The organism is Streptomyces sp. NPDC101219 (assembly GCF_044767675.1).
GTDB lineage: Bacteria > Actinomycetota > Actinomycetes > Streptomycetales > Streptomycetaceae > Streptomyces.
Window position 1 is genome coordinate 115,343 of record NZ_JBIWOK010000006.1, and the last position, 57,382, is coordinate 172,724.

A 57,382-nucleotide genomic window follows, 5' to 3' on the forward strand; every position below is an offset into this window, starting at 1 on the left:
TGGGCGGCGTGGAGCTGCCGCAGACCGGCAAGGAGGCCGCCGACCGCGACCCGGACAGCGTCGCCGGGATCGCCTCCCGGGCCCTGCCCAGCGTCGTCACCCTGCATGCCAGCGGCACGAGCGAGGCGGGCACCGGCACCGGGTTCGTGCTCGACACGCGCGGCCACATCCTCACCAACAACCACGTCGTGGAGCCTGCCGGGGGCGGCGGCGAGATCACCGTGACCTTCCACAGCGGCGACACCGCCGAGGCCACCGTCATCGGCCGGGACAGCGGCTACGACCTGGCCGTGGTGAAGGTCAAGGGCGTCAGCGGACTCACCCCGCTGCCCCTGGGCAACTCCGACAACGTGCGGGTCGGCGACCCCGTCGTCGCCATCGGCGCCCCCTTCGACCTGGCCGGGACCGTCACCTCCGGCATCATCAGTGCCCGGGAACGGCCCATCACGGCCGGCGGGCAGAAGGGCGACGGCAGCGACGTGTCGTACGTCGACGCGCTGCAGACGGACGCGCCGATCAACCCGGGTAACTCCGGCGGCCCCCTGCTCGACGCCAAGGCCCGGGTGATCGGCATCAACTCGGCCATCCGCTCCGCCGGTTCCGGCAGCGAACTCGACGGCGGCCAGGCGGGCTCGATAGGCCTCGGCTTCGCCATCCCGATCAACCAGGGCAAGCGCGTCGCCGAGGAACTGATCGACACCGGCAAGGCCACCCACCCGGTGATCGGCATCACCCTGGACATGGAGTTCTCCGGCGACGGCGCCCGGGTCGGCGCCAAGGGCACCGACGGCGGGCCCCCGGTCGTCACCGACGGACCCGGCGACAAGGCGGGGATCGAGGCGGGCGACGTCATCACCGAGGTGAACGGCCAGCGCGTCCACTCCGGTGAGGAACTCATCGTCAAGACGCGCGCCCACCGCCCGGGAGACCGGCTGGAACTCACCCTGGAGCGGGACGGCGAGGAGCGGACCGTCTCCCTGGTCCTCGGCTCCTCCGACGGCCGCTGAGCGGGCGAACCCCGGCGCCCGTCCGCACGCGCGGGCGCCGGGACGGTACCGGAGGGCGGGGGCGGCCGGGTACCGTGGACGCGGCCCGGACCACGGAAGACCACGACCACCACCGAGGGCCGCGGACCGAAGGCATCGCAAGGAGCTTCAGGTGTTCAATGACATAGGTGCGCTCGAGCTGGTGACGCTCATCATCCTCGCCGTGCTCGTCTTCGGCCCGGACAAGCTCCCCAAGGTCATCCAGGACGTGACGCGCACGATCCGGAAGATCCGCGAGTTCTCGGAGAGCGCCAAGCAGGACATCCGCGAGGAACTCGGCCCGGAGTTCAAGGACTTCGAGTTCGAGGACCTCAACCCCAAGACCTATCTCCGCAAGCAGCTGGACAACGAGGACCTGGGGCTCAAGGAGATCCGCAACACCTTCGACCTGAAGAAGGAGATGGCCGAGGTCTCCGACGCCGTCCACGGCCGCGAGCAGGAGGCGTCCCCGTCCCCGTCGGCGCCCGCCGCCTCCGGCGGCTCGTCCGGGCGTGTGGACATGGCCAAGAAGCCCGCTCCGGCCGCCGACGACCGCCCGCCCTTCGACGCCGACGCCACCTGATCCGGCGCCGCCCGGCCGCGGCCAGGGGGCGTACGCCCCGGCGCACGTGATGCGTTTCATACTCCACCCGAGCTGCGCACGACGTGATCCGGTCGTCGGCGCGGCCCACGCGCCGGGCGCTTTCCCGGTCCGCGGCGGCGGGGTGGCTATGCTGCCCCAGTTGTTGCGCGGACCGGACGAGTGCGCCCGAAGGGGGGCGGGCCGCCCCGGACCGACGAGAATGAGGAGGCGTCCGGGCAATGGAGACGACGAGTCAGGCCGTCGCGCAGGCGCCGGCCGCGGAGAGTGGACCATCACCGGCCACCTCCGCCCGGCGTACGGCCGACGACTATCTGCGCGCGTCCTTCCCCTGGTACGGGCTGGACGAGGCCTTCACGGGCCGCCGCTGGCTGATGCAGGTGGGCACGGCTGCCGACGGTGCCGTCGAGCACGGGTCGATCGGGCACGGCGACGAGCCGTCGGTACGCAGCGAGTACATGGCGGGCCCCGACCAGGACGCCCGTGAGAAGTTCGCGGTCGTCGTGACCGTGGCCGCCAATCCGGTGCGCCGCAGCGCCGACGGCACCGGTCTGCTGGAGGCCACCTCGGTCTCCTCCGCGGCCTGGCTCGCCGGTGTCGGACTGCTGTCCTTCACCTGGCCCGGCCAGATGGACCACTCGCTGCGGGACAACTGGCTGGAGCAGCAGACGGAGACCGCCTGGGCGCTGGCCGACGACCTGGAGGGGGAGGACTGGTCGACGCTGTCCCTCCCCGTGGACGGGGTGCCGACGCCGTTCCACTACCGGGAGTCCGAGTTCGGCTGGGTGCTGGCCGGCTCCACGCAGGCCGGCGTCCACGTGGGCGCGTACGGCCGCGGCATGAGCGCGTACGGCCTCGGCTTCGCCGCCGTCAAGGACGTCGCCGCCTACGCGGTCTGAAGCGGTCATGGACGTCGCCGCCCACGCGGTCTGAAGCGGTCAGGACGTCACCGCCCGCGGGCTGAACACGACGAGAGGCGCCGTCCGGCCGGACGGCGCCCCCGATGACGGGCCACGGTGCGCGCCGGTCTCCCGGCCCCGCGGACGCGTCAGAACTTGTTGCGGGGCGTGATCCCCAGCGACAGCCCCGCCAGGCCCCGCTGACGCCCGCCCAGCTTGCCGGCGATCGAGCGGAGCGCCGACCCCGCCGGGGAGTCCGGGTCCGTCAGCACCACGGGCCGGCCCTCGTCGCCGCCCTCGCGCAGCCGGACGTCGATCGGGATGGCGCCGAGCACCGGGACGCTGGTGCCGGTGGTCCGGGTCAGCCCGTCGGCCACCGACTGGCCGCCGCCGGTGCCGAAGACGTCGACCATCTCACCGCAGTGCGGGCACGGCAGGCCGGACATGTTCTCGACCACGCCGACGATCTTCTGGTGGGTCTGCACCGCGATGGAGCCCGCCCGCTCGGCCACCTCGGCCGCCGCCTGCTGGGGCGTGGTCACGACGAGGATCTCGGCGTTCGGGACCAGCTGCGCCACGGAGATCGCGATGTCGCCGGTGCCGGGCGGCAGGTCCAGCAGCAGCACGTCCAGGTCGCCCCAGAACACGTCGGCGAGGAACTGCTGCAGCGCGCGGTGCAGCATCGGGCCGCGCCAGACGACCGGCGCGTTGCCCGGGGTGAACATGCCGATCGAGATGACCTTCACGCCGTTCGCCGACGGCGGCATGATCATGTTCTCGACCTGGGTGGGCCGCCCGTCGGCGCCCAGCATCCGCGGCACCGAGTGGCCGTAGATGTCGGCGTCCACGACCCCGACCTTCAGCCCGTCGGCGGCCATCGCCGCCGCCAGGTTCACCGTCACCGACGACTTGCCCACGCCGCCCTTGCCGGAGGCGACGGCGTAGACGCGGGTCAGGCTGCCCGGCTTGGCGAACGGCACCTCGCGCTCGGTCTGGCCGCCGCGCAGGGCCGCCGCCAGCTCCTTGCGCTGCTCGTCGCTCATGACGTCCAGCGTGACGTCGACCGCCGTGACACCCTCCACCGCCGCCACCGCGTCCGTCACGCGCTGCGTGATGGTGTCCCGCATGGGGCAGCCGGAAATGGTCAGGTACACGGTGACCGCGACCCGCCCGTCCGGACCGATCTCCACCGATTTGACCATCCCCAGTTCGGTGATGGGCCGGTTGATCTCGGGGTCGTTCACCGTCGCCAGTGCCTCACGCACCGCGTCTTCCGTAGCCATACCGACGATGGTACGGCGCCGGGTACACCGGCCGGTAAGCCCGTCAGCGGTCGTCTGCGTCACGTCGGGGCGGCCGTTCCGCCCGGAGTGCCGGAATCGCGCCGTGCTCGCGGTGGCCGTTGCCGCGCCGCTCGTCGAGTTCCTTCACCAGGTCCTGCAGTTCCGAGCGGATCCAGTCGCGGGTGGCGACCTCGCCCAGCCCGATCCGCAGCGCGGCGACCTCCCGGGTCAGGTACTCGGTGTCCGCGATGGACCGCTCGCCCTGCTTGCGGTCCTGTTCCAGGTTGACCCGGTCGCGGTCGTCCTGCCGGTTCTGCGCGAGCAGGATCAGCGGGGCCGCGTAGGACGCCTGGAGGGACAGCACCAGGGTCAGGAAGATGAACGGGTACTCGTCGAAGCGCAGCTCGCGCGGCGCCGACACGTTCCACACCACCCACACGATGATGACGACCGTCATCCAGACGATGAACCGCCCGGTGCCCAGGAAGCGCGCGATCCGCTCCGAGAGCCGCCCGAACGCCTCCGGGTCCCACTCCGGCAGGATCCGGCGCCGCGGCGGCCGCGGCTGGTCCAGACGCGGTGTCCGGGGCCGCCGCCCGGCGGCGGTGGCCCCGGACGGCAGACGTTCGCGCAGGCCGTCACGCTCAGGACCCATCGGTCACCACCCCGTCCCCGAGGTGGAACTCGGTCTCGCGCCAGTCGTCGGGCAGCATGTGGTCCAGCACGTCGTCCACCGTCACCGCGCCCAGCAGCGAGCCCGCCTCGTCGACCACGGGCGCCGCCACCATGTCGTACGTGGCGAAGAACCCGGCGACCAGCGGCAGCGCCGCGTCCGGCTCCAGGGGCTGCAGGTCGTCATCGATCATCGAGCCGACCAGCGTGAACGGGGGGTCCCGCAGCAGCCGCTGGAAGTGCACCGTGCCCAGGTACTTGCCGGTCGGTGTCTCCTCCGGCGGCCGGCACACGTACACCTGGGCGGCGTGCGCCGGGGACAGGTCGGGGTTGCGGATCCGGGCGAGCGCGTCCGCGACCGTCGCGTCCGGCCGCAGCACGATCGGCTCCGTCGTCATCAGACCGCCCGCCGTGTGCTCCTCGTACGCCATCAGACGCCGCATGTCGGCCGCGTCGCCGGGCTGCATCAGGCTCAGCAGCCGCTCCTGCTCGTCCTCGGGCAGCTCCCCGAGCAGGTCGGCGGCGTCGTCGGGGTCCATCGCCTCCAGGACGTCGGCGGCCCGCTCCTCCTTCAGCTTGCCGAGGATCTCGATCTGGTCGTCCTCCGGCAGCTCCTCCAGCACGTCGGCGAGCCGGTCGTCGTCGAGGGCCGCGGCGACCTCGGCCCGGCGCTTGGGGGAGAGGTGGTGCAGGACGTTGGCCAGGTCGGCGGGGCGCAGCTGCTCGAAGGTGGCGAGCAGGTTCTCGGCGCCCTGGCCGTGCTCCTCCAGGGAGAAGCCGGTCACCGCGGACCACTCGACGGTCAGCGTCTCGCCCTTCCTGCGCCGGAACGCGCCGCCCTTGCGTCCCTTGCGGACGAACACCCGGTCGACCTCCCACTCCCGTCGGGAGGGCAGCTGGTGCACCGACAGGTCGAGGACGGTGACCTCCTCGCCGCTGTCCACCAGGGTGACCCTGCGGTCCAGGAGTTCGCCGAAGACCAGCCGCTCGGTGGGCCGCTGCTCGAACCGCCGGACGTTGAGCACCCCGGTGGAGATGATCTGCCCGGACTGCACGGCGGTCACCCGGGTCATGGGCAGGAAGATGCGGCGCCGGGTGGGCAGTTCGACCACCAGGCCGAGCAGCCTCGGAGGCCGGCGGCCGACCCGCAGCATGACGACCAGATCGCGCACGCGCCCCACCTGGTCGCCGTTCGGGTCGAAGACGGCGACGCCGGAGAGATGCGAGACGAAGATCCGGGGGGCGCCCGCTGCCATGGCGGCGGCTCCTTTGCGTGCGGGGTGGTTCGTGGTCGGGTACTGCCTGCTGCGTTCGCTGTCCGAATGGCCCGCTCGGGTGGGCTTCAGGCTAGCCCGTCCCGATCGGCGGTGCTCCGGGGACCGGTCCGGACGGACTGGCTCCACCCGTCTCCCCTGCCCCCGGTACTCTGCGGTACGCCGTTCAGGTCCCCGTCCGAGAGGCAGCCGCACCTGTGACTCCGATCTCCCCGGGCCGTCCCCGACGTCGCAGTGCCGTGCTGGCGGGCGCCGTGTGCGCGCTGCTGGTCACCGGGACGGCGCTGACGGGATGCGCCGAGGACCCGAACGAGGGCACCAACGGGGTCGGCAAGCTGTCCGCCGAGCAGATCCAGAGCCGGACCCGCAAGGCCGCCGAGTCCGTCGACACCGTCCGGCTGCACGGCACGGTCGTCAGCAGCGGACGCAGCTACACGCTCGACATGCGGCTCAAGACCGAGGGCGGCATCGGGTCGGTCAGTTCCGGGGGACAGACCTTCCGCCTGCTGCGCATCGACGACGAGCTGTTCCTGAAGGCGGGCGCGGAGTTCTGGGGTCATGCGGGCACCGGCGACGAGGGCGGCGACGGCAAGGGCGGCTCCGCGGCCGACGCGGCGGCGGCGGAGAAGCTAGCCGCGAAGTACGTGAAGGTGCCGCAGGGCGACCCCGCGTACAAGAAGTTCAGCGGCTTCACGGACAAGGACGTCCTCCTCGACGGTCTGCTGACCCTGCACGGAAAGCTGGCCACGGACGGCCACCACGAGCAGGAGGGCGTGCGGACGATCCGGATCACCGGAGACGACGGCGCGGGCGGCACCCTGGACGTGTCCCTGGAGGGCACGCCGTACCCGCTGCGCCTGGAGCGGGCGGGCAAGGCCGGCACGATCAGCTTCTCGGCCTGGGGCACCGACTTCCCCCTGAAGAAGCCCGCCAAGGACGAGACCCTCGACTACGGCAAGCAGCTGCCCTCGTCGTGAAGCCTTAGCCGCGTCTGCGGCGCGCCAGCAGCCGGGGCAGGCCCGCGGGGGCCGGGCGCCGGGTGGTGGCCGGTGTCGGACGCGGTGGCGCGGCCAGCGAGCCCTCGGGCAGCGGCGCGGTCGCACCGGTCGGCTCCAGCCGCAGCACCCGGCACTCCCGCGCCCAGCGCTCCGGCACCGCCTCGCCGTCGGGCGCGTTCAGCCGCTTGCCCTTCAGCTCGGCGACCGCCGCCGTCCACGCCTCGGAGCCGGCCGGCAGTTCCGCCACCGTCGCCGTCCAGGAGACCAGCCGGCCTCCCTTGTCCTTGCTGCGGACGGTGACCTGCGCGCGGGCGCCGTCAGCCAGGCCCGGCAGCGGCTGCTCACCCGGTCCGTCGCCCACCAGGCAGGCGGCTCCCTCGTGCCAGACGTGCCACAGCGCGCGGGCGGGACCGGCGGATCCCTCGACCCAGACGAGGCCGGACTTCTTCGTGGCCTCCTCGATGAGGGCCCTGTCGAGCAGCTCGCTTGTCATGAGCCCAGCCTATCCAGCGTGCTCACAGCCAGCCGTTGCGCTTCAGCGTGCGGTGGATGCCCAGACAGATCGCCACCGTGACCGACAGGACCAGGGGGTAGCCGTACTTCCAGTCGGTCTCCGGCATGTGCTCGAAGTTCATCCCGTACACCCCGCAGACCATCGTCGGCACGGCGATGATCGCGGCCCACGAGGTGATCTTGCGCATGTCCTCGTTCTGCGCCACGGACGCCTGCGCGAGGTTCGCCTGGAGGATGGAGTTCAGCAGTTCGTCGAAGCCGATGACCTGTTCCTGGACGCGGGCCACGTGGTCGGCCACGTCCCGGAAGTACTTCTGGATCTCCGGGTCGATCAGCCGCATCGGCCGCTCGCTGAGCAGCTGCATGGGCCGCAGCAGCGGCGACACCGCCCGCTTGAACTCCAGCACCTCGCGCTTGAGTTGGTAGATCCGCCCGGCGTCCGTGCCGCGCGGGGTGCCCTTGCGGCCCGGCGAGAACACCTCGGTCTCGACCTCGTCGATGTCGTCCTGCACCGCGTCGGCGACGGCGATGTAGCCGTCGACGACGTGGTCGGCGATGGCGTGCAGCACGGCCGAGGGGCCCTTGGCCAGCAGCTCGGGGTCCTCCTGCAGACGGTGCCGCAGGGCCCGCAGGGAGCCCTGCCCGCCGTGCCGGACGGTGATGAAGAAGTCCCGGCCGGTGAAGCACATGACCTCGCCGGTCTCCACCACCTCGCTGCTGGAGGTGAGCCGGTCGTGGTCGAGGTAGTGGATGGTCTTGAAGACCGTGAAGAGGGAGTCGTCGTAGCGCTCCAGCTTGGGCCGCTGATGGGCCTGGACGGCGTCCTCCACGGCCAGCGGGTGCAGCCCGAACTCCCGGGCGATCCCGGCGAATTCGGCCTCCGTCGGCTCATGCAGGCCGATCCACACGAAGCCGCCGTCGCGGCGCACCAGCCGCATGGCCTCCTGCGGGTTCAGCGGCCCCTCGGTCGTCAGCCGGCGGCCGTCGCGGTACACGGCGCAGTCGACCACGGCGGTGACCGAGCCGGGATCGCGGGTGGTGTCGTAGGCGCTGCTCTCCTTCCGCAGCGAGACACGGGAGGGACGGACCACGGCGCGCAGGTCGCGGATCATCGACATGGCGGGCTCCTTCGCGAGCGGGCAACGAAAGGCGCCGGTACGACGGGTGGAACCTCCCGGAATGAGGACGTCCTGACCAGGATTCCCTCCCGGACGGGCGGGGAAGGATGTTTGGCACGTCCACAAAGCGGGGAGCACCGCACCGTCGCGGTGGCGGGCTTCGTCGCTGATACAGCTACAGGGGCAGATCAGGCAGAACGAAACGAAGCGCTCTTCCGGTGGGGACGCACGTACGAGAGGTGGCGCACCAGGAACGGACGAAAGACGTCAGAAGGCGGAAGAGCGGGTGATACTGCACGGTCGACTTCGGTCCATGCCAGCACCACCTCCTCCGGCCGGTCCCTCGTGAGGGACGATTCACCATCCCCGTGGGGATACCCCCGCGAACGGGGGATGTGTCACTTCGGTGCCGGGACGCGATCACGGCGCCGCCGCAGCCCGGGGGCCCGGGCGGACGCACTGCTGTGCGCTGTCCCGAAGCACGGCCCAATGTAGCAGCAGGCCGTCATGTCAAGGCGCGGCTTTGCCCGGTACTGGCGAGTTCTATGCTCGGCGCATGGCAGATGTTCTTCCTCTGGTCGAGGCCCGGTTGCGTTCGGCGCTGGGCGAGCCGGACGCGCGCGCCGCGGTCACCTTCCTGGGCACGGACCGCATCGAGGTGCTGCGCTTCCAGGAGGGCGACATCGTGCGGTACGCCACCCTCGGCATGTCCGCGCAGCCCATGACCGACCCCACCGCGGTGGTCGCCGACCCCGTCAGGGGGCCGCGCACGGAGCTGGTGCTGTCCGTGCGGGCCGGCCTCGCCGACACCGACAAGGTGCTCCGCCCGCTCGCCGTGCTCGCCGCGTCTCCGCAGGTCGAGGGCGTGGTGGTGGCGCCGGGTGCCTCCCTCGACGTCGGCGAACCGCTGTGGCCGGGCGCGCCGTTCACCTCGGTGCTCGTCGCCGAGCCGGGCGGCCTGGTGGAGGACCTGGAGCTGGACGAGCCCCTCGACCCGGTGCGGTTCCTGCCGCTGCTGCCCATGACGCCCAACGAGGCCGCGTGGAAGCGCGTGCACGGCGCCCAGGCCCTCCAGGAACGCTGGCTGGAACGGGGCACCGACCTGCGCGACCCGCGCCGCGCCTCCGTCGCGCTGGCCTGAGCCACCGTGAGCAACCTCACCAACGGGCCTGCCGATCCGTGCAGTTGCCCCCGGTGATGCTCCGGTCCCGACGCCTGCCGGACGACCCGGCTCCCTCCGGACGGGTGATCGTCCTTGACGGGACGCGGAAGGGGTAGGACCGTGGGGCCCTATGAGGGGCGAACCCAGTTGCCCGAAGTGTGGTGGCCGGGTCAGGGCTCCCGGCCTCTTCTCCGATGCGTGGCAGTGCGACGTGCACGGCACCGTGCACCCGCTCCAGCCCGTGATACCGCCGAGCGTCGAGGCGCTCAATGTCGTCGTCCACCGCACCAAGGTGCCCGTATGGATGCCGTGGCCGCTGCCCGTGGGCTGGCTGTTCACCGGGGTGGCCTGCGCGGGTGACGACCGCAGCGGCGGCCGTGCCACCGCCGTCGCCTGCACCGGACCGGGGCCGCTCGGGGGCATGGGGGAACTCGTCCTGGTGGCGGAGGAACTCGGCGTGGGCCTCGGGGCGCGCTACGCCGGCATCGACGGCCCGGACCCCGGGCCGTACCTCAACGTGGAGAAGCCCGCCCAGACCAAGGTGCTGGCCGCCGGACGCCCCACCCCCCTGTGGCACGTCAGCAAGACGCCGGACGACCGGGCGGTCTTCGCGGGCGAGGCCCTCGGACTGTGGCTGTGGGCGGTCGTGTGGCCGGAGCAGTCGGGCCTGCTGATGTACGACGAGCTGGTCCTCGCCGACCTGCGCGACGCCGGGGCCGAGGTGGAACTGGTGCCCTGCGGGGCGCTCTCCCCGCGCCTGCTGCAGACGTAGGGCCTCTCGTTGGGATCATGCCGGGCTCGCGGGCCCCGGCACCGCGCCTCGCCGCGTTGTCGTCGGCTGTCAGGGCTCCGCCCTGCCGCCCTCCTCCGCCTTGCGAGGTTCCCCCACTGCCTGAACGGCGTGGGAGGTACCCCCATCACCGGACCCCGCTCCCTGATCCGGCCTGATCCAAACGAAAGACCCTGGCGGCCACTGGTTCGGATCACGCCGGACCCGCGGGAGCCGTGACCCGCCGGTGCCGCACGGTGTGCGTCCGGTGACCGGCCGGAGCCGTGTGTCACCGGAAGGCGGCTGTAGGGGGCGCCAAGCCGGTTCAGCTGTGACAGGGGCGCTGCGGATTCCGGTTATCCTGGAGCGTCCCCATCCGTCCGTCACCGCTTGGAGTACGCGTCGTGCGCATCGACCTGCACACCCACTCCACCGCGTCCGACGGCACGGACACTCCGGCGGACCTCGTCCGCAAGGCCGCCGCGGTCGGCCTGGACGTCATCGCGCTGACCGACCACGACACCACCCGCGGCCACGCCGAGGCCCTGGCCGCGCTGCCCGAGGGACTCACGCTGGTCACCGGTGCCGAACTGTCCTGCCGCCTCGACGGCGTGAGCATGCACCTGCTGGCCTACCTGTTCGACCCCGAGGAGCCGCGCCTGCTCGCCGAGCGCGAGCTGGTCCGCGACGACCGGGTGCCCCGGGCCCAGGGCATGATCGCCAAGCTGAACGGGCTGGGCGTGCCCATCACGTGGGATCAGGTCCAGCGCATCGCCGGGGACGGCTCGGTCGGCCGCCCGCACATCGCCACCGCCCTCGTCGAACTGGGCGTGGTGCCGACCGTGAACGACGCCTTCACCCTGGACTGGCTCGCCGACGGCGGCCGGGCCCACGTGCAGAAGCACGAGACGGACCCCTTCGAGGCGCTGCGCCTGGTCAAGGGCGCGGGCGGGGTCGCGGTGTTCGCGCACCCGGCCGCGAGCAAGCGCGGCCGGACCGTCCCGGAAGCCGCCATCGCCGAGCTGGCCGAGGCCGGCCTGGACGGCATCGAGGTCGACCACATGGACCACGACCCCGACACCCGGGCCCGGCTGCGCGGCCTCGCCCAGGAGCTGGGGCTCCTGGTGACGGGCTCCAGCGACTACCACGGCAGCCGGAAGACCTGCGTCCTCGGTGAGTTCATGACGGACCCCGAGGTGTACGGCGAGATTACCCGGCGCGCGACCGGCGCCTTCCCCGTGCCGGGGGCCGGCGGGGCCCGGTAACCGCTCCGCGTCCCCTCGTTCGTCCACCCTTCTCGTTCGTTCACTTCCAGCAAGGCAGTCATGTTCGACGTCGCCGTCTTCGGCTCCCTCTTCCTCACCCTGTTCGTCATCATGGATCCCCCCGGGATCACCCCGATCTTCCTCGCGCTGACCGCGGGCCGCACCGGCAAGGTGCAGAAGCGGATGGCCTTCCAGGCCGTCTGCGTGGCCGGCGGCGTCATCGTCGTCTTCGGGCTGGTCGGACAGCAGATCCTCGACTACCTGCACGTCTCCGTGCCCGCCCTGATGATCGCGGGCGGGCTGCTGCTCCTGCTCATCGCCCTGGACCTGCTCACCGGCAAGACCGACGAACCCCAGCAGACCAAGGACGTCAACGTCGCCCTGGTGCCGCTGGGCATGCCCCTGCTGGCCGGTCCGGGGGCGATCGTGTCCGTCATCCTGGCGGTGCAGAAGGCCGACAGCACCGCCGCGCAGGTGTCGGTGTGGGCGGCGATCCTGGCCATCCACGTCGTGCTCTGGCTCGTGATGCGGTACTCGCTGCTGATCATCCGGATCATCAAGGACGGCGGCGTGGTCCTGGTGACCCGGCTCGCGGGCATGATGCTCTCCGCGATCGCCGTGCAGCAGATCATCAACGGCGTCACCCAGGTCGTCCGCGGCGGCTGACCCTCCCGCCCGCCCGGAGAACGCACAAAGCCCCCGTACCCACGTCGTCAGGTGGGGTACGGGGGCCGTCGGCGTGCGGAGCGGGAATCCGGCGTCCGGGGCGGGCCTTCACGGTGCGGCGAGAACCGCGCGGAGGGCGGACGGCGCGTCGGGCGGTCCGGCACGGCGGTCAGTGGCGCGTGCGATGCGGCGACCGGCTGTGCATGGCCTACCGGCTGCGACGCCCCGCGTCACGGCCTCCCCGGGGGCGGCTCGCGCGTTACGGCGTCGGCGTATCTGCCGGGCGGATCCACAGGCGCTGCCCGATGGCGGCGGCCTGCTGAACGATCCCGTTGACGGACGCGGCGTCCACGACGGTCGTGTCCACGGGTGTGCCGTCGACGTCGTCGAGTCGCATGATTTCGAAGCGCAAAAGGCCTCTCCCTTCGTCCGGTCATCCTCCTGAAGGAGAACTACTCGATGGCTGGCCCGCGGGCGGACGGCTCGCGTTCCACCTGGGAACAACCCTCTGCGCCGCACACATATTCCCTAGCTAAAGAAAATTTTCGATCGTCTAAATATCGCCTCGATCCTGCGGACACGTTTCGGACGAGACCGACCGGGACCGGTTGTGTTCGCAGCGTGACCGTCGAGACAATGGGAGGTGATGAACGACGACCTCGCGGACCTGACCGACCGCATCGACCGCACGAACGAGCTGCTGCACCGCATGCTCGCCGAGGTGGCGAAGACGCCCTCCACCCACGCGATCTTCGTCGACGCCGGGTATCTGTACGCGGCGGCGGGGCGGCTCGTGGCCGGGACGGAGGACCGGCGGGCGTTCGACCTCGACGCCGACGGACTCATCGACGCGCTCATCGACCGGGCCCGCACCATCTTCGCGGACAGCCGCCTGCTCCGCGTCTACTGGTACGACGGCGCCCGGCGCCGCATCCACACGGCCGAGCAGCAGTCCATCGCCGAGCTCCCGGACGTCAAAGTCCGCCTCGGCAACCTCAACGCCAACAACCAGCAGAAAGGCGTCGACTCCCTGATCCGCTCCGACCTGGAGTCACTGGCCCGGCACCGCGCGATCAGCGACGCCGCCCTGCTCGGCGGCGACGAGGACCTGGTGTCCGCCGTCGAGGCCGCCCAGGGATACGGGGCCCGCGTCCACCTCTGGGGCGTCGAGGCGCCCGAAGGCCGCAACCAGGCCGAGCCGCTGCTCTGGGAGGTCGACAGCCAGCGCACCTTCGACCTCGACTTCTTCAAGCCCTACGTCTCCCGGCGCACCGTCCCCGCCCTCGAAGCCACGACGGGCCGGCCCACCCGCGAGGACGTCCGCTTCGTCGGCGCGCAGATCGCCGCCAAGTGGCTGGGCTCGCGCGGCCGGGAGGCGCTGGGCGAACTCCTGCCCGGCCATCCCTACCTGCCCGGCTCCGTGGACCAGGACCTGCTGGTGGAGGCGGAGGGCCTGCTCCAGTACTCCCTGCGCGGCCAGGCGGACCTGCGGCGCTCCCTGCGCGACGGCTTCTGGGACCACCTGCGGGCGCAGTACTAGCCAGGGCCTCAGCTCCCGGACCCGGACCCGGACCCGGCCCCGGACCCGTCACCGTAGGCGAGTGTGTCCCAGAACGCGGCGAGGGCGCCGGCGGTCGGCAGTGGCCGGTCCACCGTGGGGGAGTGCTCCGCCCCGGCGACGACCGTGCGGTGCGCTCCCAGGCGTACGGCCATGGCGTCCAGGTCCGGCACCGGCCAGGTGTCGTCCCGGGCGCCCGACAGGACGTGGAAGGGCAGCGACACCGCCGCCAGTTCGGCCACCCGGTCCGGCTCGGCCAGCAACTGACGCCCGGTCGCCAGCAGTTGGGCGGGTTTGGTGCCCAGCCAGCGCCGGCGGAGCTGCTCCTGGCCGCCGATGCCCCGCGCGGGACCTCCGACCTCCTCCGGCGGCCCCATGGCCAGGATGGCCTCCCAGCACTGTTCCATCGACATCACCGCCAGCGCGTCCCGCAGCAGCTTCACCCGCTGCTCCTGCGAGACGGAGATGCGTGCCGGGCCGGACGCGATCAGCGTGAGCGAGCGGAACGGGGAGGCGTCCAGCAGGACGGCGGCCCGGGCGATCAGCCCGCCGAGCGAGTGCCCCACCAGGTGCACGGGCGTGCCGAGGGCCTCGGCCTGGGCGAGGACGTCCCGGGCCAGCTCGGCCTGGGCGTAGGCCGACTCGTCGTCCGGGCCCTCCGTCTCGTACTGGCCGCGCCCGTCCACGGCGACGGTCCGGTAGCCGCGTGCCGCGAGGGGTTCGTGCACCAGCCGGAAGTCCTCCTTGCTCCCGGTGAACCCGGGCAGCATCAGGACGACGCCCTTCGGCTCGACCCCGTCGGCCGACGGCATGTCGACGACGGCGAACTCCCCGCGCGCGGTGGCCAGCCGGCGGGCCCGCGCGGCGGCGGGCGGGGCGGAGTCGGAGGACGGGGGAACGGGGCTACTGGTCACGGCTGAAGGGTAGCGGGCGGCCCGCCCCGCCCCCGGCCGTGTGTCGCCGGGGCCGGGCTTCCCGGACACACGCCGACGGCCCGGCCCCCCGCTGTGGGGGACCGGGCCGTCGGCGTGTGCTTCTGCTCCGGATCAGCCGTCCGTGGGCTCGGCGGCAGCCGCGGCCTTGCGGGTCCGGCGGGCCCGGGGCTCGGTCTCCGCCGGGGCGTCCGCCTCCGGGGCGGCCGTGGCCGCCTTGCGGGTGCGGCGCGGCTTGGCCTCGGCGGCCGCGGGCTCCGGCGCCGGCTCGGCCGACTGCGCCGGGATGTCGGCGACGGCCGTGTCGGCGGCCTTGCGGGTCCGGCGGCGCGGCTTCGCCTCGGTGGCCTCGGCGGTGTCGACGGCGGTCTCGGCCTTCGCGGCGGCCTTGCGGGTGCGCCGCGGCTTGGCCTCGGCGGCCTCGTCGGACTCCGGCTGCGCCGGGATGCCGGTGGCCGCGTCGGCGGTCGCGGCGGCCTTGCGGGTGCGGCGGCGCGGCTTGCTCTCCGTCTGCTCGGCGACCGTCCCGGCGGCCTCCTCGACCGTGTCCACCGCGGTGGCGGCGGGCTCGGCGGCCGCGGCCTTGCGCGTCCGGGTGCGGCGCGGAGCCGCGGCGGGGGCCTGCGGCTCGGTGTCCGCGGGGGCCGTCACGCCGGCGTCGGCCTGCTCGGCGGGCGCGTCGCCCGTGGGGGCCACCGCCTCGGCCGGGCTCGTGCCGGCGGACCTGCGGGTCCGGCGGCGACGCGGCTTCGACGGCGCCTCGGCGGCGTCCGCGGAGGTGCCCTCGGCCGTGTCAAGCGCGGTCTGCGCGGCGTCGGGGGCGTCGGTGCGGTCGTCGGACGCGACGGGGGTCACCGGGCCCGCGTCGGCGGTCACACCACCGCGCGTGCGGCGCCGGCGCCGGGGAGTGCGGGGGGCGTCGTCCGCCTCGGCGGCACCCTCACCGGCCGGCGTCGCGGCGGGCTGCCCCGCCGACTCGTCGAGCGGCGCACCGCCCCGCGTACGGCGGCGGCGACGCGGCGTGCGGGCCGAGGGCTCCTGCTCGGCCGGCCGCGGACCACCGCGGTCGCCCCGGTCGCTGCGGCCGCCCCGGCCACGCGGCCCACGGCCGCCCGGCTCGCCCAGGTCCTCCAGCTCCTCCGCGTCGAGCCCGGCGCGGGTGCGCTCCGAGCGCGGCAGCACCCCCTTGGTGCCCCCGGGGATCCCGAGGTCCGTGTAGAGGTGGGGGGAGGTGGAGTACGTCTCCTGGGGGTCGCCGAGACCGAGGTCCAGCGCCTTGTTGATCAGCTGCCAGCGGGGGATGTCGTCCCAGTCGACCAGGGTGATCGCCGTACCCTTCGCGCCGGCGCGGCCGGTGCGGCCGATGCGGTGCAGGTACGTCTTCTCGTCCTCGGGCGTCTGGTAGTTGATGACGTGCGTCACGCCCTCGACGTCGATGCCGCGGGCGGCGACGTCGGTGCAGACCAGGACGTCCACCTTGCCGTTGCGGAAGGCGCGCAGCGCCTGCTCGCGGGCGCCCTGGCCGAGGTCGCCGTGGACCGCGCCGGAGGCGAAGCCGCGCTGCTTGAGCTGGTCGGCGAGGTCGGCGGCGGTGCGCTTGGTGCGGCAGAAGACCATGACCAGGCCACGGCCCTCGGCCTGCAGTATCCGCGCCACCATCTCGGGCTTGTCCATGTTGTGGGCGCGGTACACGTACTGCTTGGTGTTCGCGACCGTCGCGCCCTCGTCGTCCGGCGCGGTGGCGCGGATGTGCGTGGGCTGCGACATGTACCGGCGGGCGAGTCCGATGACCGCGCCCGGCATGGTGGCCGAGAACAGCATGGTCTGGCGCCGGACCGGCAGCAGGTTGATGATCTTCTCGACGTCGGGCAGGAAGCCCAGGTCGAGCATCTCGTCGGCCTCGTCGAGGACGAGCGCCCGCACGTGCTTCAGGTTCAGCTTCTTCTGCCCGGCGAGGTCGAGCAGCCGGCCCGGCGTGCCGACGACCACGTCGACACCCTGCTTCAGGGCTTCGACCTGGGGCTCGTAGGCGCGGCCGCCGTAGATCGCGGTGACCCGCACATTGCGCACCTTGCCGGCGGTCAGCAGGTCGTTGGTCACCTGCGTGCACAGCTCGCGCGTGGGGACGACCACGAGGGCCTGCGGGGCGTCGGTGAGGTCCTCGGGCTTCGCGCGGCCCGCCTCCACGTCTGCGGGGACGGTGACACGCTCGAGGAGCGGAAGGCCGAAGCCCAGCGTCTTGCCGGTGCCGGTCTTGGCCTGGCCGATGACGTCGGTGCCCGAGAGGGCAACGGGGAGCGTCATCTCCTGGATGGGGAAGGGCGTGATGATGCCGACGGCCTCCAGGGCCTCGGCGGTCTCGGGGAGGATCCCGAGCTCTCGGAACGTCGTAGTCAGGGTGCTGCCTCTTCTGTGTACGCGGTGCGAGGCGAGCGCGGGGGTCGCATAGGGACCGTGCGGGGACGTCGGCGGCCGTACGGCTGATGCCGTGGACACGGGACCACTGCCAACGCTCTAGCGCTCGAACCGCTGGAGGTTTCCTCCGATCGTCGTACGCAAACGTGCCGTACGGTCAGGGAGGGCTGTCGGGTCGGAGCCGATCGGGCCACCGACCGGGCATCCTCATACATACGGCCTGGCGAGTACGTGAAAGTGCTCAGCAGGCGCATTACCACCATACCCCGGAATCGCGCACACGCGATGGCCGATTTGGTCACGTAGTCGTCGTCACACTGATTGACCAGGCCCTTCCCGGTCGCGGAGAGCGGGCTATTGTGCGCTTCATGACGAGCTCTGACAAGCCTGACAACGCCTCGGACACCGCCGACTCCGCGCCGGCACACACCGGCGTCGCCGCCCTCGACTGGGCTGCCGCGTCCGCCGAACCGCAGTACCGCGCCGCGGTCGTGGACCTGCTCGGCGCACTGGCGTACGGAGAGCTCGCGGCGTTCGAGCGGCTCGCGGAGGACGCGCACCTGGCGCCCACGCTGGACGACAAGGCGGAGCTGGCGAAGATGGCCTCGGCCGAGTTCCACCACTTCGAGCGGCTGCGGGACCGGCTGGCCGAGATCGGGGAGGACCCGACCCGCGCCATGGAGCCCTTCGTCGCCGCCTACGACGGCTTCCACAAGCAGACCGCGCCCTCCGACTGGCTGGAAGGGCTGGTCAAGGCCTACGTCGGCGACTCCATCGCCAGTGACTTCTACCGCGAGGTCGCCGCCCGTCTGGACTCCGACACCCGCGCCCTGGTGCTGGGTGTGCTCGACGACACGGGCCACGGCGGCTTCGCCGTGGAGAAGGTGCGGGCCGCGATCGACGCCGACCCGCGCGTGGGCGGGCGACTCGCGCTGTGGGCGCGCCGGCTGATGGGTGAGGCCCTGTCGCAGTCCCAGCGCGTGGTCGCCGACCGGGACGCCCTGTCGACGATGCTCGTGGGCGGGGTGGCGGACGGCTTCGACCTCGCCGAGGTCGGCAAGATGTTCTCCCGCATCACCGAGGCCCACACCAAGCGGATGGCGGCGCTGGGCCTGGCGGCCTGACCACTGCCGTACCGGTCAGGTCAGGCCCGAGGCCCCGACGGTGGCTCGGGCGGCGCCAGGGGGGTGACGGTCCGCCGAGGGCCGCGATCCCGATCCCGCTGACGGGGTGGTTGTGGTGTCGCCGGGGTCGCGGTCAGCGTCCGGGCCGGGGCCGGCGCCTGCGGGTCAGGCGGTCGCCGAGCGGCGACCGAGTCTTCCCGCGGGGCGCAGCAGCAGCGACACGGAGGCCACGGAGACGATCACCGCCCCGAGCAGGACCGCCGGCAGGCCTCCCGCGTCCAGGGCGCTGTGTGTCACGAAGGCACCGAACAGGGCCCCGGCCACACCCGTGGGGACGACCATCGCGGGGGAGGGGAGACGGTGCGGCAGACGGCGCGTGGCCGCCCAGGCGAGTGCCAGGCCGAGGATCGCGGAGCTGATCGCTTCCAAGAGCATGTCGGGGGTCCCTCCCACATGGCCGGCCTGCGCAAATCGGTCAAGCCCGTCTTACCCTCGACCTGCGAAATCCAATCCTCGCCTGCGCGTGCCCTCACCCGCGCAGACGGAAGGGCCCGGTGGTCTCCCGACCACCGGGCCCTTCCGTTCGTCCGTCCGTCCCTCGGACGCCCTGCCGGACGTCCCGCCGGGACCTCGGGCTACAGCGCGCCGAAGCCCACCTTGCGCGGGGTCGGCTCACCGATCTCGACATACGCGAGGCGGTCCGCCGGAACCAGCACCTTGCGACCGTGCTCGTCCGTCAGGCTCAGCAGCTGGGCCTTCCCTGCCAGGGCCTCGGCCACCACGCGCTCGACCTCCTCGGCGCTCTGACCGCTCTCCAGAACGATCTCGCGGGGCGCGTGCTGCACGCCGATCTTGACCTCCACGGCTATGTCCCTCCGACGGTCAGTGAAGTGCGCGACCTTCCGCGCCGTACCAGCACACATTAGCCCGGTGAGGGGACGTACACGCTGCGCCCGGCCACGCCAGGAGCGAACATCCGACGGGAACAAACGACCGTCGGCGCCCCCTCAGTGCTGCTGCTCGCTGCCGTGCAGCGGGAATCCAGCGATGCCCCGCCAGGCCAGCGAGGTCAGCAACTGCACCGCCTGGTCCCGCGGCACGCTGCGGTCGCTGTGCAGCCAGGAGCGCGCCACCACCTGGGCGAGGCCGCCGAGCCCCGAGGCGAGGAGCATCGACTCGTCCCGCGACAGCCCGGTGTCCTCGGCGATGACCTCGCAGATCGCCTCGGCACACTCGTTGGTGACCTTGTCGACCCGCTCGCGCACCGCGGGCTCGTTGGTCAGGTCCGACTCGAACACGAGACGGAACGCGCCGCCGTCGTCCTCCACGTACGCGAAATAGGCGTCCATGGTCGCCCGCACGCGCTGCTTGTTGTCGGTCGTCGAGGCGAGAGCGCCCCGTACGGACTGGATCAGCGCCTCGCAGTGCTGGTCCAGCAGGGCCAGATACAGATCCAGCTTGCCCGGGAAGTGCTGGTAGAGCACCGGCTTGCTGACCCCGGCCCGCTCGGCGATGTCGTCCATCGCGGCCGCGTGATAGCCCTGTGCGACGAAGACCTCCTGGGCAGCGCCCAGCAACTGGTTCCGTCGGGCCCGGCGCGGCAGGCGGGTGCCCCTCGGGCGTACCGCCTCTGTCTGCTCGATGGCTGTCACGCCGCCTCCCATTGTCGTCCACATGCGGTGTGAGCCGCGCCGCCATCGTACTTTTCGGTAACCGTGGTGTGCGCGGTGAGCGTGCAGAATTTCACGGACCGGACGGCGGTGAAAGTGCCGCGGACGGTTTCGGAGCAGGCCGGACCGGGCAGGATACGCCCTTTTCTCCGTACCCGCCGCACCGCTCGTGGTGACCGTTCGACGGCAGCCTCCTGGGAGACCTTGTCACCGGTAGTCGTCCTCGTCCAGGGATACGACCCTGGCCTGCTCCACGAGGTCAGCCTCGTTGGCCCGGGTGCGGTCGACCTCGGTGAGGGGGTCGTCCCGGTCCTCGTGGACGTCCGCCTGCTGGTCCGCCGCGTCGGCCCGCGGGGTCTCGACGTCCAGCGGCTCCTCGTCGGGGAGGTCCTCTTCGGTCACGAACGTCTCGGGATCGGTGGGATCTATGGCCATGGCTGGGCTCCCTTCCTACTCCTGCGAATGTCCCTGAGGAATACAGGGGGCCACATGCGGGTGCCCTCTGTACGAGCGTAGGAGACACCCGATCCGGATGCCATGCGATCCGCGACCGGAACGTGACGCAGCGCGCACCCCCGCATCCCGCGCGGATGTCCCCGGCCCGACGCGCGGGGCGGGCCGGGGGACGGCTCTGTGAGGGCGAACACATGATCTGCCGTGTGATCGTCTCGTAACATTGCCGCATGTCTTCGCCCGAGCTGCCGTTCGTGCCGCCCACCGACGTGCTGCCCAAGGCGGCCGCCGTCCGGGTCGCCGAGGGCGAGCACGTCAGGTCCGTGGAACTGCCCGGTGTCACGCTCACCGTGCGCTCGCGCCGGCCCGCGCGCGAGGGTCTGCCTCCCGCCCTGTACGTGCACGGCCTCGGCGGCTCCTCGCAGAACTGGTCGGCCATGATGCCGCTGCTGGACGACGTGGTCGGCAGCGAGGCCGTCGACCTGCCCGGCTTCGGCGACTCCCCGCCCCCGGACGACGGCAACTACTCCATCACCGCGCACGCACGCGCGGTGATCCGTTACCTGGACAGCTCCGGCCGCGGCCCGGTGCACCTCTTCGGCAACTCGCTCGGCGGGGCGGTCACCACCCGGGTCGCCGCCGCCCGTCCCGACCTGGTGCGCACCCTCACCCTCGTGTCCCCGGCCCTGCCCGAGCTGCGGGTGCAGCGCACCGCCGTGCCCACCGGACTGCTCGCCGTGCCCGGCGTCGCGCAGCTGTTCACCCGCCTCACCCGCGAGTGGACCGCGGAGCGGCGGGTGCGGGGCGTGATGGCCCTCTGCTACGGCGACCCCGGGCGGGTCTCCCCCGAGGGCTTCCGCCACGCGGTGGAGGAGATGGAGCGGCGGCAGCAGCTGCCGTACTTCTGGGACGCCATGGCGCGCTCAGCGCGGGGCCTGGTCAACGCGTACACCCTCGGCGGCCAGCACGGACTGTGGCGCCAGGCCGAGCGGGTGCTCGCTCCGACTCTCCTCGTCTACGGCGGCCGGGACCAGCTCGTCGGCTTCCGCATGGCCCGGCGGGCCACCCGCGCGTTCCGCGACTCCCGGCTGGTGACGCTCCCGGACGCGGGGCACGTGGCGATGATGGAATACCCCGGGACGGTGGCTGCCGCTTTCCGTGAACTCCTCGCGGATGCAACGGATTCGGCGGTGGAGGGGGATACTGTGCAGCCGGGCGCGAAGCGCGCCCCGGGCTCGGCCGCCGGCACCCGCGCGGACGAGACCGCCGACGGCGGGGCGACCGCCGAGAACCTGAGGGGCTGAGGCGCGACGTGGGACGCCACAGCCGTCGTGGACCCGCACCCAAGGGCGACGCTCCCACCGGCCGGGACGGACATCCCCTGCCGGGCGACGCCGGTGCCGGGCAGGACGGTCGAGCGCAGCAGCCACTGCCGCCGCAGCAGCAGTGGCCGGGGCGACCCGGGCCGCAGGGGCAGCCCTCGGGCGCCGTTCCCGGGCCGAGCGCCGCGTATGGCTCCCCGGCCCACGACGCCCCCGCGTACGCGGCCCGGACCACGGGGCCCGTGCAGGAGCACGGACAGCAGCAGGGGTACGGGGCCCGCGAGAGGTACGCGAACCCGGCCCACGGCCCCGGTACGCACCAGGGACATGCGGCCCCCCACGGATACGGGGCGCCCGCGCAGCACGGCCCCCCTGCCTACGGGACGCCTCCGCACGGTCTGCGGAGGTACCCGGAGGGGACGCCTGCTCAGGGTGTGCCGCATCTGCCGGAGGGTACGCCCGCGCTCGGTGTGCCGCATCTGCCGGAGGGGACGCCTGCTCAGGGTGTGCCGCGTCTGCCGGACGGGTCGCCTGCTCAGGGTGTGCCGCGCTACGCGGACGGGACGCCTGCTCAGGGTGTGCCGCATCTGCCGGAGGGGACGCCCGCGCACGGTGTGCCGCGCTACGCGGACGGGACGCCCGCACGTGGCGTGCCCCGGCTGCCGGACGGGACGCCCGCGCACGGGACCCCGCGCCTTCCCGACGGGACGCCCGCGCACGGCGTACCCCAGGTCCGGGGCGGGCACCCCGAGCAGCGGGACGCCGGGGGCGGCTGGGGCCACTGGGGCAGCCCCGCTGGGGCGGGGCCGACCACGACCGGCTACGGCGCTCACACGGGCACGGCCGCGCCGGTTCCGCGGCAGCGGCAGGCCCCCTCCGGCGCGGGCCCGCGGCAGGACTACCTCGCCGCCTTCGACGCGCCCGACGACGTCTTCACGCCGCGCACGCCTCCCACCGGCCACCGCACGTCCACGGCGCCGCGGCCGGCCCCGCGACGCACGGACCCGCACGCCTCCGACGCCTACGCCGATCCGTACGCCTCCGTCACGGAGTGGGCCGACGCCCCCGTCGGCACCCCGGCCGGCCCGGACGACGCACCGCCCACGGGCGAGCCCGCGCCGGCCAAGGGTGTCAAGGGGCGCGCGTTCACCGGGATCGCGGCGGCGGCCATCACCACCGTGCTCGCCGTCGTCGTGGCCGGGCAGGTCACCGACGACGGCGACGCCTCCGGCGCGCGGTCGCAGTCCGCGGCCGACGGGCAGCGCGACATCCGCGAACCGGCCTCGCGAGGGGACGACCGGGAGACGCCCGCCGCAGCGCCCGAGGCCCGGCCGCTGACCTACGCGGAGAAGATGGGCGCCACCTACGCGCTCAAGCCCGACCTAGCGGGCTCGGGGAAGTTCGACGCGATCCGCGGCGTCGCCGCGGCACCGGGCAAGGGGCAGAAGATCACCTACCGGGTGGACGTGGAGCAGGGGCTCGATCTCGACGGCGAGCTGTTCGCCGAGGCGGTGCAGAAGACGCTCAACGACGAGCGCAGCTGGGCCCACAAGGGCGCCCGCACCTTCGAGCGCATCCATTCGGGCCGCGCCGACTTCGTCATCACCCTCGCCAGTCCCGGCACGACTGCCGAATGGTGCGCCAAGTCCGGCCTGGACACCACCGTCGACAACGTCTCCTGCGACTCCGCGGCCACCGAACGCGTCATGATCAACGCCTACCGGTGGGCCCAGGGCGCCGAGCCGTACGGGGACAAGATCCACGCCTACCGGCAGATGCTGATCAACCACGAGATCGGCCACCGCCTCGGCTACGGGCACGTCACCTGCGACAAGGACGGCGACCTGGCCCCGGTCATGCAGCAGCAGACCAAGTTCGTCGACCACGACGGAATCGACTGCCGGCCGAACCCCTGGCCGTACCCGAACGCCTGACACGCCGCCCGGCGCGGCCTTGGTCGGCGTTGCCACCTGATCGTGTGACGAATCGTGTCCGGTCGATCTCTTAGCGCGACCAAACGCGCTCCGCACCCGAAAGTTACGACCGTTCACCCCTTCTGATGGTGCGACGGACAACCGTCCATCGCACCACCGCCTGGTCCGCATACGTTCGTCCCGCTGCGAGCCGTCGGGTCAACGGCGGCTCCCTACACGGGAGATCGGGGGTGCACTCGTGCGCATCGGACTGCTTACGGAAGGTGGCTTTCCGTATCTGGGCGGTGACGCCGGGCTCTGGTGCGACCGCCTGGTGCGCGGACTCGGCCAACACGAGTTCGACGTCTACGCGTTCAGCCGAAGTGAGGCCCAGGAGGACGCGGGCTGGGTCCCGCTGCCGCCGCAGGTCGCGCGGGTACGGACGGCACCGCTGTGGGCGGCCGAGGACGACGGGGTGGTGCACGGGCGCCGTGCGCGCCGGCGCTTCATGGAGCACTACGGCGAACTGGCCGCCGTCCTGTGCGCCCCGGACCACGGCTCGCTCGACGCGCACGCCGCCGCACTCCCCGACGCGCACGCCGCCGGGGACGACGACGAGGACCACCGTGCGGGCCGCGGCGGCACGCACCCGGGCGCACCCCCGGTGCCGCTGCCGGGCACAGACCCTGCCGCACCGGAGGCGGACCGTTTCGCCAACGCTCTGTACGGCCTCGCCGAGCTCGCCCGCGACGAAGGCGGGCTGGTGTCCGCCCTCCGCTCCGAGCCGGCCGTGCGCGCCCTGGAACGCGCCTGTCGTGCGCCCGGCGCCGGACGTGCCGCGCGCGACGCCCGCGTACCGGATCTGCTCGCCGTCGCCGCCCACCTGGAACGCGCCCTGCGCCCCCTCTCGCTCGACTGGTACGGCCGGGACGGCCTCGGCGCCGTCGACCTGTGCCACGCGGCGTCCGGCGGCCCGGCCGCGCTGCCCGGTCTCCTCACCCACCACTTCTTCGGAGTCCCGCTGCTGGTCACCGAGTACGGCGTACGGCTGCGGACGCACTACCTGACCCGCCCGGACGCCTCCCCGGCGGTGCGGTCGCTGCTCGCCGCCCTGCACGGGCGGATCGCCGCCGAGACCTACCGCCGCGCCACCTTCGTCACCCCGGGCAACACCCACGCCCGCCGCTGGCAGGAACGCTGCGGGGCCGACCGCGCCAAGCTGCGCACGGTGTACCCCGGCATGGACGCGGCCCCCTTCGCCGAGCTGGGCGAGTCACCGGAGTGCGCCGACCCGGACACCCTGGTGTGGGCCGGCCGGGTCGAACCGGCCAAGGACCTCGTCTCCCTGCTGCACGCCTTCGCCGAGGTCCGCAAGGCGGAGCCCCGCACCCGCCTGCGGATCGTCGGCGCCCCGGCGGACGCGGAGGGCACCGCCTACCTGGCGCACTGCCGGGCCCTGGCCGCCCACCTGTTCCCCGACGAGGCCGACGGGCCGCACGCCGTGGGCGACAACCCCGTCTCCTTCGAGGAGATCGGCGGGCCCGACCTGCCGACCCCGGCCGACGCCTACGCCGCCGGTGCCGTCACCGTGCTGTCCAGCGTCGTCGAGGGTTTCCCGGCCGGTCTGGTCGAGGCGATGTTCTGCGGACGGGCGACGGTCTCCACGGACGTCGGCGCCGTCGTGGAGGTGATCGGCGGCACGGGACTCGTCGTACCGCCGCGCAATCCGCGGGCGCTCGCGGAGGCGTGCGTCTCCCTGCTGCGCGACCCCGCGCGCCGTGAACGCCTCGGGGCCGCCGCACGCGCCCGGGCACTGGAGTTGTTCACGGTCGAGCAGAACATCGCCGCCTTCGACGGCCTGTATCTGGAGACCGTCGCCCGCACGCCCCTCCGCCGGGCCCGCCTCGACGACACCGGCGGCCTCCTGCCGTTCGCCGTCCCCGCCGAGGCGCACGTCCCCGGGAACTGGACGGCACGCCGCGCCACGCCCACGTGGGCCCGTCCCGCCGCCGCCCGGGCGACCGCGACGGAGGCCGCCCGATGAGCGGCCTGCGAGACCTCAGGAAACTCGGTGACCCGGGAGAGCCGCAGGAGGAGGCCGACGGCCTCGGCGGCGCCTACGCCTCCCCCGCCGCCGACGACGGCGCCGGTGGACCCGGTGGCGCGGACGGCTCCGGCGGCGCGGACAGCTCCGGCGGTGCCGCCGGCCCCGGCGATGCGGGTGGTCCCGGCCGTGCCGGTGGGCCCGGTGGCGCAGGCGGCCCCGGCGCGGTCGGCGGGCAGCGGGTGTCCCCGCGGGCCACCGCCGGGCCGCGCGGCGCCGCCGACCCGGTGAAGGCCCTCCTGCACCGCCACCGCGAGCTCTGCGAACGCGCCGTGGACCCGCTGGAGATCGCCGCCGGCCTGGAGGCCCACGGCATCACCGACCGGACCGCCGCCCGCTTCCGGCACCGCGACGTCTTCTCCCTCGCGGAGGAACTCTTCGCCCGCGTGCCCCGCGACGGCGACACCGCCCACCCCGCCACCACCGCGGCACCCAAGGCGCGGGCCGACTGGATCGTCCTCACGCTGCTCCCCGGCGCCCTGTGCCTCGCCTCGGTGCTCGTCCTGCGCCACACCCACGGCCAGACCCGGCTCCTCACGGCCGCCGTCGGCATCATCGCCCTCGCCTCGGCCGTCCGGGCCGCCCTGCGCCGCGGCCCGCTGAGCAGGGCCGGCCGCACCCCGGCCCCCGGCATGACCGGCTGGACCTGGTGGCTCGTCGGCTACACCCTGCTGGGCGACGGGCTCCTCCAGGCCGCCATCACCGGCAGCCCCGACGGCCCGCCCGCCCCCGACGGCGACTGGCCGCTCGCCGCGGCCCCCCTGCTCGCCCTCGCGCTGGCCTGTGCCCCCGCCGCCTGGACCACCCACCTCTTCACCCGCGGGGCCCGCCGCAAACTCACCGCGAGCCGCGGACTGGAGGACTTCGCCGCCTCCGTGCGCCCCCTGCTGCTCGCCACCGTCGCCCTGTTCCTCTGCGCCCTGGCGGGCCTCCTCGTCCTGTGCGCCACGGCCCTCGACGAGCCCCTCGCCGTCTCCGGCGCCCTCGCCACCGGCGCCCTGCTCCACCTGGCCCGGCTCCTCACCGTCCACGGCTTCACCCACGGCCCGAGGATGCTGGTCGCGTTCGCGGCCACCGCCCAGGCACTCGCCCTGACGACCGTCTTCGCCGCCCGCCTCCCCGGCCTCACCCCACTGTCCACCCCGGTGGAAACCCTGGTCACGGCCTGGCACCCGGCCGCCGTGCCCACCCTCAGCTGCGGCGTCGCGGCCCTGGTCCTGCTGATCCACGCCACCCGCCGCCTCACCCGGGCCTCCGCCCACTCCCACCCGGAGCCGGCGCAATGACCGGCCCGGCCGCCCCACCGGCGGGCACCCGGCCGGCCCGGGCACCGGCGGACGCACCGGCGCGTCCCCGCCCCGGACTCCCGGCCGCACCCGCCCACCCCCCGACGCGCGCCCCCGGGCAGCCGCGTGCCCCCCACCGGGACAGCCGTCACCTCCCACCCCGCCCACGCCACGGTCGACCGGCAGCCCGGCACGGCACCACCCCACCGCGGGCATCCCGCACCCCCGAAGGAGAACCCACATGATCACCCGCCCAGCAGCCTCGGACGTCGATGGAGCCGCCCGATGAGAGTCCTGCTGATCGGAGCCAACGGTTACCTCGGCCGCTTCGTCGCCGACCGCCTGCTCGCCGACCCCGCCGTCCAGCTCACCGCCCTTGGCCGCGGCGACGACGCCGACGTCCGCTTCGACCTCGCCACCGGCAGCCCCGGCGCCCTCACCCGGTTCCTCGACGCCGTCCACCCCGGTGTCGTCGTCAACTGCGCCGGCGCCACCCGTGGCGGCGCGCGCGAACTCACCCGGCACAACACCGTCGCCGTCGCCACCGTCTGCGAGGCCCTGCGCCGCAGCGGCTGCGGCGCCCGGCTCGTCCAGATCGGGTGCAGCGCCGAGTACGGTCCCAGCCAGCCCGGCTCCTCCACCGCGGAGGACGCCGTCCCGCGCCCCGGCGGCCCGTACGGCGTCAGCAAGCTGGCCGCCACCGAACTCGTCCTCGGGTCCGGCCTGGACGCCGTGGTGCTCCGGGTCTTCTCGCCCGCCGGGCCCGGCACCCCCGCCGGCTCCCCCCTCGGCCGTCTCGCCGAGGCCATGCGACGCGCCATGCAGTCCGGCGACGGCGAGCTCAAGCTGGGCGGGCTCGGCGCGCAGCGCGACTTCGTCGACGTGCGCGACGTGGCGCGGGCCGTCCACGCCGCCTCGCTGTCCGCGGCCCAGGGCGTCATCAACATCGGCTCCGGCCGCGCGGTCCGGCTGCGCGACGCCGCCGCCGTCCTCGCGCGCGTGGCCGGCTACAGCGGCGCACTGCACGAGCTGGACGGCCCCCACACCCCGCACCTGCGGCCCGCCATCGGCCACCCCCGCACCGAGTCCGACCACCAGGTGGCCCCGGTGGCCGCCCCCTACCCGGACGGCTGCGGCAGCTGGCAGCAGGCCGACGTACGCACCGCGCGGGACCGGCTCGGCTGGCGGCCCCGCATCAACCTCGAGGAGTCCCTCGCCGACATCTGGATGGAGGCGGCATGCCGTATCTGACCCGGCCCAGACCGGGCTCCGCCGACACCGGCGTGCGCAACGGCTTCGGCGTCCCCGGGCTCGCGCACCCCCTCGTCGCGTCCGCCGAGTGGAGCGAACTCACCCGTCCGGGCACCCCCCTGCACTGGGCCGTCCTCAACGTGGCCGACGGACCCGGCGTGCAGCCCGATCCCAGCTGCCTCGAAGCCGTGGGGCACCTGCGCAACGGCGGAGTGCGCGTCCTCGGCCACCTGGACCTGGCGCACGGCGCGCGCGGCCACCACGAGGTGATCTCCGGCGCCCACCGGTTCGCCGACTGGTACCGGGTCGACGGCTTCCTCCTCGACCGCTGCCCGGCCGACCACCTGGCCCTGCCCGCGGTGCGGCGGACGGTCGCCGGACTCCGGTCGATCCGTGACACCGCTCACATCGTCCTCGGCCACGGCATCCACCCGCACCCCGGATACGCGGAGTGCGCCGACCAGTTGGTCACCTTCTCCGGCCCGTGGAGCGACTACCGCTGGTCGCAGGTGGCGGAGTGGACCACCGACCATCCGCCCGAGCGGTTCTGCCACTTCGTGCACGGCGTGCCCCGCGCCCACCTGGAGGAGGCCCTGCGCATCGCCCGCTGGCAGGGCGCGGCGACCATCTACTTCACCGACCGGGTGGAGCGCGGCTCCCGCACCGACCCCTGGGAGTGCCTGCCCGGTTACTGGGACGATCTCGTCTCGCGGATCGGGACGGGTGTCTCGGAATGAAAAAGGCCGTGGCACTGTTACGAGGAGAACAACCGTAGTGATTGACCGACCAACGGAGTCCCCGTGTCGTTGCCACCCCTGGTCGAGCCGGCCCCCGAGCTCACCGTAGACGAGGTCCGCAGGTACTCCCGCCACCTGATCATCCCCGACGTGGGGATGGACGGGCAGAAGCGGCTGAAGAACAGCAAGGTGCTCTTCGTGGGCGCCGGTGGTCTGGGTTCGCCGGGGCTGATGTACCTGGCCGCCGCGGGCGTGGGCACGCTCGGCATCGTGGAGTTCGACGAGGTCGACGAGTCGAACCTGCAGCGCCAGGTGATCCACAGCCAGGCCGACATCGGCCGCCCCAAGGCGGAGTCCGCCCGGGACACGATCAAGGGCATCAACCCGTACGTGAACGTGGTGCTCCACGAGGAGCGGCTCGAGTCCGACAACGTGAAGGACATCTTCAGCCAGTACGACCTGATCGTCGACGGCACGGACAACTTCGCGACCCGCTACCTGGTCAACGACGCCTGCGTCCTGCTGAACAAGCCGTACGTGTGGGGCTCCATCTACCGCTTCGACGGCCAGGCCTCCGTCTTCTGGTCCGAGCACGGCCCCTGCTACCGCTGCCTCTACCCGGAGCCCCCGCCCCCCGGCATGGTCCCCTCCTGCGCCGAGGGCGGCGTGCTGGGCGTGCTGTGCGCGTCCATCGGCTCCATCCAGGCCAACGAGGCCATCAAGCTGCTCGCCGGCATCGGTGAGCCGCTGGTCGGCCGCCTGATGATCTACGACGCCCTGGAGATGCAGTACCGCCAGGTCAAGGTCCGCAAGGACCCCGACTGCGCGATCTGCGGCGACAACCCCACCGTCACGGAGCTCATCGACTACGAGGCCTTCTGCGGCGTCGTCTCCGAGGAGGCCCAGGCCGCGGCGGTCGACTCCACGATCACTCCCAAGCAGCTCAAGGAGTGGATCGACGACGGCGAGAGCCTCGAACTCATCGACGTGCGCGAGCCGAACGAGTTCGAGATCGTCTCCATCCCCGGCGCCCGCCTGATCCCCAAGAACGAGTTCCTCATGGGCAACGCCCTGGAGAGCCTCCCGCAGGACAAGAAGATCGTCTTGAACTGCAAGACGGGTGTCCGCAGTGCGGAAGTCCTCGCGGTCCTCAAGTCCGCGGGCTTCGCCGACGCCGTCCACGTCGGCGGCGGCGTCATCGGCTGGGTCAACCAGATCGAACCGGACAAGCCGGTCTACTGACCCCGGGCCCCACTGCCCGACGAGGCTGAAGAAGCCCACGGCTCCGACCAGTTCGGACGCCGTGGGCTTCCTGCCGTCGCCGGCCGTCCACGACGGCCCGCCGTGCCGGGGTCAGGAGCAGACCTTGCCGTCCTTCGGGACCGTGCCCTCCAGGAAGAAGGAGTCGACCGTGGCGTCGACGCAGTCGCTTCCGCTGCCGTAGGCGCCGTGGCCCTCGCCCTTCCAGGTGAGGAGGACACCGACGTCCTTGCCGAGTTCGTCCGCCATCCGACGGGCGCCCTCGTACGGCGTGGCGGGGTCGCCCGTGTTGCCGATGACCAGGATCGGGTCCGCGCCCGGTGCGCTCACCTCAGGGGTGTCGAACTGGCCGGGGACCGGCCACTCGTGGCACCAGCCGGCCAGGTCCCAGCCCAGGAAGGGGCCGAAGACTGGCGATATCTCCTCGAACTCCGGCAGCAGCTTCTTCACGTCCGTCAAGGACGGCCGCTGCTTGTCGTCCAGGCAGGAGATGACCCGCTGCGAGTGGGTGGTCGTGCCGTACCGGCCCGACGGTTCCCGCTCGTTGTAGCCGTCGGCCAGGGCGAGCAGGGCGGTGCCGTCGCCCTTCTCGGCGGTCTCCAGGGCGATGGTCAGTGTCGGCCAGCCCTCCTTCGTGTAGAGGGGCAGGACGATGCCGGTCAAGGCCAGGGACTGGGTGAGTTTCCGGCCGTCCGTCGACGTCGGCAGCGGCTCGGCGTCGATCCGCCGCAGCAGGTCCGCTATCTCGCGCGATCCCTGCTCGGGGTCCTTGCCGGTGGACTTCAGGTAGTTGTCCAGGGCGCGCTGGAAGCCGAGCGACTGGTTCTTGGCGTGGCCGACGGCGTCGGCGGTCGGGTCGACGACCGCGTCGAGCGTGAGGCGGCCCACCTTCTCGGGGAACAAGTGGGCGTACACGCCGCCGAGTTCGGTGCCGTAGGAGATGCCCAGGTAGTTCAGCTTGTCGTCGCCGACGGCCTGGCGGATGCGGTCCATGTCGCGGGCGCTGTCGGTGGTCGAGACGTGGGCCAGCAGCTTGCCGGCGGACTTCTCGCAGCCCTTGCCGAAGTCGACGGCGTCGTCCAGGAAGGTGCGCTCCTCGGCGGGGGTGTCCGGGGTGCCGTCCACCTCGGCCTCGGCGGCCTGGATGTCCTTGTCGCTGCGGCAGCGGACGCCCTCACTGGCGGACACCCCGCGCGGGTCCCAGCTGACGAGGTCGTAGCGCTCGCGGAGCTTGGCGGCGGTGCCGGCGTAGGACGGCAGCATGTCGATGCCCGAGCCGCCGGGTCCGCCGAAGTTGAACAGCAGGGAGCCGAGGCGGTCGTCCCCGGTGGCCTTCGCCCGTATCAGGGCCAGCCCGATGGTGGGGCCGTCCGGCTTGGACCAGTCCAGCGGAACCTTCAGCGTGGCGCACTGCCAGCCGTCCCCGGGGGCCGGTTCGTCGCCGGAGGACTTGCATGCTCCCCAGTCCAGTGCCGACGCGCCCTTGCCGTCGTCCTGGGAGCCGCCGTCACCGGAGTCGTCCCCGGTGCAGCCCGCGGTCAGCAGCCCGGCGGCGACCACCAGGGCCGTCCACCGTACGAAACGCGTCATCTGCCACATCCCCCCTCACTGGCCGTCCGCATCGTCCCGCGGATGGCGGTCAGGCCATCGTAGGCGGAGCGGACGACGTCCCGCTGACCCTGTGGACAACCCTGTGACCAGCGCATTTACGGTTCCGGACGGTGTCAGGTGCAGACGGTTCCGCTCTTCGGCACCTTCCCGTCCAGCAGGTAACCGTCCACGGCGGCCCGCACACACTTGTTCTTGCTGCCGTAGGCCCCGTGGCCCTCTCCCTCGTACGTGAGTTCCACGCCGACGCCGGAACCGAGGGCCTGCGCCATCCTGCGCGCACCCTCGTACGGCGTGGCCGGGTCACCGGTGTTGCCGATCACCAGGATCGGCGCGGACCCGGGCGCGCTCACGTCGGGATGGTCGGCCGCCCCCGGCACCGCCCAGTCGGTGCAGCTGAGCATCCCCCAGGCCAGCTGCTCGCCGAACAGGGGAGAGGCCTTGCGGAACTCGGGCAGACTGCGCTCGACGTCCGCGGTGTCGTACCGGGGTTTGTCGTCGGCGCAGTTGATGGAGATGTTCGCGGGGACGAGGTTGCTGTACTCGCCGTTCTCGTTGCGCCCGTTCATCGAGTCGGAGAGCAGCATGAGGATCGTCCCGTCACCGGCGTAGGCCTGGTCCAGGCCGTCCGTCAGGAACTCCCAGAAGTCCCGCGAGTACAGCGCCTGCAGGATGCCGCTGGTCGCCGCGGACTGGGTCAGCTCGCGGGGGAAGACGCCGGGGATGGGCTTGCGGTCCAGCTGCTCCAGGAACCGGGCGATGCGGTCCTTCACGTCCTGCACGCTGTCGCCGACGGGGCACTCCTCGGTCTGCGAGACGCAGTCCTCGGCGTAGTTGTCGAGCGCGAGCTGGAAGCCGCGGGCCTGCCCGAGCGAGCCCTGCTCCGGGTCCTGCGTCGGGTCGACGACCGCGTCGAACACGGCCCGGCCCACCCGGCGCGGGAACAGGTGGGCGTACACGCCGCCCAGTTCGGTGCCGTAGGAGATGCCGAAGTAGTGGAGCCGGTCGTCGCCGAGGACCTGGCGCATCAGGTCGAGGTCACGAGCGGTCTCGGTGGTGGCGACGTGCGGCAGGATGCGCTCCGAGTTCTCCTCGCAGGCGTCGTTGAAGTTCTTGGTGCTGTTGAGGAGTTCGGTGCGTTCCTGCTGGTCGTCGGGGGTGGCGTCCTGTTCGAGGAAGGCGTCGAGCTGCTCGTTGTCCTCGCAGCGCACCGGGGCGCTGCGGCCGACCCCGCGCGGGTCGAAGCTCACCAGGTCGTAGCGGGCGCGCAGGGACGCGAAGTCGGGGCCGAAGGACGGCAGGGCGGTGACACCGGAGCCGCCCGGTCCGCCGAAGTTGAAGATCAGGGACCCGATGCGCTTGTTCCGCGGGCCGTCCGCGCGGGCGCGGATCAGCTCGATGCCGATGGTGTCCCCCTTGGGCTCGTCCCAGTCGAGCGGCGCCTTCATGGTGGCGCACTGCCATGTTCCGCCGTTCGGCAGCGGGGAGGGGGCCGGGCCGCCGCCCTGGGCCTCGGACGGGGCGGGGCAGTCCTTCCAGCTGAGGTCCTGCTCCGTCAGGTCCTCCGCCTTCGCCTCCTCACCGCAGCCCGCGAGCAGTGCGGGCAGCAGCACGGCGGAGACGGACAGGGCGGCGGCACGCAGGCGGAAGGGCTTGGGCATGCCTCCATCCTGCGGTCGCGCGGGACGGGCCGCGCGACCGCGGGTGCCGTACGAGGGAGAGCGGCGCGTGGACGCGACCGGGGCGGACCGGGACGGCGGCACGCGCGTGCCGTTCCCGGCCGGGGCGCGCCGTTACAGGGCTTCCTTGCGGGTGAGGTGGTTGAAGGCCAGCCAGCCGGGCAGGACCGGCAGCCACAGCGTGAGCAGCCGGTAGAGCAGCACCGCGGGGGCGGCGACCTCCTTGGGCAGGCCCACCGCGATCAGACCGACCGTGAGGGTCGCCTCGACGGCACCCACACCGCCCGGGGTCGGGGCGGCCGACCCCAGTGCGTTGCCGGCCAGGAACACCACGGCCACGCCGGCGATGCTGATGGACGTCGTCTCGTCGCCGAACGCCCGGATCGAGGCGTCCAGGCACATCACGAAGCATCCGGTCAGCAGGAGCATGCCGCCGATGCCGGTGACCAGCTTCTGCGGGCGCTGCAGCACGTCCAGCATGCGCGGCACGACGCCCGCGAAGAGGGACCGCACACGCGTGAGGACGAACTTGCGCAGGAACGGAACCGAGGTGACCACCAGCACCAGCACCGCCACCGTCAGCAGGCCCGCGATGACCGTGCGGGACGGCGAGAGGGACGGCGTCTTCTCGGTACCGGTCAGGTAGCCGAAGGCCAGCAGCATCAGGATGTGGCAGCCGAGGCCGAACAGCTGGGAGGCCCCGACGCTCGCCACCGCGAGCCCGGGCCGCACTCCCGCGCGCTGCAGGAACCGGGTGTTCAGGGCGACCCCTCCCACGGCCGCCGGGGCGACGATCTTCACGAAGGAGCCGGCGACCTGAGCCGCCACGGTCCGCAGGAACGGCACCCGCTCGGGCACGAATCCCAGCAGCGCCAGGGCCGCCGCGAAGTAGCTGGCCGCCGAGAACAGCACCGCCGCCGCCACCCAGCCCCACTGCGCGTTGGCGATCAGCGGGCCGAACTCGATGTGGGTGAGCTGCGTCAGCAGGAAGTACGCGCCGATCGCGCCGGCGATGAAGCTGATCAGCGTGCGGGGGCGGACCCGCTCCAGGCGGGCCGGTTCGACCGGGGCCTGCGGCCTGATCCGCAGCACCTCGTGCCGGATCTGGGTCAGCAGGTCCTCCTCGCGCGCCTCCTCCAGGGCGTCGTCGATGGCCCGCTTCTCCGCCCGCTGTTCCGCGCGTACGGCCTTCTTGTCCGGCCGCTCCAGTTTGTCCGCCCGGTCGGGCCGGCCGGGGGAGCCGGTGGCCCCGGCCTGCTCCGCGCGCAGCAGCTTGGCCTGCCTGGATGCCTCCAGGACGGCCTCCCGTTCGCGTTCCGCCCGCTCCCGCGCGAGGCGGCGCAGGGTCGCGCGCGTGGAGCGGCTCAGCGCGATCGGCTGCAGCATCGGCAGACAGTCCGCGACGGCGTCGGGCCCGAGCACGCTGACGGCGGAGGCCACTGCGCGTTCCGCTCCCACCCGCAGGCCGAGCGTCACCAGCAGCTGGGAGGTGTCCATGCGCAGCAGCAGGTCACCGGCCGCGATCTCCCCGACGCGCATGTCGGTGAGGATGACGGTGCCGGAACGATCCACCAGGATCGCGTCACCCACCAGCCTGCGGTGCGCGATCCGCCGGGACTGCAGCGCCCGCACCTGGTGCCAGGTGTCGCGCAGCAGCGCGTCGGTGATCTCCTCGTCCGGCAGCGAGTCCAGGGTGCGCCCGCCGGTGTGCTCGTAGACGAGCATCACCGCGTCGGGGCCCAGCTCGGAGGTCGCGATCAGCTTGGGCGCGTTGGCACCGGCCGCGATGGCCGCGTACGCCAGCAGGGCCTCCTGCTCCAGGGCCTGACGCAGCGACTGCAGGCTCCGGCGGGTGGCGAAGCCCCGCAGCGTCAGGTTGCGCCACGCCCGGTAGAAGAAGCCCTGCGCCTGCTGTTCGCGGTCCACGACCGTCACGTCCAGCGGTGGGCCGTCCTCCAGGGTGACGAAGTATCTGCGGCCCCGGTCGCCCGTCTCGGTGGCGTCGGGCGCCTCCACGCGGGACGCGGTCACCGGGCGGAAGCCGACGGTCCGCAGGCCCGCCATGAGGTTGCGTCCCGTGGGGCGGACGTTGGGCGAGCCGACGGCGTACAGGGTGCCGTAGGCCACGCTCCAGCCGATCAGCACGGTCAGGATGATCGAGAACGGTGTCGTGTAGCCGGTGACCAGCATGGAGAACGCGTCGAGCAGCAGCACGACCCACAGCACCGCGCGCCAGCGGGGTCTGCGGGACATGCCCACGGCCGTCATGTACGCGATCACCGGGGCGAGGTAGCCGTGCACCGGGTCGGTCAGGGCGTGGATGTCGCCGGGGGAGGGCTGGGTCAGCGCCTCCTGGATGGAGGCGGGGGCGGCCCGCGCGACCCACAGGTCGGTCGCGAGCGTCACCCCGTGGGCCAGTACGGCGGCGAGCACACCGTCGGCGATCCGCAGCCCGTCGCGTTTGATGAGCCGCTCGATGGCGAAGGCGACCGGCACCAGGAGGATGGCGATGCTGGAGGCCAGACCCGCGACCTTGATCAGCAGGTCGGGCGCCTGCCCGGTGCCCTTGTTGATGTCCTGTTCCAGGCCCGAGGTGGTGCCGTGGGCGAACGCGGCGATCGCCAGCAGCACCACCACGGCGAGCACGCCCACCAGAAGCCGCATGAGGTCCGACGGGCGGTGCACGCGCGCGGGGAGCAGCGGTTCGTCGCCCTCCACCTCGTCGACGTGCACCGTGTCGGCATCCATGGCCTCGGCGCCACGCGATCGGTCCGGGCCCCGGTCGCCGGTGCCGCGCGAGCCGTACGGGCCCGATCGGGTGTCCGGGCGGTCACCGTCGCGGTCGTCGTCGCGGTCGTCGTCGCGGTCGGCCGGGTGCCGGCCCGCAGTGCCCCGGCCCGCGGCGCCCCGGCCCGCGGTGTCCTGCTGCCGGGCGCCCGGGCCGGGGGAGTCCCGGCCGTGGGCGTCACCGTCGTGCGAGTCCGGAGCCTTCCGGCCACGGGTGTCCCGGTCGTGGGAGTCCGGGGCCTGCCGGTCACCGGTGTCCGGGCGGTCCGAGTGGTCCGGGCGGTCCGGGCGCGACGAAGCGCCAGGGGTGCCTTCCGCGTCCCCGGGGTGCGCACCCTGCTGCTTCATCGTCTCTTCTTGATCTCGTATCACCAGTCACCGCCCGCACGATGGTGGCATGCCGAACCGGCACAAGGGGGTATCAGGGTCCACCTGCGGGGCCGCACAGTCTGCCCGAAAGGGCTTCCCCGGGCGAGGCGTACGCACGCGCGGGAGCGCCTTCCGTTGTCGGTGGGGTGGTGCAGGATGGGGCGGATGAGCCAGGAAAGTCTTCCGTCCGGCACCGGTCCGGAGCCCGCGGACGCCCTGCCGGCATACGCCGAGCGCGTGCTCGACGTGGCCGATCTCATCCCGCCGGGCCGGGTGATGACGTACGGGGACGTGGCCGAATGGCTGGGGGAGGGCGGCCCCCGGCAGGTCGGCCGGGTGATGGCCCTCTACGGAGGGGCCGTCCCGTGGTGGCGTGTGGTGCGGGCCGACGGCGTCCTGCTGCCGGGTCACGAGCTGCGTGCCCTCGGTCACTACCGCGAGGAGGGAACGCCCCTCAAGGAGGCCGGCCGGGCCGCGGAGGACCACCTGCCGCGCCTCGACATGAGACGCGCGCGGTGGGACGGGGGCGGCCGTGCGGAGGGTCACACCTGACAGCTTCCGCCATCCGGCAGGCCGCGGTGGGGCCGGTGATCCGTACGGGGGAAACGGGGCACGTCCGTGGCATGACGTACGTTCGAGTCCAGAGGGACCCACGGGCCGGATGTGCCGGACGGGAAGAAGCGGAAGCTCTGCTTCCGGGCTTCCCTTCGGCGTAGCGTCGGCTGCACGTGTTCCCCTCACCCCGCGACCACCGCCCTCCACGCGCGGCGGAACGCCAACCAGTACACCCACCAGGACCGGCGAACCACGTGAGCTCCTCTTCCTCCACCAGCGGCCTGTCGCACCCCCAGGTGCGCCGGGGGAACCGTGGTGCCTATCGACTGGTCCGTACCCCGCCGGCTCGCGTGAACCCCCCTCGACTGGACGCCGACCAGCGCTCCGTGGTTGAGCACGGGACCGGCCCGCTGCTCGTTCTCGCAGGTCCGGGCACCGGAAAGACCACCACGCTGGTCGAGTCCGTGGCCACGCGCGTCGCCCGCGGCGAGGACCCCGAGCGGATCCTCGTCCTGACGTTCAGCCGGAAGGCGGCGGTCGAACTGCGCGACCGCATGGCGCTGCGGATGGGCGCCGCGCGCGCCCCCCTGGCGACCACCTTCCACTCCTACTGCTACGCCCTGGTCCGGGCCCACCAGGACCAGGATCTGTTCGTGGAGCCCCTGCGGCTGCTGTCCGGCCCCGAGCAGGACGTCACCGTCCGCGAGCTGCTCGCGGGCCAAGTGGACCTGGAACGGCTCGGCCTCGCCCACGTGCGCTGGCCGGACGAGCTGCGCGCCTGCCTGACCACCCGCGGCTTCGCCGACGAGGTCCGGGCGGTAATCGCCCGCAGCCGCGAGCTCGGGCTCGGCCCCGACGCCCTGGACGCCTTCGCCCGCCGCATCGGCCGCCCCGACTGGCGTGCCGCCTCGGCCTTCCTCGCCGAGTACCTCGACGTCCTCGACCTCCAGGGCGTGCTCGACTACGCGGAACTCGTCCACCGCGCCGTGCTCCTCGCCCGCCGCCCCGAGGTGGCCGCCCGGCTCGCCGCGCAGTACGACGCCGTGTACGTCGACGAGTACCAGGACACCGACCCCGCCCAGGTACGGCTGCTGCACGCGCTGGCCGGGGACGGCCGCACCCTGATCGCCCTCGGCGACCCCGACCAGTCGATCTACGCCTTCCGGGGCGCGGACGTGAACGGCATCCTGGAGTTCCCGCACGCCTTCCCCCGCGCGGATGGCCGCCCCGCCCCCGTCGAGGTGCTGCGCACCTCACGCCGCTCCGGCGCGGCCCTGCTCGCCGCCACCCGGCTGCTGACCCGGCGCATGCCGCTGCCCCGGCTCCCCGCCGAGAAGGTCCGCGCTCACCGGGAGCTGACCCCGGTACGGGAAGGCGGCCGAGTCGAGGTGTACACCTACCCGACGTCCGGCACGGAGCTCGACAACATCGCCGACATCCTGCGCCGGGCGCACCTGGAGGACGGGGTCCCCTGGGCGGAGATGGCCGTCCTGGTGCGGGCCGGCGCCCGCACCATCCCCGCCGTCCGCCGCGCCCTGACGTCGGCGGGCGTGCCCGTCGACGTCGACGGCAACGACGTACCACTGCGCCACGAGCCCGCGGTCGCCCCCCTGCTGACGGCTCTGCGAGCGGTGGCGACGGCGGAGGCGGAGGCGCGGGAGCGGCACGGGACCGGAGCCGGGACCGACCCCACCGAGCCCGACCCCACCGAGCCCGACCCCGGGCTCGACGTCACCGGGACCTACGCCACCGAGCCCGACGCCACCGAGGCCGACTCCGCCGGGCTGGACGCCACCGAGGCCGACCCCGCCGGGACCGACCTCACCGGGACCGGACCGGCGGCCGGGGCCGCGGAGGAACCGGGAGCGGACGCGGCGACGGCAGACGGTCCCCCGGTCGAGGGACAGGCCGAGACCCCGGCCCACACCCCAGCCGACACGCCGGTCGCCCCGACGGCGACGGCCGGCCAGGCCGAAGACACCTGCTGGCTCGACACCGAGACCGCCCTCACCCTCCTCACCTCCCCCCTCGCCGGCATGGACGCGGCCGACCTGAGGCGGCTCGGCCGAGCCCTGCGCGAGGAGGAGAGGGCTGCCGGCAACCCCCTGCCGCCGCCCTCCGACGTCCTCCTCACCCGGGCCCTCGCCGAGCCGGAGCGCCTGGCCGTCCACGACCCCACCTACGCGCGCGGCGCCCAGCGGCTTGGCGCGCTGCTGCGCACGGCCCGCGAGCGGCTCGCGCGCGGCGGCACCGCGGAGGAGGCTCTCTGGGACCTCTGGGACGGCACCCCTTGGCCCCAGCGGCTGGAGCGCGCCGCCCGGCGCGGCGGCGCGGCCGGACGCAACGCGGACCGGGACCTCGACGCCGTGTGCGCGCTGTTCGCGACCGCCGCCCGCGCGGAGGAACGCACCGGCGGCCGGGGCACCCTGAACTTCCTGGAGGAACTCGAGGCCGAGGACATCGCCGCCGACACCCTCACCCGCCGCGCCGTGCGCCCCGACGCCGTACGCCTGATGACCGCGCACCGCTCCAAGGGCCTGGAGTGGCGCCTGGTCGTCCTGGCCGGGGTCCAGGAGGGCCTGTGGCCCGACCTGCGCCGCCGGGGATCCCTCCTGGAGGCCGACCGCATCGGCCGCGACGGCCTCGCCGAACCCCTCACCCCCGGCGCCCTGCTCACCGAGGAACGCCGCCTGTTCTACGTGGCCGCCACCCGCGCGCGGGAGCGTCTCGTCGTCACCGCCGTGAGGGCTCCCGCGGACGACGGGGACCAGCCCTCCCGCTTCCTGACCGAACTCGGCGTCGAACCCAAGGACGTCACCGGCCGCCCGCGCCGCCCCCTGTCCGTGGCCGCGCTGGTCGCCGAACTGCGCGCCACCACCGTCGACCCCCGGGTCTCCGACGGCCTGCGGGAGGCCGCCGCACACCGCCTGGCCCGGCTCGCGGCCCTCGCCGACGAGGACGGACGTCCCCTGGTGCCGTCCGCGCACCCCTACCGCTGGTGGGGCATGTTCGACCCCACCGAGTCGAAGGTGCCGCTGCGCCACCGCGACCAGCCCGTCGTGCTCTCCGGCAGCGCCCTCGACCAGCTCGCCCACACCTGCGCGCTGCAATGGTTCCTGGGCCGCGAGGTCAAGGCCGACGCCCCCGCGACCGCCGCCCAGGGCTTCGGCAACGTGGTCCACGTACTGGCCGACGAGGTCGCCTCGGGACACACCCCGGCGGACCTCGCCGTGCTCATGGAGCGCCTCGACTCCGTGTGGAACGCGCTCGCCTTCGACGCGCCGTGGAAGTCGGCCCAGGAGAAGGAGAACGCACGCGCCGCGCTGGAACGCTTCCTCCGCTGGCACGTCATGGACCGCACCGGCCGCACCCCGGTGGCCAGCGAGCACGACTTCGACGTCACCCTCGAAGCCGGCGACTACGAGGTCCGCATCCGCGGTCAGATGGACCGCGTCGAGGCCGACGGCGACGGGCGCGCGTACGTCGTCGACTTCAAGACCGGCAAGCAGGCGCCCACCGCAAAGGAGGTGGAACGCCACCCCCAGCTGGCCGTCTACCAGCTCGCCGTGCGCGAGGGCGCCGTCGACGAGGTCTTCGACGGGGTGCGGCCCGAGCCGGGCGGCGCGGAACTGGTCCACCTGCGCCAGGGTGCCGCCCGCCGGGACGGCGGGGAAACCCTGCCCAAGGTGCAGGCGCAGGAGCCGCTGGAGGGGGAGTGGGTCGGCGACCTGCTGGCCACCGCCGCCGGGAAGGTCCTCGACGAGCGGTTCGCCCCGAGCACCGGCCAGCACTGCACGCACTGCGCCTTCCGCGCGTCGTGCAGCGCCCGGCCGGAGGGACGCCACGTCGTGGAGTGAGCCGGCCCTGCGCCCGCTGGGCCTGCGGGGGCGTCGCGCGCCGGGTGTGCTGCGCCGGGCCCTGCGGGGGGCGTCGCGCGACCGGCCTCGTCCGTCGGCCTGCCGGGGGCGCCCCGCGACAGGTGTTCTGCACTGGGCCTGCCGGGGGCGTGGCGCGCCCGGTGTCCTCCGCCGGCCAAGGCACTCCACCGAACCGGTGTGACCCGTTGCACCACCCACCCCGACCTGCGGTTTGGACTCCACCCAGGGCGGCGCGGGGCTTCGCTGTCAGTGGCCGCCGTTAGCCTCTGCGTGTGCCCGCTCGTATCACCGATCCCGAACAGCTCAAGGAACTCCTCGGCATCCCCTTCACGCCGGAGCAGACGGCCTGCATCACCGCGCCGCCCGCCCCGCAGGTGATCGTGGCCGGAGCCGGATCGGGCAAGACGACGGTGATGGCGGCCCGCGTGGTCTGGCTGGTTGGCACCGGCCAGGTCGCTCCCGAACAGGTACTCGGTCTCACCTTCACCAACAAGGCGGCCGGTGAACTCGCCGAACGCGTCCGCAAGGCGCTGATCAAGGCCGGGGTCACCGACCCCGAGCACCTCGACCCGGACAACCCGCCGGGTGAACCGGTCATCTCCACCTACCACGCCTTCGCCGGACGGCTGCTCACCGACCACGGCCTGCGCATCGGCCTCGAACCGACCTCCCGCCTCCTCGCCGACGCCACCCGCTACCAGCTCGCCGCGCGCGTCCTGCGCGAGGCCCCCGGCCCCTACCCCGCCCTCACCCGCTCCTTCGCCGACCTGGTCGCCGACCTCCTCACCCTCGACGGCGAACTCTCCGAGCACCTCGTCCGTCCCGAGGACCTGCGCGCCCACGACACGGACCTGCTGCGCGCCCTGGAGAACACCAAGCTCAGCAACGCCGACCTGCGCAAGATCCCCGAGGCCGCCGCCGCCCGCCGCGAGCTGGCCGACCTCGTCCTGCGCTACCGGGCCGCCAAACGCGAACGCGACCTGCTCGACTTCGGCGACCAGATCGCGCTGTCCGCCCGGCTCGCGACCGTCCCCGACGTGGGCCGCGCGCTGCGGGAGGAGTTCCGCGTCGTCCTCCTCGACGAGTACCAGGACACCTCCGTCGCCCAGCGCGTGCTGCTGGCCGGCCTCTTCGGCGACGGCACCGGCCACCCGGTCACCGCCGTCGGCGACCCCTGCCAGGCCATCTACGGCTGGCGCGGCGCCTCCGTCGCCAACCTCGACGACTTCCCCGACCACTTCGCCCGCGCCGACGGCCGCCCCGCCACCCGCCAGTCGCTCAGCGAGAACCGCCGCAGCGGCGGCCGCCTGCTCGACCTGGCCAACGGACTGGCCACGCCCCTGCGGGCGATGCACGCCGGCGTCGAAGCCCTCCGTCCGGCCCCCGGCGCCGAACGCGACGGCACCGTGCGCTGCGCACTGCTGCCCACCCACGCCGAGGAGACCGACTGGATCGCCGACTCCCTCGCCCACCTCGTCCGCACCGGCACCGCACCCGGTGAGATCGCGGTGCTGTGCCGCACGGCCGCCGACTTCGCCGAGATCCAGGGCGCCCTCGTCGCCCGTGACGTCCCGGTCGAGGTCGTCGGCCTGTCCGGGCTGCTGCACCTCCCCGAGATCGCCGACCTGGTCGCCGTCTGCGAGGTCCTCCAGGACCCCGGCGCCAACGCCTCCCTCGTGCGGCTGCTGACCGGGCCGCGCTGGCGCATCGGCCCGCGCGACCTCGCCCTGCTCGGCCGCCGCGCCCGGCTCCTGGTCACTCACGCGCGCGTCGTCGACGACGACCCCGACCGCCGGCTCGCGGAGGCCGTCGAAGGCGTCGACCCGTCCGAGGTGATCTCCCTGGCCGACGCCCTCGACACGTTCCTGGAAACCCCGCTGGACGGGCACGGCGACGACGACGGCCTGCCCTTCTCGCCCGACGCGCGCGTGCGCTTCGCCCGACTGGCCACCGAGCTGCGCGACCTGCGGCGCTCGCTCGCCGACCCCCTCATGGACGTCCTGCACCGCGTCCTCGCCGTCACCGGCCTGGAGGTCGAACTGTCGGCGTCCCCGCACGCCCTCGCCGCCCGCCGCCGCGAGACCCTCTCCAACTTCCTCGACATCGCCGCCTCCTTCGCCGCCGGCGACGGCGAGGCCACCCTGCTGGCCTTCCTGGGCTTCCTGCGCACCGCCGCCCAGTACGAGAAGGGCCTGGACAACGCGCTCCCCGGCGGCGAGAACACCGTCAAGGTGCTCACCGCCCACAAGTCCAAGGGACTGGAGTGGGACGTCGTGGCCGTCCCCGGCCTCGTCAGAGGCACCTTCCCCAGCAGCCAGGGCCGTGAGAAGTGGACCGCCCAGGGCAAGGTGCTCCCGCACGCGCTGCGCGGCGACGCCGCGACCCTGCCCGACCTCACCTCCTTCGACGCGCGGGGCCTGAAGTCCTTCCACGAGGCCATGAAGGACCACCAGCACACCGAGGAACTCCGCCTCGGCTACGTCACCCTCACCCGTCCCCGGTCCCTGCTCCTCGGCTCGGGCCACTGGTGGGGACCCAGCCAGAAGAAACCACGCGGCCCGTCCGAGTTCCTGCTCGCCCTCTACGAGCACTGCGCCGCCGGACACGGCGAGATCGAGGCGTGGGCGGACGAGCCCGCCGAGGACGAGGAGAACCCCGCCCTCCATCAATCCGACGACGACCAGGTGTGGCCCCTGCCCCTCGACAGCGGCGCCCTCGCCCGGCGCCGCGCGGCCGCCGACATCGTCCTCGCCCATCTCGACACGCTCGCCGCCGGTGAGTACGGCACGCCCCCGGCCGCACCCGGCCCGACGGACACCTACGACGACCCCGACTGGCCGCCGCCCCCCGACGAGGACGACCCGTGCCTCGCCGAGGACCCGTTCCCCGACGCCCCGTTCGCCGACGACGAGCCGTTCCCCGATGACGACCCCTTCTTCGACCAAAGCAGCCCCGGCGGCGCGGAAGATCCGGAGGGTGCGCCTGAAGACACCTTCCCCGATGATCAGCATGGCCCGGGCCCGAACCAGATCCCGAACCCGGACCCGTCCCCGGACGGCGACCCACGCCCGCACGCCGCGCCGGCTACACGGCCCACCGTCCCCCACCAGGCGACCGGCCCCGGCCCCGGAGCCGCAGCCCCGCAGGCCCGCCGCCCGGCCGGAACCGCGCCCCGCGACCCAGGCCGGAGGACCCGCCTCACCCCCGAGGAGGCCCGCACCGTCGCCTCCTGGGACCGCGACCTCGACGCGCTCACCGGAGAACTGCTGCGCGCCCGCGACCGCGTCACCGACGTCGTCCTGCCCCCCTCGCTCACCGCCTCCGAGGTGCAGCGCCTGGCGGCCGACCCGGACGGCTTCGCACGCGAGCTCGCCCGCCCCATGCCCCGCCCGCCGCAGCCGGCCGCCCGCCGCGGCACCCGCTTCCACGCCTGGGTCGAATCCCGCTTCGAAGCGCTCACCCTGCCGCTGCTCGAACCCGACGACCTGCCGGGCGGCGACGCCGAGATCGCCGACGAACAGGACCTGCAGGCCCTCAAGGACGCCTTCGAGCGCACCGAGTACGCCCGGCGCACGCCGTACCGCGTGGAGGCGCCCTTCCAGCTGACGATCGCCGGCCGCGTCGTCCGCGGCCGCATCGACGCCGTCTACCGGCACGACGACGGCGACCGGCCGACCTACGAGATCGTCGACTGGAAGACCGGCCGCAGCCGCACCGCCGACCCGCTCCAGCTCGCCGTGTACCGCCTGGCCTGGGCCGAGCAGCAGGGCGTCCCCCCGGAGTCGGTCACCGCCGCGTTCCTGTACGTCCGCACCGGCGAGGTCGTCCGCCCCGACCCCCTCCCCGACCGCGCCGCACTGGAACGGCTCCTCGTCGCGGACCCGTCCGGTGAGATACCGCACTCCGAGGAGGCCGGCGCGGGCCGTTAGGCTCGTGACCATGAGCCAGCCCGTTGACAGTGCCGTCGACGCCGTCCGTACCTACATAGAGGATCACCGCGCCGCCTTCCTCGACGACCTCGCCGAGTGGCTGCGCATCCCGTCCGTGTCGGCCCAGCCCGACCACGCGCCGGACGTGCACCGCAGCGCCGCCTGGCTCGCCGACGCACTCCGGCGCACCGGCTTCCCGGTCACCGAGATCTGGCAGACCCCCGGCGCCCCCGCCGTCTACGCCGAGTGGCCCTCCGACGACCCCGACGCCCCCACGGTCCTCGTCTACGGCCACCACGACGTGCAGCCCGCCGCCCGCGAGGACGGCTGGGACAGCGAGCCCTTCGAGCCCGTCGTCCGCGGCAACCGGCTGTACGCGCGCGGCGCCGCCGACGACAAGGGCCAGGTCTTCTTCCACACGCTCGGCGTCCGCGCCCACCTCGCCGTCACGGGCCGCACCAGCCCCGCCGTGACCCTCAAACTGCTCGTCGAGGGGGAGGAGGAGTCCGGCTCCCCGCACTTCCGGGCCCTCGTCGAGGAACACGCCGACCGGCTCGCCGCCGACGCCGTGATCGTCTCCGACACCGGCATGTGGGCCGAGGACACCCCGACCGTGTGCACCGGGATGCGCGGCCTCGCCGAGTGCGAGATCCGGCTCCACGGGCCCGGCCAGGACATCCACTCCGGCTCGTTCGGCGGCGCGGTCCCCAACCCGGCCACCGCCGTGGCCCGCCTGGTGGCCGCCCTGCACGACGAGCACGCGCGCGTCGCGGTCCCCGGCTTCTACGAGGGCGTCACCGAGCTCACCGACCGCGAGCGGGAACTCTTCGCCGAGCTCCCCTTCGACGAGCAACGGTGGCTGGCCACCGCCAAGTCCCACGCCACCCACGGCGAGGCCGGCTACACCACCCTCGAACGCGTCTGGGCCCGGCCCACCGCCGAGGTCAACGGCATCGGCGGCGGCTACCAGGGCGCCGGCAGCAAGACGGTCATCCCCTCGTCGGCGATGGTCAAGCTGTCGTTCCGGCTCGTCGCCGGGCAGGATCCCGACCACATCGAGAAGGCCGTCCGCCACTGGGTGGCCGCCCAGCTGCCCGACGGCATCCGCAGCGAGGTCGTCTTCCGCCCCGCCACCCGGCCCTGCCTGACCCCGCTCGGCCACCCCGCCCTGCAGGCCGTCGTCCGGTCCATGGAACGCGCATTCGGCCGGCCGGTGCGCTACACACGCGAGGGCGGCTCCGGCCCCGCCGCCGACCTCCAGGACGTCCTCGGCGCGCCCGTGCTCTTCCTCGGCATCTCCGTACCGTCCGACGGCTGGCACGCGCCCAACGAGAAGGTCGAGATCGACCTGCTCCTCAAGGGCGTCGAGACCACCGCGTACCTGTGGGACGACCTGGCCGGACAGCGGCGGCACGTCCCCTGACGCCGTCGAGCCGTCCGGCCCGGCCGCCCGCGCGGGGCACACTGGAAGGACCCCGCCGCCGTGTGCCGCCGGACCGGTCGCCGCCCGCCGCACGTACCGCACGACCACCCGCGACCCAATCCGTTCCACCGGGGGAGTTGGAAGCACCCGTGACCACCTGGACCGACCACACCGCCGACCGCCCCGTCTCGCTCACCGCCCCGAACGGCATCGACCGCGCCGCCCACCACCGCCTCGACGAGGCCTGGCTCGCGGCGGCGTGGAGCCACCCCTCCACCCGCTGCTTCGTGGTCTCCGGCGGTCAGGTCCTCATCGACGAGACGGCCGACGGCCGGACCGAACTCGTCATGACGCCCTCCTTCGAAGCCCCGCTCACCGAGGCCCACCGTTACTTCCTGGGCATCGACCAGGACGGCGTCAGCTACTTCGCCCTGCAGAAGGACTCCCTGCCCGGCCGCATGGACGACTCCGCCCGCCCCGCCGGGCTGCGCGAGGCCGGACTCCTGCTGTCGCCGCGCGACGCCGGCCTCATGGTGCACGCCGTCGCCCTGGAGAACTGGCAGCGCCTGCACCGCTTCTGCTCCCGCTGCGGCGAACGCACCGTCATCGCCGCCGCCGGCCACATCCGGCGCTGCCCCGCCTGCGGTGCCGAGCACTACCCGCGCACCGACCCCGCCGTGATCATGGCCGTGGTCGACGAGAACGACCGCATCCTCCTCGGCCGCCAGGTCCACTGGCCGGAGGGCCGCTTCTCGACGCTGGCCGGGTTCGTCGAGCCGGGCGAGTCCATCGAGCAGTCGGTGCGCCGCGAGGTCCACGAGGAGGTCGGCATCGACGTCGGCGAGGTGGAGTACCTCGCCAGCCAGCCCTGGCCGTTCCCCTCCAGCCTCATGCTCGGCTTCGTCGCCCGCGCCACCTCGACCACGATCGAGGTCGACGGCGACGAGATCCACGAGGCCCGCTGGTTCTCCCGCGACGAACTCGACGCCGCCTTCACCTCCGGCGAGGTCCTCCCGCCCTACGGCATCTCCATCGCGGCCCGCCTGATCGAACGCTGGTACGGCAAGCCCCTCCCCACCCGCACCGCCTTCTGACGTACCCGCCCCACGCAAAGGGGTGGCCGCCCCGAGAGGGACGACCACCCCACTGCTGTACGGGCCGCTCAGGCACCGATCCTCTGCTTCACCTGCGCCAGCGACGGGTTGGTGAGCGTGGAACCGTCCGGGAACAGCACGGTCGGCACCGTCTGGTTGCCCCCGTTCGCCTTCTCGACGAACGCGGCCGAGTCCGGGTCCTGCTCGATGTTGATCTCGGTGTACGCGATGCCCTCGCGGTCCATCTGGCTCTTCAACCGACGGCAGTAGCCGCACCACGTGGTGCTGTACATCGTCACAGTGCCCGGCATGTCGTTTCGCTCTCCTTCGGCGGCTCGGGGAAGTCCTCGTCCAGGGAACGTACGCGCCCGCACCGCCATTCCCGGCGGGCGGGGGCCCCGCCGGCGACGCGGAGTGATCTCCGCCGCACCGGGGCGTGACGCCTGCGCACCGGCCCGCCCCCGTCAGCCTGCCGCATTAGTACGACTGCGAAGGTCCGCCTGTGGACAACCGGCTCACCCGTCGCCGGCGACCTGGCAGCATGGCGGTGTGACAGCAGCAACGCACTCCCCCCTCTTCCCGCAGGTACCGGACTCGGCCGACGCGGTGCTCGAAGGGCTCGACCCCGAGCAGCGCGAGGTGGCCACCTCCCTGCACGGCCCGGTGTGCGTGCTGGCGGGCGCCGGTACGGGCAAGACCAGGGCGATCACCCACCGGATCGCCTACGGGGTGCGGGCCGGCATCCTCCAGCCGTCCAGCGTGCTCGCCGTCACCTTCACCAACCGTGCCGCCGGGGAGATGCGCGGCCGGCTCCGTCAGCTCGGCGCGGTGGGTGTCCAGGCGCGCACGTTCCACTCGGCGGCACTGCGGCAGCTCCAGTACTTCTGGCCGAAAGCCATCGGTGGCTCCCTGCCCCGGCTCGTCGACCGCAAGGCCCAGCTGGTCGCCGACGCGGCCGCCGCCTGCCGCATCCGGCTCGACCGGGGCGAGCTGCGGGACGTCACCGCGGAGATCGAGTGGGCGAAGGTCACCCAGACCGTCCCCGCCGACTATCCGCTCGCGGCCGCGAAGAGCGCACGGGAGGCGCCCCGCGACCCGGCCGAGGTCGCCCAGCTGTACGCCGCCTACGAGGAGCTCAAGCGGGAGCGCGTCGTCATCGACTTCGAGGACGTGCTGCTGCTCACCGTCGCGGTGCTCCAGGACCGGCACGACGTGGCGGAACAGGTCCGCGCCCAGTACCAGCACTTCGTCGTCGACGAGTACCAGGACGTCAGTCCGCTCCAGCAGCGGCTGCTGGAACTGTGGCTCGGCGACCGGGACAGCCTGTGCGTGGTCGGGGACGCCAGCCAGACGATCTACTCGTTCACGGGTGCGACGCCCGACCACCTCCTCGACTTCCGTACCCGGCACCCCGGTGCCACGGTCGTCAAGCTGGTCCGTGACTACCGCTCCACCCCGCAGGTCGTCCGGCTCGCCAACGGTCTGCTCGCCCAGGCGAGCGGCCGGGCCGCCGACCACCGGCTGGAACTGATCTCCCAGCGGGCCGGGGGACCGGAGCCGGTCTTCGCCGAGTACGCCGACGAACCCGCCGAGGCGGAGGGGACCGCGCGCCGGGTCCGCGAGCTGATGGACGCCGGGCTGCCGGCCAGCGAGATCGCCGTCCTGTTCCGTACCAACGCCCAGTCCGAGACCTACGAGCAGGCCCTCGCCGACGCCGGGGTGCCCTACCAGCTGCGGGGCGCGGAGCGGTTCTTCGACCGTCCCGAGGTGCGCAGGGCGATCGTCGCGCTGCGTGCCGCGGCCCGCTTCGGGGGCAACGACGCGCTGCTCGACGACGCGCCCGACCTGCCGTCCCAGGTTCGTGCCGTGCTGTCGGGCGAGGGCTGGAGCGCGCAGCCGCCGGCCGGCTCGGGCGCGGTGCGCGAGCGCTGGGAATCGCTGGCAGCGCTGGTGCACCTCGCCCAGGACTTCGTGGCCGCGAAGCCGGGCGCCACGCTCGCCGACCTCGTCACCGAACTCGACGAGCGGGCCGGTGCGCAGCACGCCCCGACCGTGCAGGGCGTCACCCTCGCCTCCCTGCACTCGTCCAAGGGCCTGGAGTGGGACGCCGTCTTCCTGGTCGGCGTGGCCGAGGGCATGATGCCGATCACCTACGCGCGCACCGACGAGCAGATCGAGGAGGAGCGCCGGCTGCTCTACGTCGGCGTCACCCGCGCCCGTGAGCGTCTCCACCTGTCCTGGGCGCTCTCCCGCTCCCCCGGGGGCCGTCCGAACCGGCGGCCCAGCCGTTTCCTGGACGGACTGCGTCCGGGGTCGGGCAGCGGCCCGGGCCGGGCGGGCGCGGGCGGTGCCGGAGGCGTGGAGCGCGGCGTACCGGGGGCGGCGGCGGGTGCCGGGCCGTCCGGTGCGCTGCCGGGGCGGGTGCGCAGACAGCGCAGCCCGGCCCGCTGCCGGGTCTGCGGCCGCACTCTCACGGACGGCGGCGAGCTGAAGCTGCTGCGGTGCGAGGAGTGCCCCTCCGACATGGACGAGGGTCTCTACGAGCGGCTGCGGGACTGGCGCGCCGAGCAGGCGCGGCGCAGCGGACAGCCGGCCTTCTGCGTCTTTACGGACAAGACGCTGATGGCGATCGCCGAGTCCGACCCGGAGGACGAGCACGAGCTGGCCCGCATCCCCGGCGTCGGCATGCGCAAGCTGCGCCGCTACGGTGCCGATGTGCTGGCCATCTGCGCAGGCCGTGAGGGCGTCGGGGGCAAGGATCAGGACTGATCCGAACTCGTCGAAAAAATAGTTTGCGCATGCGCCGGGAATCCCCATAGGTTCTTAGGCACGGGAACGGAGGCCTTCTCGGAGGCCCTGAGTCCGTGTTGTACTTGTTCATCCGCAGGACTGGTTCGTCCCAGTCCCCGATGCGCCGAGAGGAGGCGAGCCCAGTGATCAGCATCAAGAACAACTCCGTCGTCAAACTGACCGATCGCTCGGCCGTCTCCGCGTGCATGCTCGGCGCCTCGAACCAGGGCACCGGTGTGTCCGGCATCCGTGCCGCACGCCTGGCGTCCTCCATTGCTCCCGCGGGCCTTGCCGTCCGTGAGCGCGATGCGCGACCGACCGAGGCACTGGACGCAGTAGTGGCACAGGCCGAGGCCTATGCCTTTGCGGCAGCCGGTGCCGGATTCCGGGAGCAGACGACGCAGCACCACCTGATGTGGGCCTTCCGTGGGCCAGAACCCTGGAGTGATCCAGCCTGATCTGATCAGGCCGGCGCCTTCAGGGCCGCGGAACCCCATCCGGGATCCGCGGCCCTTCTGTTTGTCCACGAACGGTGGACGACGCCGAAGAAGGCGCCTCGGGGCAGAGAACAGAACCCGGTACCAGCCGCCATACCGGCCGACCGGCCGGAAACGACCAGACGAGGAAGACGAACCGTGCAACTCGAAGCGCACGCCCCGTCCGTACCGCCTTCCGACACGATCCCCAAGCCTGGCTCCACGGAGGACCCGACCTTGACTCCGCTCACCGCGCTCACCGCGCTCGACGACGCCATCGAGAACCTCGGCGTGCCCGTCCCCTGCCGTTCCTACGACCCGGAGGTCTTCTTCGCCGAGTCGCCGGCGGACGTCGAGTACGCCAAGTCCCTCTGCCGTACCTGCCCGCTGGTCGAGGCCTGCCTCGCCGGTGCCAAGGAGCGGCGTGAGCCGTGGGGCGTCTGGGGTGGGGAGCTGTTCGTCCAGGGTGTCGTCGTCGCCCGGAAGCGGCCGCGTGGCCGTCCGCGCAAGAACCCGGTCACGGCATGAACACCCCCGGCACGATCGACCGCCCCCTCACGCACGACCCCCAGAAGCAGGCCCCGATGATCCCGTCCGCTCACGAGCCCTCCGGCTCCGCGACCGAAGACTTCACCACCAGTGGTGCGAACGACTCGCGCCAGAACAGGACCCGAGAGATGCAACTCATTCCCGAAGCCATGGCCCGTGCTCATATGCACGAGCGACTCGACGAGGCGCAGCGGGAGCGCCAGGCCGTGCGCCTGGTGACCGCTCGCCGGATGCAGCGCCGTGCCGAGCGCGCCTCCCGGCGTGCCCGCCGGGCGCTCGCCATGGCGGTCATGCAGTAGGGCCTGTCGTTCGGATCATGCCGGGTTCGCGGGGCTCCCTGATCCGGCCTGATCCAGACGAAAGACCCTGGCCGACGCCATGCGCAGCGCGCCTCCCCGTGGGGAGGTCGGCGCCTTCTCCGCGGGGGCCGGTCCGTGCCGAACGGACCGGCCCCCGCGCCGCGTTGTGCGCGCGGCCCGCGGAGCGCGGGGTTATGGTCGGCAGGTGACGACTCGGCCCGACGGCCCTGACGAGGAGGGTTCCGCGACGGAGCCCGGGGCCGTGCTGTGCGCCCGCTGCGGGACCGCTGCCGACGGGCCGCCGGTGACCTGGACGCTGTCCGTGGAGGGCGGCGTCCGCCGGCACTACTGCGAGGTCTGCTCCCGGGAGAACGTCAGGGCGATCGAAGGACGCCTGGACGCCGAGTGGTGGTGAGGGCGCCGGGACGGGGGTGACCCGGCCCGGCCGGCGTCTCCTTGGTGCTTTCCGCCTCGTGGGGCGGCTTCTTCACGCCTCGGCGGCCGGCTCCTCCTGGACCGGCTCCTCGGGGACGAACCCCGGCAGCCACTCCTCCAGTTCGTCCCGCAGCCGCACCGTCGCGCCGAGCTGGCACAGGACGCCGATCGTGCTCAGCGTCACCCGGTGGATCAGCAGGTAGGCCGGGGGCAGGTTGAGCCTGCTGCCCAGCTGGTAGGCGGGGGAGCGGGGGTCGGCGATGCGGGCGGCCTGGGTGCGGATCCAGCCGCGGGTGAAGGTGAACGCGTCGGCCTGGGCCGGTTCGATGATCGGGAGCAGGTAGTCGAGGACCGCGTCCGGGTCCAGCTCGATGGACTCCTTGACGAAGCCCTCGGTGCACAGCATCGCGTAGACGGCCTCGGCCTCGCCGTCCAGTGTCATGCGCAGGGATTCGCCGATGGTGGCGGGCAGGCCGCCGGGAAGACGGTCGACGGTGCCGAAGTCGAGGACGCCGAGCCGCCAGTCGTCCTCGCCCTCCGGGCCGCCCGGCAGCAGGCGGAAGTTGCCCGGGTGCGGATCGGCGTGCAGCAGTCCGGTGCGGGCCGGACCGGAGAACAGGAAGCGGGCCAGGAGCTGGCCGGCCCGGTCCCGCTGCTCCTCGGTGCCGTCCGAGATGATCTCCGACAGCGGGATGCCGTCCATCCACTCGGTGATGAGGACCTGCTCGCCCTGGTGCACCACGTCCGGCACGACGACGTCGGGGTCGTCGGTGAACTCGTCGGCGTGGGCGCGCTGGGCCTGGGCCTCCAGGCCGTAGTCCAGTTCTTCCGAGACCCGGTCCTTGAGTTCAGTGATCAGGGGTTTGACGTCCATGCCGGGGATCAGCGGGCCCAGCAGCCGGGCGAACCGGCTCAGCTGGTTCAGGTCGGACAGCAGGGCATCGCCGGCGCCCGGGTACTGCACCTTGACGGCGACCTCACGCCCGTCGTGCCACACACCCCGGTGGACCTGGCCGATCGAGGCGGCGGCGGACGGCTTGTCCTCGAACTCCAGGAACAGGTCGCGCCAGCCCTCGCCGAGCCGCTCCTCGAGCACCGCGTGCACGGTGCGGGTCGGCATCGGAGGGGCGGCCTCCTGCAGCTTGGTCAGCGCGGCCCGGTAGGGCCCGGCGACCTCTTCCGGCAGCGCGGACTCGAAGACCGACAGGGCCTGCCCGAACTTCATCGCGCCGCCCTTCAGCTCGCCGAGGACCTTGAACAGCTGGTCGGCGGTGCGCTGTTGGAGTTCCCGGCCGACGAGATCCGCGGACTCGCCCACGATCCGCTTGCCGAGCCCCCAGGTCGCCCGTCCGGCGATGCCGAGCGGGAGCGCGGCCAGCTTGGCGGTCCGGGTGACCGCCTTCCGGGGAAGATCAGACATGCGCCCTCCAAGTCCCTGCCGACCGCTTCGCGTCCACCTGGCGGCGTGACCCCTCGGGCGGTCCTTGCCCGCCCATTGTCGCGCGTACCCGCCCGTCTCCGGAGGGGTGTTCCTCCTTACCTTTCTGTGCTGCTCCACACACGCATCCGGGGTGGGCCCGGACCGGGCGGGACTGCCAGTGCAGGGCCGGTGCGGACACCTCCCAGCGGGCGCCGGCACTCGACGGGACGCGGCCGTCCAGGAAGGCGAGCGCATGGGCCGCGGCCAGGCCGGCCACCGTGGTCGCCAGGGCCAGGTCGCAGGCACCGACTCCGCGCCGGCCGCCGGAGCGCCACTGGGCGACGAGGCGCGGCCAGGCCGGGTCACGGTCGAGACGGTGCTGCTGCAGACAGCCCGCGCAACCCGTCTCGCCGGGCAGGACCAGGGGGCCGACCACACCGGTGCCCTCCACCACCCCGGCGTACAGATGCGGCGTACCGGAGGCCAGCAGGGGTTCGGCGGCGCCCGGGTGGGGTGCGTGCACCGCGACGTCGTCCCGCGGGGCGAGCACGACCAGGGAGAATCCCGGGCCGTCCGGCTCGGGCCGGGCCCGGATGGTCCGGCGCCGGGGCTTGTCCGGAGCGGAGCGGCGGGCCGCCCGGCGGGCGGCCTCGTCCCGCCGGTCGCCGACGGCCTCGGCGGGCAGCCCGCCCGGGGCGACGTCCCACGGTTCGACGCGGCCGACGTCGCGCACGTCCACCTCGCCCACCCCGGCCCCCGCCAGCAGCGACGCCAGGACGGCACCCACCCGGCCCGCGCCCCGCACCTGCACCCGCGTCTCCCGGCGGGCGGCCAGCAGTCTCAGCGCGTCGCCCGGTCCGGGGGTGGTCACGGTGAGGGCGGCCAGGTCGGGACGCAGCCGTTCGAGCACCTCCGGCCGGCCGCGCAGGGCGTCGGCGGCCGGGCCGCCGCCCCGGGAGTCGTCCAGCAGACCGGCCCGCGACAGCCTGCGCACGAGCCGGTCGACGTGACCGTCGGGCAGGTCCATGCGCCGGCCCTCCTCGCGCAGGAGTTCCAGTCCGCGGGTGCCGTTGAGCAGTTCAAGGAAGCTGCCGGTCGCGGTGTCCACCGGGCCGAGCGTCAGTGCGTGCGTCGGCGTCATGCCGAACTGCACGGTGTTGAGGTCACGCCAGCCGCGCCTGAGCGCGGGCTTCACCATCGGATGCATCGAAAGGCCCCCGTACTGCCGTCTGGGTCTCGCCGGAGCCACCGCGTGGTCCGGCCGGCGGTGCCAGCATGCCCGCCCCGGGACGAGGCCCGCCGAAAGTTGTCCACAGGCTGCGGGGATCGTCGTACAAATCCGGCGCCCGGTTGGGCCGATCGATATTGCAGCGTTCCGGAGCCGGGACTTCCCCGGGTACAGCGGGTAACGTCGGGGCGTGCCCGCCGACCCACTGCAACGCGCCGGAAAGTCACAGCGCAGCACGACGAGCCAGCCGACGAACGGCTCACGGGCGAGCGCGATCGAGGTCCGCAGGAGCGCCCGCCGCCGCAGAACGGTCTCCGCGTACCGCGAGGGCGATCGCACCGTCGTGCTCATCCCCGCCCGGATGTCCGAGGCGGAGGAGCAGCGCTGGGTGAACGTCATGCTCGACAAGCTGGCCGCCCAGGAGAGCAGGCGGACGCTCGGCGACGCCGAGCTGGCGCAGCGCGCCGAGCGGCTGTCGGCCCAGTACTTCGACGGCCGGGCCCGGCCAGCGACCGTGCGCTGGGTCACCAACCAGAACACCCGCTGGGGCTCGTGCACCCCCTCCGAGGGCAGCATCCGGCTGTCGCACCGCTTGCAGGGCATGCCGGAGTACGTCGTCGACTACGTCCTGTGCCACGAGCTGGCACACCTGCTGGTGCCCGGGCACGGCCCCCGCTTCTGGCGGCTGCTGGAGGCGTATCCGAAGACCGAGCGGGCCCGGGGCTACCTCGAGGGCGTGGTCGCCGCCGACCGGCTGCCGCACCTGCCGGGTGCGCAGGGCGAGTGAGGCAGCACGGCGGGTGAGTGCACGGCGGACCGCGGCACGCGTTGTGTACCGGGTCTGTACCGGCATCGTCCGATGTCGGCCTTTGCCGTTAGCCTGGCGCGACGCACTCGCACTCGGGATGGGGGACGGTCGTACGCATGGCCAGGGAATTCCAACGCGGCCACAAGGCCAGGATCAGTGACCTCACGGCGGGCACGGATCTGTACGTAGGCGTACAGATCTCCGGCCCCGGACTGACCTTCGACATCAGCTGCTTCGGTCTCGACGCCGACGAGCGCCTGTCGGACGACCGGTACTTCATCTTCTACAACCAGCCGAAGTCCCCCGAGGAGTCCGTCCAGCTGCTCGGCGCGCAGGCGGGCGACACGGAGTCCTTCCGGGTCACCCTCGACCGGATCCCGCAGCAGATCAAGAAGCTGTCCTTCACGGCGACCCTCGACGGCGCCGGACAGATGTCGCAGATCGGCCCGGGGTACCTCCGCATCGTGGCGGGCGGCGAGGAAGTGGCCCGTTATCCCTTCAGCGGTGCTGAGTTCTCCACCGAGCGGGCCGTGATGCTCGGCGACTTCTACTTCAAGGACGTGTGGCGGTTCGCCGCCGTCGGCCAGGGCTTCGACGGCGGGCTCGACGCCCTGCTGAAGAACTTCGGCGGCGAGGTCGCCGAAGAGGAGCCGGCCGCGGCGCCGCCCGAGCCGCAGTCCGGTGGCGCACCCGGGTTCGCGCCGCCCGCCCAGGGCGCGGCCCCGCCCGCCTTCGGCGTTCCCGCCCAGGCCCCGCCCCCGCAGCCCGCCGCCCAGGGCTTCGCGCCCCCGCCGGGCGCCACCCCGCCGCCGGCACCCGCGCCCGCGGCACCGCCCTCGGTCCACGCCGCGCCGACGATCGTCGCCCCGCTGCACACGCCGCCCGGCGGCTCCCCGGTGCCGCCCCCGCCGCCGGCACCCGCGCCGTACGGCCAGCCGGGCCAGCAGCCGCAGCCGTTCAACCCGCCCGGCCCCGGCGGGCAGGCGCCCGGGTCCGCCCCGCTGCCGCCGGGCTACGGCGCCCCGCCGCAGGCACCCCAGGCACCCGCCCCGCCGCCCGGTCACGGCGGCGCGACGCCCCCGCCGGGCTACGGCCGGCCGCCCGCGCCCGGTGCGCTGCCCGGACAGCAGGCCCCCTACGGGGCTGCGCAGGGGATGCCGCAGGGCACCGGGCCGACGACGCCCGGCGTACTCGGCGCGCTGCAGATGTTCAAGGAGACGCCCACCGGGCAGCGCTGGACCCCGCAGAACGAGAAGCTGATCCGGGTCGACCTCGGCATGGGCGGCCAGCCCGTGCTGGCCCGTCAGGGCAGCATGGTGCTGTACCAGGGCAAGGTCGACTTCAGCTACAAGGGCGCCGGCTTCACCGGCCGCGTCGTCGGCAACGCCACCGGCCAGGAGATGCAGCTGATGCGCTGCACCGGCCAGGGCCAGGTGTTCTTCGCCGAGGACGCCACGATGCTGCACCCGATCGAGCTCCAGGGCGACGCCGTGTGCGTGTCCGCGGAGAACGTCCTCGCCTTCGACGAGAGCCTCCAGTACGAGGTCCGCCGCATCGAGGGCCACGGCATCCCGGGCGGCGCGCTGTTCACCATGCAGTTCCAGGGCACCGGCACCATCGTCGTCAAGACCCACGGCGTGCCCGTGGTGCTGCCGGTCACGCCCACCACGTTCGCCGACTGCAACGCCGTGGTCGCCTGGTCGGCCGCCTCCCAGGTGGTCGTCTCCAGCCAGGTGAGGATGCGCCGCAACTCCTACCCCGGTGACACGGGGGAGAGCGTCAACC

At 73.3% G+C, this 57,382-nt stretch carries 47 protein-coding genes (2 of these 47 cut by a window edge); 29 read left to right on the forward strand and 18 right to left on the reverse strand.

Annotated elements, in window-relative coordinates:
* The 3 genes from ACIRPP_RS13540 to ACIRPP_RS13550 form a co-directional block, all read left to right on the forward strand.
* Positions 1–1,007, forward strand: the 3' portion of a protein-coding gene (locus tag ACIRPP_RS13540) for a trypsin-like peptidase domain-containing protein (protein ID WP_403641425.1). Its footprint begins 1,189 nt before the window's first position; the window shows 1,007 of its 2,196 coding nt (coding positions 1,190–2,196); its start codon lies off the left edge, out of view; the stop codon is at positions 1,005–1,007.
* Positions 1,008–1,158: 151 nt separating this feature from the next.
* Positions 1,159–1,608, forward strand: a complete 450-nt coding sequence (locus ACIRPP_RS13545; protein ID WP_403641428.1) for a sec-independent translocase — start codon at positions 1,159–1,161, stop codon at positions 1,606–1,608.
* Between the two features lie 239 nt (positions 1,609–1,847).
* Complete coding sequence (locus tag ACIRPP_RS13550; protein WP_403641431.1) at positions 1,848–2,525, forward strand: hypothetical protein; 678 nt, start codon at positions 1,848–1,850, stop codon at positions 2,523–2,525.
* Between the two features lie 149 nt (positions 2,526–2,674).
* On the opposite strand, the gene ACIRPP_RS13555 is transcribed toward ACIRPP_RS13550, so the two are convergent.
* Genes ACIRPP_RS13555 through ACIRPP_RS13565 form a run of 3 tightly spaced genes read right to left on the reverse strand, consistent with a single transcriptional unit; the run spans position 2,675 to position 5,736 of the window.
* Positions 2,675–3,808 carry an Mrp/NBP35 family ATP-binding protein gene (locus ACIRPP_RS13555; protein ID WP_164334532.1) on the reverse strand — a complete coding sequence of 378 codons (1,134 nt, stop codon included), beginning with the start codon at positions 3,806–3,808 and terminating at the stop codon, positions 2,675–2,677.
* Positions 3,809–3,851: 43 nt separating this feature from the next.
* On the reverse strand, positions 3,852–4,463 hold the full coding sequence (locus ACIRPP_RS13560) for a DUF1003 domain-containing protein (RefSeq protein WP_403641434.1): 612 nt from the start codon (positions 4,461–4,463) through the stop codon (positions 3,852–3,854).
* Complete coding sequence (locus ACIRPP_RS13565) at positions 4,453–5,736, reverse strand: magnesium transporter MgtE N-terminal domain-containing protein (RefSeq protein WP_403641436.1); 1,284 nt, start codon at positions 5,734–5,736, stop codon at positions 4,453–4,455. Before ACIRPP_RS13565 ends, ACIRPP_RS13560 begins: the two co-directional genes overlap by 11 nt.
* 215 nt (positions 5,737–5,951) lie before the next feature.
* Here ACIRPP_RS13565 and ACIRPP_RS13570 point away from each other — a divergent pair, with 215 nt between their 5' ends.
* Positions 5,952–6,731: a hypothetical protein gene (locus ACIRPP_RS13570; protein ID WP_403641439.1), complete on the forward strand. Its 780-nt coding sequence runs from the start codon at positions 5,952–5,954 to the stop codon at positions 6,729–6,731.
* Positions 6,732–6,735: 4 nt separating this feature from the next.
* Here ACIRPP_RS13570 and ACIRPP_RS13575 read toward each other — a convergent pair whose 3' ends face one another.
* The gene (locus ACIRPP_RS13575; RefSeq protein WP_403641442.1) at positions 6,736–7,245 is read right to left on the reverse strand and encodes a hypothetical protein; all 510 of its coding nucleotides are present in this window, start codon (positions 7,243–7,245) and stop codon (positions 6,736–6,738) included.
* Positions 7,246–7,267: 22 nt separating this feature from the next.
* Positions 7,268–8,383: a magnesium and cobalt transport protein CorA gene (locus tag ACIRPP_RS13580; protein ID WP_403641445.1), complete on the reverse strand. Its 1,116-nt coding sequence runs from the start codon at positions 8,381–8,383 to the stop codon at positions 7,268–7,270.
* Between the two features lie 556 nt (positions 8,384–8,939).
* Between ACIRPP_RS13580 and ACIRPP_RS13585 the strand changes: the two genes are divergently transcribed.
* The 4 genes from ACIRPP_RS13585 to ACIRPP_RS13600 all read left to right on the forward strand — a co-directional run bounded on the left by ACIRPP_RS13585 (position 8,940) and on the right by ACIRPP_RS13600 (position 12,245).
* Positions 8,940–9,524, forward strand: coding sequence for a suppressor of fused domain protein (locus tag ACIRPP_RS13585; RefSeq protein ID WP_403641448.1), 585 nt, complete (start codon positions 8,940–8,942; stop codon positions 9,522–9,524).
* 151 nt (positions 9,525–9,675) lie between these two features.
* Complete coding sequence (locus tag ACIRPP_RS13590; RefSeq protein WP_164339150.1) at positions 9,676–10,317, forward strand: DUF6758 family protein; 642 nt, start codon at positions 9,676–9,678, stop codon at positions 10,315–10,317.
* Positions 10,318–10,718: 401 nt separating this feature from the next.
* Entirely contained in the window at positions 10,719–11,579 is an 861-nt protein-coding gene (locus tag ACIRPP_RS13595; RefSeq protein WP_403641451.1) for a PHP domain-containing protein, read from the forward strand.
* Between the two features lie 60 nt (positions 11,580–11,639).
* Positions 11,640–12,245 carry a MarC family protein gene (locus tag ACIRPP_RS13600; protein ID WP_192231055.1) on the forward strand — a complete coding sequence of 202 codons (606 nt, stop codon included), beginning with the start codon at positions 11,640–11,642 and terminating at the stop codon, positions 12,243–12,245.
* 259 nt (positions 12,246–12,504) lie between these two features.
* Here ACIRPP_RS13600 and ACIRPP_RS13605 read toward each other — a convergent pair whose 3' ends face one another.
* The gene (locus ACIRPP_RS13605; RefSeq protein ID WP_403642200.1) at positions 12,505–12,642 is read right to left on the reverse strand and encodes a hypothetical protein; all 138 of its coding nucleotides are present in this window, start codon (positions 12,640–12,642) and stop codon (positions 12,505–12,507) included.
* Positions 12,643–12,891: 249 nt separating this feature from the next.
* On the opposite strand from ACIRPP_RS13605, the gene ACIRPP_RS13610 reads away from it, so the two are divergent.
* Positions 12,892–13,785, forward strand: a complete 894-nt coding sequence (locus ACIRPP_RS13610; RefSeq protein WP_403641454.1) for an NYN domain-containing protein — start codon at positions 12,892–12,894, stop codon at positions 13,783–13,785.
* An 8-nt stretch (positions 13,786–13,793) separates the two neighbouring features.
* Here the strand turns inward: ACIRPP_RS13610 and ACIRPP_RS13615 are convergent, their stop codons facing one another.
* Together ACIRPP_RS13615 and ACIRPP_RS13620 are read right to left on the reverse strand one after the other, a co-directional pair.
* On the reverse strand, positions 13,794–14,717 hold the full coding sequence (locus tag ACIRPP_RS13615; RefSeq protein WP_403641457.1) for an alpha/beta fold hydrolase: 924 nt from the start codon (positions 14,715–14,717) through the stop codon (positions 13,794–13,796).
* A gap of 132 nt (positions 14,718–14,849) precedes the next feature.
* Positions 14,850–17,231: a DEAD/DEAH box helicase gene (locus ACIRPP_RS13620; RefSeq protein WP_403641459.1), complete on the reverse strand. Its 2,382-nt coding sequence runs from the start codon at positions 17,229–17,231 to the stop codon at positions 14,850–14,852.
* A gap of 287 nt (positions 17,232–17,518) precedes the next feature.
* Between ACIRPP_RS13620 and ACIRPP_RS13625 the strand changes: the two genes are divergently transcribed.
* Positions 17,519–18,274: a ferritin-like fold-containing protein gene (locus ACIRPP_RS13625; protein ID WP_403641462.1), complete on the forward strand. Its 756-nt coding sequence runs from the start codon at positions 17,519–17,521 to the stop codon at positions 18,272–18,274.
* Positions 18,275–18,439: 165 nt separating this feature from the next.
* Here ACIRPP_RS13625 and ACIRPP_RS13630 read toward each other — a convergent pair whose 3' ends face one another.
* The 4 genes from ACIRPP_RS13630 to ACIRPP_RS13645 form a co-directional block, all read right to left on the reverse strand.
* Positions 18,440–18,709: a hypothetical protein gene (locus ACIRPP_RS13630; RefSeq protein WP_403641465.1), complete on the reverse strand. Its 270-nt coding sequence runs from the start codon at positions 18,707–18,709 to the stop codon at positions 18,440–18,442.
* 200 nt (positions 18,710–18,909) lie between these two features.
* Positions 18,910–19,137, reverse strand: a complete 228-nt coding sequence (locus ACIRPP_RS13635) for a DUF3107 domain-containing protein (RefSeq protein WP_164350261.1) — start codon at positions 19,135–19,137, stop codon at positions 18,910–18,912.
* Positions 19,138–19,281: 144 nt separating this feature from the next.
* Positions 19,282–19,926: a TetR/AcrR family transcriptional regulator gene (locus ACIRPP_RS13640; RefSeq protein WP_164332558.1), complete on the reverse strand. Its 645-nt coding sequence runs from the start codon at positions 19,924–19,926 to the stop codon at positions 19,282–19,284.
* Positions 19,927–20,151: 225 nt separating this feature from the next.
* Positions 20,152–20,379, reverse strand: a complete 228-nt coding sequence (locus tag ACIRPP_RS13645) for a hypothetical protein (protein ID WP_403641468.1) — start codon at positions 20,377–20,379, stop codon at positions 20,152–20,154.
* Between the two features lie 248 nt (positions 20,380–20,627).
* On the opposite strand from ACIRPP_RS13645, the gene ACIRPP_RS13650 reads away from it, so the two are divergent.
* The 7 genes from ACIRPP_RS13650 (at position 20,628) to moeZ (ending at position 30,252) form a co-directional block, all read left to right on the forward strand.
* Positions 20,628–21,701: an alpha/beta fold hydrolase gene (locus tag ACIRPP_RS13650; protein WP_403641471.1), complete on the forward strand. Its 1,074-nt coding sequence runs from the start codon at positions 20,628–20,630 to the stop codon at positions 21,699–21,701.
* 596 nt (positions 21,702–22,297) lie between these two features.
* A complete protein-coding gene (locus ACIRPP_RS13655) occupies positions 22,298–23,653 on the forward strand; it encodes a DUF3152 domain-containing protein (RefSeq protein ID WP_403641473.1) in 1,356 nt (451 codons plus the stop codon).
* A 238-nt stretch (positions 23,654–23,891) separates the two neighbouring features.
* Positions 23,892–25,676: a DUF3492 domain-containing protein gene (locus ACIRPP_RS13660; RefSeq protein ID WP_403641476.1), complete on the forward strand. Its 1,785-nt coding sequence runs from the start codon at positions 23,892–23,894 to the stop codon at positions 25,674–25,676.
* Positions 25,673–27,022: a hypothetical protein gene (locus ACIRPP_RS13665; RefSeq protein WP_403641479.1), complete on the forward strand. Its 1,350-nt coding sequence runs from the start codon at positions 25,673–25,675 to the stop codon at positions 27,020–27,022. Before ACIRPP_RS13660 ends, ACIRPP_RS13665 begins: the two co-directional genes overlap by 4 nt.
* 285 nt (positions 27,023–27,307) lie before the next feature.
* The gene (locus ACIRPP_RS13670) at positions 27,308–28,273 is read left to right on the forward strand and encodes an NAD-dependent epimerase/dehydratase family protein (RefSeq protein ID WP_403641482.1); all 966 of its coding nucleotides are present in this window, start codon (positions 27,308–27,310) and stop codon (positions 28,271–28,273) included.
* Positions 28,261–29,010, forward strand: a complete 750-nt coding sequence (locus tag ACIRPP_RS13675) for a spherulation-specific family 4 protein (protein WP_403641485.1) — start codon at positions 28,261–28,263, stop codon at positions 29,008–29,010. Before ACIRPP_RS13670 ends, ACIRPP_RS13675 begins: the two co-directional genes overlap by 13 nt.
* Positions 29,011–29,073: 63 nt before the next feature.
* Positions 29,074–30,252: an adenylyltransferase/sulfurtransferase MoeZ gene (moeZ, locus tag ACIRPP_RS13680; RefSeq protein ID WP_403641488.1), complete on the forward strand. Its 1,179-nt coding sequence runs from the start codon at positions 29,074–29,076 to the stop codon at positions 30,250–30,252.
* A gap of 111 nt (positions 30,253–30,363) precedes the next feature.
* On the opposite strand, the gene ACIRPP_RS13685 is transcribed toward moeZ, so the two are convergent.
* From ACIRPP_RS13685 to ACIRPP_RS13695, 3 genes are all read right to left on the reverse strand, one after another.
* Entirely contained in the window at positions 30,364–31,860 is a 1,497-nt protein-coding gene (locus tag ACIRPP_RS13685) for an alpha/beta hydrolase (RefSeq protein ID WP_403641491.1), read from the reverse strand.
* A gap of 134 nt (positions 31,861–31,994) precedes the next feature.
* Positions 31,995–33,539, reverse strand: a complete 1,545-nt coding sequence (locus ACIRPP_RS13690) for an alpha/beta hydrolase (RefSeq protein ID WP_403641494.1) — start codon at positions 33,537–33,539, stop codon at positions 31,995–31,997.
* Between the two features lie 132 nt (positions 33,540–33,671).
* Positions 33,672–36,692: a YbhN family protein gene (locus ACIRPP_RS13695; protein ID WP_403641496.1), complete on the reverse strand. Its 3,021-nt coding sequence runs from the start codon at positions 36,690–36,692 to the stop codon at positions 33,672–33,674.
* Positions 36,693–36,878: 186 nt separating this feature from the next.
* On the opposite strand from ACIRPP_RS13695, the gene ACIRPP_RS13700 reads away from it, so the two are divergent.
* The 5 genes from ACIRPP_RS13700 (at position 36,879) to nudC (ending at position 47,592) form a co-directional block, all read left to right on the forward strand.
* On the forward strand, positions 36,879–37,265 hold the full coding sequence (locus tag ACIRPP_RS13700; RefSeq protein WP_403641499.1) for an MGMT family protein: 387 nt from the start codon (positions 36,879–36,881) through the stop codon (positions 37,263–37,265).
* A 257-nt stretch (positions 37,266–37,522) separates the two neighbouring features.
* Positions 37,523–41,125, forward strand: coding sequence for a UvrD-helicase domain-containing protein (locus tag ACIRPP_RS13705; protein ID WP_403641501.1), 3,603 nt, complete (start codon positions 37,523–37,525; stop codon positions 41,123–41,125).
* 293 nt (positions 41,126–41,418) lie between these two features.
* Positions 41,419–45,075 carry a UvrD-helicase domain-containing protein gene (locus ACIRPP_RS13710; RefSeq protein ID WP_403641503.1) on the forward strand — a complete coding sequence of 1,219 codons (3,657 nt, stop codon included), beginning with the start codon at positions 41,419–41,421 and terminating at the stop codon, positions 45,073–45,075.
* 10 nt (positions 45,076–45,085) lie between these two features.
* Complete coding sequence (locus tag ACIRPP_RS13715; protein ID WP_403641506.1) at positions 45,086–46,498, forward strand: dipeptidase; 1,413 nt, start codon at positions 45,086–45,088, stop codon at positions 46,496–46,498.
* A gap of 137 nt (positions 46,499–46,635) precedes the next feature.
* A complete protein-coding gene (nudC, locus tag ACIRPP_RS13720; RefSeq protein ID WP_403641509.1) occupies positions 46,636–47,592 on the forward strand; it encodes an NAD(+) diphosphatase in 957 nt (318 codons plus the stop codon).
* A gap of 68 nt (positions 47,593–47,660) precedes the next feature.
* Here nudC and ACIRPP_RS13725 read toward each other — a convergent pair whose 3' ends face one another.
* Positions 47,661–47,903 (reverse strand): mycoredoxin, encoded by a 243-nt coding sequence (locus tag ACIRPP_RS13725; RefSeq protein WP_403641512.1) that lies wholly within the window; start codon positions 47,901–47,903, stop codon positions 47,661–47,663.
* Between the two features lie 238 nt (positions 47,904–48,141).
* Between ACIRPP_RS13725 and ACIRPP_RS13730 the strand changes: the two genes are divergently transcribed.
* From ACIRPP_RS13730 to ACIRPP_RS13750, 5 genes are all read left to right on the forward strand, one after another.
* A complete protein-coding gene (locus ACIRPP_RS13730) occupies positions 48,142–50,361 on the forward strand; it encodes an ATP-dependent DNA helicase UvrD2 (protein ID WP_403641514.1) in 2,220 nt (739 codons plus the stop codon).
* Positions 50,362–50,501: 140 nt separating this feature from the next.
* Entirely contained in the window at positions 50,502–50,840 is a 339-nt protein-coding gene (locus ACIRPP_RS13735; protein WP_225611238.1) for a hypothetical protein, read from the forward strand.
* Between the two features lie 177 nt (positions 50,841–51,017).
* Positions 51,018–51,386: a WhiB family transcriptional regulator gene (locus tag ACIRPP_RS13740; protein WP_004983671.1), complete on the forward strand. Its 369-nt coding sequence runs from the start codon at positions 51,018–51,020 to the stop codon at positions 51,384–51,386.
* Positions 51,383–51,706 (forward strand): hypothetical protein, encoded by a 324-nt coding sequence (locus ACIRPP_RS13745; RefSeq protein WP_164337100.1) that lies wholly within the window; start codon positions 51,383–51,385, stop codon positions 51,704–51,706. Before ACIRPP_RS13740 ends, ACIRPP_RS13745 begins: the two co-directional genes overlap by 4 nt.
* A gap of 205 nt (positions 51,707–51,911) precedes the next feature.
* Entirely contained in the window at positions 51,912–52,121 is a 210-nt protein-coding gene (locus tag ACIRPP_RS13750; RefSeq protein WP_403641518.1) for a hypothetical protein, read from the forward strand.
* 72 nt (positions 52,122–52,193) lie between these two features.
* On the opposite strand, the gene ACIRPP_RS13755 is transcribed toward ACIRPP_RS13750, so the two are convergent.
* A complete protein-coding gene (locus tag ACIRPP_RS13755; RefSeq protein WP_403641521.1) occupies positions 52,194–53,561 on the reverse strand; it encodes an ABC1 kinase family protein in 1,368 nt (455 codons plus the stop codon).
* Positions 53,554–54,768, reverse strand: coding sequence for a TOMM precursor leader peptide-binding protein (locus ACIRPP_RS13760; RefSeq protein WP_403641524.1), 1,215 nt, complete (start codon positions 54,766–54,768; stop codon positions 53,554–53,556). Before ACIRPP_RS13760 ends, ACIRPP_RS13755 begins: the two co-directional genes overlap by 8 nt.
* Before the next feature lie 211 nt (positions 54,769–54,979).
* Between ACIRPP_RS13760 and ACIRPP_RS13765 the strand changes: the two genes are divergently transcribed.
* Positions 54,980–55,576, forward strand: coding sequence for a M48 family metallopeptidase (locus tag ACIRPP_RS13765; protein ID WP_403641526.1), 597 nt, complete (start codon positions 54,980–54,982; stop codon positions 55,574–55,576).
* A gap of 137 nt (positions 55,577–55,713) precedes the next feature.
* On the forward strand, positions 55,714–57,382 hold the 5' portion of the coding sequence (locus tag ACIRPP_RS13770; RefSeq protein WP_403641529.1) for a TerD family protein. Its footprint extends 56 nt past the window's final position; only the first 1,669 of its 1,725 coding nucleotides appear in the window; the start codon lies at positions 55,714–55,716; the stop codon falls past the right edge of the window.

What these genes read in the sequence shown, in the direction of transcription:
- ACIRPP_RS13560 (WP_403641434.1), bottom strand. Translation starts at nt 4,463, where the DNA reads ATGGGTCCTGAGCGTGACGGCCTGCGCGAACGTCTGCCGTCCGGGGCC.
- ACIRPP_RS13685 (WP_403641491.1), bottom strand. Translation starts at nt 31,860, where the DNA reads ATGACGCGTTTCGTACGGTGGACGGCCCTGGTGGTCGCCGCCGGGCTG.
- ACIRPP_RS13745 (WP_164337100.1), top strand. Translation starts at nt 51,383, where the DNA reads ATGAACACCCCCGGCACGATCGACCGCCCCCTCACGCACGACCCCCAG.
- ACIRPP_RS13645 (WP_403641468.1), bottom strand. Translation starts at nt 20,379, where the DNA reads ATGGCCATAGATCCCACCGATCCCGAGACGTTCGTGACCGAAGAGGAC.
- ACIRPP_RS13665 (WP_403641479.1), top strand. Translation starts at nt 25,673, where the DNA reads ATGAGCGGCCTGCGAGACCTCAGGAAACTCGGTGACCCGGGAGAGCCG.
- ACIRPP_RS13650 (WP_403641471.1), top strand. Translation starts at nt 20,628, where the DNA reads ATGTCTTCGCCCGAGCTGCCGTTCGTGCCGCCCACCGACGTGCTGCCC.
- ACIRPP_RS13760 (WP_403641524.1), bottom strand. Translation starts at nt 54,768, where the DNA reads ATGCATCCGATGGTGAAGCCCGCGCTCAGGCGCGGCTGGCGTGACCTC.
- ACIRPP_RS13555 (WP_164334532.1), bottom strand. Translation starts at nt 3,808, where the DNA reads ATGGCTACGGAAGACGCGGTGCGTGAGGCACTGGCGACGGTGAACGAC.
- ACIRPP_RS13585 (WP_403641448.1), top strand. Translation starts at nt 8,940, where the DNA reads ATGGCAGATGTTCTTCCTCTGGTCGAGGCCCGGTTGCGTTCGGCGCTG.
- ACIRPP_RS13670 (WP_403641482.1), top strand. Translation starts at nt 27,308, where the DNA reads ATGAGAGTCCTGCTGATCGGAGCCAACGGTTACCTCGGCCGCTTCGTC.
- ACIRPP_RS13630 (WP_403641465.1), bottom strand. Translation starts at nt 18,709, where the DNA reads ATGCTCTTGGAAGCGATCAGCTCCGCGATCCTCGGCCTGGCACTCGCC.
- ACIRPP_RS13590 (WP_164339150.1), top strand. Translation starts at nt 9,676, where the DNA reads ATGAGGGGCGAACCCAGTTGCCCGAAGTGTGGTGGCCGGGTCAGGGCT.
- ACIRPP_RS13725 (WP_403641512.1), bottom strand. Translation starts at nt 47,903, where the DNA reads ATGCCGGGCACTGTGACGATGTACAGCACCACGTGGTGCGGCTACTGC.
- ACIRPP_RS13605 (WP_403642200.1), bottom strand. Translation starts at nt 12,642, where the DNA reads ATGCGACTCGACGACGTCGACGGCACACCCGTGGACACGACCGTCGTG.
- ACIRPP_RS13675 (WP_403641485.1), top strand. Translation starts at nt 28,261, where the DNA reads ATGCCGTATCTGACCCGGCCCAGACCGGGCTCCGCCGACACCGGCGTG.
- ACIRPP_RS13625 (WP_403641462.1), top strand. Translation starts at nt 17,519, where the DNA reads ATGACGAGCTCTGACAAGCCTGACAACGCCTCGGACACCGCCGACTCC.
- ACIRPP_RS13715 (WP_403641506.1), top strand. Translation starts at nt 45,086, where the DNA reads ATGAGCCAGCCCGTTGACAGTGCCGTCGACGCCGTCCGTACCTACATA.
- ACIRPP_RS13550 (WP_403641431.1), top strand. Translation starts at nt 1,848, where the DNA reads ATGGAGACGACGAGTCAGGCCGTCGCGCAGGCGCCGGCCGCGGAGAGT.
- ACIRPP_RS13580 (WP_403641445.1), bottom strand. Translation starts at nt 8,383, where the DNA reads ATGTCGATGATCCGCGACCTGCGCGCCGTGGTCCGTCCCTCCCGTGTC.
- ACIRPP_RS13600 (WP_192231055.1), top strand. Translation starts at nt 11,640, where the DNA reads ATGTTCGACGTCGCCGTCTTCGGCTCCCTCTTCCTCACCCTGTTCGTC.
- ACIRPP_RS13690 (WP_403641494.1), bottom strand. Translation starts at nt 33,539, where the DNA reads ATGCCCAAGCCCTTCCGCCTGCGTGCCGCCGCCCTGTCCGTCTCCGCC.
- ACIRPP_RS13610 (WP_403641454.1), top strand. Translation starts at nt 12,892, where the DNA reads ATGAACGACGACCTCGCGGACCTGACCGACCGCATCGACCGCACGAAC.
- ACIRPP_RS13735 (WP_225611238.1), top strand. Translation starts at nt 50,502, where the DNA reads ATGCGCCGAGAGGAGGCGAGCCCAGTGATCAGCATCAAGAACAACTCC.
- ACIRPP_RS13755 (WP_403641521.1), bottom strand. Translation starts at nt 53,561, where the DNA reads ATGTCTGATCTTCCCCGGAAGGCGGTCACCCGGACCGCCAAGCTGGCC.
- ACIRPP_RS13575 (WP_403641442.1), bottom strand. Translation starts at nt 7,245, where the DNA reads ATGACAAGCGAGCTGCTCGACAGGGCCCTCATCGAGGAGGCCACGAAG.
- ACIRPP_RS13700 (WP_403641499.1), top strand. Translation starts at nt 36,879, where the DNA reads ATGAGCCAGGAAAGTCTTCCGTCCGGCACCGGTCCGGAGCCCGCGGAC.
- ACIRPP_RS13565 (WP_403641436.1), bottom strand. Translation starts at nt 5,736, where the DNA reads ATGGCAGCGGGCGCCCCCCGGATCTTCGTCTCGCATCTCTCCGGCGTC.
- ACIRPP_RS13695 (WP_403641496.1), bottom strand. Translation starts at nt 36,692, where the DNA reads ATGAAGCAGCAGGGTGCGCACCCCGGGGACGCGGAAGGCACCCCTGGC.